General features: G+C 32.9%; 45 protein-coding genes. 35 read left to right on the plus strand and 10 right to left on the minus strand.

Features of this window, described 5'->3' with window-relative positions:
• A partial coding sequence (locus TD29_RS17830; RefSeq protein WP_152611477.1) for a choice-of-anchor L domain-containing protein occupies positions 1-2,948 on the plus strand: 2,948 nt, incomplete at its 5' end.
• 84 nt (positions 2,949-3,032) lie between these two features.
• On the opposite strand, the gene amaB is transcribed toward TD29_RS17830, so the two are convergent.
• Entirely contained in the window at positions 3,033-4,586 is a 1,554-nt protein-coding gene (gene amaB, locus TD29_RS06585; RefSeq protein WP_040279702.1) for an L-piperidine-6-carboxylate dehydrogenase, read from the minus strand.
• Between the two features lie 269 nt (positions 4,587-4,855).
• On the opposite strand from amaB, the gene TD29_RS06590 reads away from it, so the two are divergent.
• From TD29_RS06590 to TD29_RS06610, 5 genes are all read left to right on the plus strand, one after another.
• Positions 4,856-10,450, plus strand: coding sequence for an alpha-2-macroglobulin family protein (locus TD29_RS06590; RefSeq protein WP_040279703.1), 5,595 nt, complete (start codon positions 4,856-4,858; stop codon positions 10,448-10,450).
• Between the two features lie 217 nt (positions 10,451-10,667).
• On the plus strand, positions 10,668-11,027 hold the full coding sequence (locus tag TD29_RS06595; protein WP_040279704.1) for an endonuclease domain-containing protein: 360 nt from the start codon (positions 10,668-10,670) through the stop codon (positions 11,025-11,027).
• A gap of 120 nt (positions 11,028-11,147) precedes the next feature.
• Positions 11,148-11,483, plus strand: coding sequence for an antibiotic biosynthesis monooxygenase family protein (locus TD29_RS06600; RefSeq protein WP_040279705.1), 336 nt, complete (start codon positions 11,148-11,150; stop codon positions 11,481-11,483).
• 30 nt (positions 11,484-11,513) lie between these two features.
• Positions 11,514-13,862, plus strand: a complete 2,349-nt coding sequence (gene pbpC / locus TD29_RS06605) for a penicillin-binding protein 1C (RefSeq protein ID WP_040279742.1) — start codon at positions 11,514-11,516, stop codon at positions 13,860-13,862.
• Positions 13,863-13,916: 54 nt separating this feature from the next.
• Positions 13,917-14,351, plus strand: a complete 435-nt coding sequence (locus tag TD29_RS06610) for a hypothetical protein (protein ID WP_040279706.1) — start codon at positions 13,917-13,919, stop codon at positions 14,349-14,351.
• 69 nt (positions 14,352-14,420) lie between these two features.
• Here TD29_RS06610 and TD29_RS06615 read toward each other — a convergent pair whose 3' ends face one another.
• Positions 14,421-15,491, minus strand: coding sequence for an endonuclease/exonuclease/phosphatase family protein (locus tag TD29_RS06615; protein WP_040279707.1), 1,071 nt, complete (start codon positions 15,489-15,491; stop codon positions 14,421-14,423).
• A gap of 139 nt (positions 15,492-15,630) precedes the next feature.
• On the opposite strand from TD29_RS06615, the gene TD29_RS06620 reads away from it, so the two are divergent.
• The 5 genes from TD29_RS06620 (at position 15,631) to TD29_RS06640 (ending at position 23,185) form a co-directional block, all read left to right on the plus strand.
• A complete protein-coding gene (locus TD29_RS06620; protein ID WP_040279708.1) occupies positions 15,631-18,411 on the plus strand; it encodes a carboxypeptidase regulatory-like domain-containing protein in 2,781 nt (926 codons plus the stop codon).
• A 13-nt stretch (positions 18,412-18,424) separates the two neighbouring features.
• Positions 18,425-19,873: a DUF5689 domain-containing protein gene (locus TD29_RS06625; RefSeq protein WP_152611478.1), complete on the plus strand. Its 1,449-nt coding sequence runs from the start codon at positions 18,425-18,427 to the stop codon at positions 19,871-19,873.
• Positions 19,874-19,945: 72 nt separating this feature from the next.
• Positions 19,946-20,326, plus strand: a complete 381-nt coding sequence (locus tag TD29_RS06630; protein WP_040279709.1) for a hypothetical protein — start codon at positions 19,946-19,948, stop codon at positions 20,324-20,326.
• 298 nt (positions 20,327-20,624) lie between these two features.
• Positions 20,625-21,992, plus strand: coding sequence for a DUF1800 domain-containing protein (locus TD29_RS06635; protein ID WP_040279710.1), 1,368 nt, complete (start codon positions 20,625-20,627; stop codon positions 21,990-21,992).
• Positions 21,993-21,994: 2 nt separating this feature from the next.
• Positions 21,995-23,185, plus strand: coding sequence for a DUF1501 domain-containing protein (locus tag TD29_RS06640; protein ID WP_040279711.1), 1,191 nt, complete (start codon positions 21,995-21,997; stop codon positions 23,183-23,185).
• Between the two features lie 421 nt (positions 23,186-23,606).
• Here the strand turns inward: TD29_RS06640 and TD29_RS06645 are convergent, their stop codons facing one another.
• From TD29_RS06645 to TD29_RS06660, 4 genes are read right to left on the minus strand one after another with little or no spacing between them, the layout of a single operon-like run.
• A complete protein-coding gene (locus TD29_RS06645; RefSeq protein ID WP_040279712.1) occupies positions 23,607-24,740 on the minus strand; it encodes an ATP-binding protein in 1,134 nt (377 codons plus the stop codon).
• A gap of 59 nt (positions 24,741-24,799) precedes the next feature.
• Complete coding sequence (locus TD29_RS06650; RefSeq protein ID WP_084203408.1) at positions 24,800-25,549, minus strand: phosphodiester glycosidase family protein; 750 nt, start codon at positions 25,547-25,549, stop codon at positions 24,800-24,802.
• Positions 25,550-25,584: 35 nt separating this feature from the next.
• The gene (locus TD29_RS06655) at positions 25,585-26,337 is read right to left on the minus strand and encodes an SDR family NAD(P)-dependent oxidoreductase (RefSeq protein ID WP_040279713.1); all 753 of its coding nucleotides are present in this window, start codon (positions 26,335-26,337) and stop codon (positions 25,585-25,587) included.
• A 48-nt stretch (positions 26,338-26,385) separates the two neighbouring features.
• Positions 26,386-27,249 carry an aldo/keto reductase gene (locus TD29_RS06660; protein WP_040279714.1) on the minus strand — a complete coding sequence of 288 codons (864 nt, stop codon included), beginning with the start codon at positions 27,247-27,249 and terminating at the stop codon, positions 26,386-26,388.
• 104 nt (positions 27,250-27,353) lie between these two features.
• Here TD29_RS06660 and TD29_RS06665 point away from each other — a divergent pair, with 104 nt between their 5' ends.
• The 6 genes from TD29_RS06665 to TD29_RS06690 all read left to right on the plus strand — a co-directional run bounded on the left by TD29_RS06665 (position 27,354) and on the right by TD29_RS06690 (position 33,895).
• A complete protein-coding gene (locus TD29_RS06665) occupies positions 27,354-27,926 on the plus strand; it encodes a DUF4382 domain-containing protein (RefSeq protein ID WP_040279715.1) in 573 nt (190 codons plus the stop codon).
• 165 nt (positions 27,927-28,091) lie between these two features.
• The gene (locus TD29_RS06670; protein WP_040279716.1) at positions 28,092-29,093 is read left to right on the plus strand and encodes an AAA family ATPase; all 1,002 of its coding nucleotides are present in this window, start codon (positions 28,092-28,094) and stop codon (positions 29,091-29,093) included.
• Between the two features lie 117 nt (positions 29,094-29,210).
• Positions 29,211-30,077: a DUF58 domain-containing protein gene (locus TD29_RS06675; protein WP_040279717.1), complete on the plus strand. Its 867-nt coding sequence runs from the start codon at positions 29,211-29,213 to the stop codon at positions 30,075-30,077.
• Between the two features lie 137 nt (positions 30,078-30,214).
• Entirely contained in the window at positions 30,215-31,825 is a 1,611-nt protein-coding gene (locus tag TD29_RS06680; RefSeq protein WP_394331533.1) for a BatD family protein, read from the plus strand.
• Positions 31,825-32,829, plus strand: a complete 1,005-nt coding sequence (locus tag TD29_RS06685) for a vWA domain-containing protein (RefSeq protein ID WP_040279718.1) — start codon at positions 31,825-31,827, stop codon at positions 32,827-32,829. Before TD29_RS06680 ends, TD29_RS06685 begins: the two co-directional genes overlap by 1 nt.
• 22 nt (positions 32,830-32,851) lie before the next feature.
• The gene (locus TD29_RS06690) at positions 32,852-33,895 is read left to right on the plus strand and encodes a vWA domain-containing protein (RefSeq protein ID WP_040279719.1); all 1,044 of its coding nucleotides are present in this window, start codon (positions 32,852-32,854) and stop codon (positions 33,893-33,895) included.
• Between the two features lie 60 nt (positions 33,896-33,955).
• Here the strand turns inward: TD29_RS06690 and TD29_RS06695 are convergent, their stop codons facing one another.
• Entirely contained in the window at positions 33,956-34,420 is a 465-nt protein-coding gene (locus tag TD29_RS06695; RefSeq protein ID WP_040279720.1) for a hypothetical protein, read from the minus strand.
• A 115-nt stretch (positions 34,421-34,535) separates the two neighbouring features.
• Positions 34,536-35,321, minus strand: a complete 786-nt coding sequence (locus TD29_RS06700) for a hypothetical protein (RefSeq protein ID WP_040279721.1) — start codon at positions 35,319-35,321, stop codon at positions 34,536-34,538.
• Positions 35,322-35,668: 347 nt separating this feature from the next.
• On the opposite strand from TD29_RS06700, the gene TD29_RS06705 reads away from it, so the two are divergent.
• The 9 genes from TD29_RS06705 to TD29_RS06745 all read left to right on the plus strand — a co-directional run bounded on the left by TD29_RS06705 (position 35,669) and on the right by TD29_RS06745 (position 45,523).
• Positions 35,669-36,499 carry a tetratricopeptide repeat protein gene (locus tag TD29_RS06705; RefSeq protein ID WP_040279722.1) on the plus strand — a complete coding sequence of 277 codons (831 nt, stop codon included), beginning with the start codon at positions 35,669-35,671 and terminating at the stop codon, positions 36,497-36,499.
• Between the two features lie 54 nt (positions 36,500-36,553).
• Entirely contained in the window at positions 36,554-38,329 is a 1,776-nt protein-coding gene (locus TD29_RS06710) for a BatD family protein (RefSeq protein WP_040279723.1), read from the plus strand.
• 2 nt (positions 38,330-38,331) lie between these two features.
• Complete coding sequence (locus tag TD29_RS06715; RefSeq protein WP_040279724.1) at positions 38,332-39,090, plus strand: tetratricopeptide repeat protein; 759 nt, start codon at positions 38,332-38,334, stop codon at positions 39,088-39,090.
• Between the two features lie 59 nt (positions 39,091-39,149).
• Positions 39,150-39,431, plus strand: coding sequence for a hypothetical protein (locus TD29_RS06720; RefSeq protein ID WP_052467002.1), 282 nt, complete (start codon positions 39,150-39,152; stop codon positions 39,429-39,431).
• A gap of 90 nt (positions 39,432-39,521) precedes the next feature.
• Entirely contained in the window at positions 39,522-41,114 is a 1,593-nt protein-coding gene (locus TD29_RS06725) for a SulP family inorganic anion transporter (RefSeq protein WP_040279726.1), read from the plus strand.
• A 6-nt stretch (positions 41,115-41,120) separates the two neighbouring features.
• Entirely contained in the window at positions 41,121-41,924 is an 804-nt protein-coding gene (locus tag TD29_RS06730) for a universal stress protein (RefSeq protein WP_040279727.1), read from the plus strand.
• A gap of 31 nt (positions 41,925-41,955) precedes the next feature.
• On the plus strand, positions 41,956-42,582 hold the full coding sequence (locus TD29_RS06735) for a carbonic anhydrase family protein (protein WP_040279728.1): 627 nt from the start codon (positions 41,956-41,958) through the stop codon (positions 42,580-42,582).
• 441 nt (positions 42,583-43,023) lie between these two features.
• Positions 43,024-44,886, plus strand: coding sequence for a SulP family inorganic anion transporter (locus tag TD29_RS06740; protein WP_040279729.1), 1,863 nt, complete (start codon positions 43,024-43,026; stop codon positions 44,884-44,886).
• A gap of 10 nt (positions 44,887-44,896) precedes the next feature.
• The gene (locus TD29_RS06745; protein ID WP_040279730.1) at positions 44,897-45,523 is read left to right on the plus strand and encodes a carbonic anhydrase; all 627 of its coding nucleotides are present in this window, start codon (positions 44,897-44,899) and stop codon (positions 45,521-45,523) included.
• 25 nt (positions 45,524-45,548) lie between these two features.
• Here the strand turns inward: TD29_RS06745 and TD29_RS06750 are convergent, their stop codons facing one another.
• Positions 45,549-46,064, minus strand: a complete 516-nt coding sequence (locus TD29_RS06750; protein ID WP_040279731.1) for a CvpA family protein — start codon at positions 46,062-46,064, stop codon at positions 45,549-45,551.
• Between the two features lie 133 nt (positions 46,065-46,197).
• Here TD29_RS06750 and TD29_RS06755 point away from each other — a divergent pair, with 133 nt between their 5' ends.
• The 8 genes from TD29_RS06755 (at position 46,198) to TD29_RS06790 (ending at position 55,177) form a co-directional block, all read left to right on the plus strand.
• Positions 46,198-46,554 (plus strand): hypothetical protein, encoded by a 357-nt coding sequence (locus TD29_RS06755; RefSeq protein WP_040279732.1) that lies wholly within the window; start codon positions 46,198-46,200, stop codon positions 46,552-46,554.
• Between the two features lie 125 nt (positions 46,555-46,679).
• A complete protein-coding gene (gene pheS, locus TD29_RS06760) occupies positions 46,680-47,699 on the plus strand; it encodes a phenylalanine--tRNA ligase subunit alpha (RefSeq protein ID WP_040279733.1) in 1,020 nt (339 codons plus the stop codon).
• Positions 47,700-47,870: 171 nt separating this feature from the next.
• Positions 47,871-48,371, plus strand: coding sequence for a GbsR/MarR family transcriptional regulator (locus TD29_RS06765; protein WP_040279734.1), 501 nt, complete (start codon positions 47,871-47,873; stop codon positions 48,369-48,371).
• Between the two features lie 4 nt (positions 48,372-48,375).
• Positions 48,376-49,515, plus strand: a complete 1,140-nt coding sequence (locus TD29_RS06770) for an efflux RND transporter periplasmic adaptor subunit (RefSeq protein ID WP_040279735.1) — start codon at positions 48,376-48,378, stop codon at positions 49,513-49,515.
• A 22-nt stretch (positions 49,516-49,537) separates the two neighbouring features.
• Positions 49,538-52,675 (plus strand): efflux RND transporter permease subunit, encoded by a 3,138-nt coding sequence (locus TD29_RS06775; RefSeq protein WP_040279736.1) that lies wholly within the window; start codon positions 49,538-49,540, stop codon positions 52,673-52,675.
• Between the two features lie 4 nt (positions 52,676-52,679).
• The gene (locus tag TD29_RS06780) at positions 52,680-54,101 is read left to right on the plus strand and encodes an efflux transporter outer membrane subunit (RefSeq protein ID WP_040279746.1); all 1,422 of its coding nucleotides are present in this window, start codon (positions 52,680-52,682) and stop codon (positions 54,099-54,101) included.
• A 34-nt stretch (positions 54,102-54,135) separates the two neighbouring features.
• Complete coding sequence (locus TD29_RS06785; protein WP_052467003.1) at positions 54,136-54,696, plus strand: carboxymuconolactone decarboxylase family protein; 561 nt, start codon at positions 54,136-54,138, stop codon at positions 54,694-54,696.
• 85 nt (positions 54,697-54,781) lie between these two features.
• A complete protein-coding gene (locus tag TD29_RS06790) occupies positions 54,782-55,177 on the plus strand; it encodes a hypothetical protein (RefSeq protein WP_040279737.1) in 396 nt (131 codons plus the stop codon).
• Between the two features lie 35 nt (positions 55,178-55,212).
• On the opposite strand, the gene TD29_RS06795 is transcribed toward TD29_RS06790, so the two are convergent.
• The gene (locus tag TD29_RS06795) at positions 55,213-56,214 is read right to left on the minus strand and encodes an NAD(P)H-dependent glycerol-3-phosphate dehydrogenase (RefSeq protein WP_040279738.1); all 1,002 of its coding nucleotides are present in this window, start codon (positions 56,212-56,214) and stop codon (positions 55,213-55,215) included.
• 278 nt (positions 56,215-56,492) lie between these two features.
• Here TD29_RS06795 and TD29_RS06800 point away from each other — a divergent pair, with 278 nt between their 5' ends.
• Complete coding sequence (locus TD29_RS06800) at positions 56,493-57,443, plus strand: hypothetical protein (RefSeq protein ID WP_040279739.1); 951 nt, start codon at positions 56,493-56,495, stop codon at positions 57,441-57,443.
• Positions 57,444-57,671: the final 228 nt, after the last annotated feature.

Genomic DNA, 57,671 nt, shown 5'->3' on the forward strand with positions numbered 1-57,671 from the left:
ATACACCATCAGCAAGTATTACAGGTTTAGACTTTGAAACAGAATATGAAGTTTGGGTAAGAGCAGATTGTGGTAGTGGAATATTTAGTGTTTGGTCAGGACCTACGAATTTTACAACGACCATTCAAACTAATTTTGATATCGATTGTGCCGCAGGACCAATATCTGGGTTTTTGTGCTATGGAAATAATAACTCCGAAATATTTACTTATACAAGTTCAGATGGGACACCTCTTAACTTAACATTTAATACAGGAGAGGTTGAAGGAGCTCCGTTTGATTTCTTAGTTGTTTATGATACAGATGGGACAGAATTATACAATGATGAAGGAAATGATGGAGATATTTCAGGATTAACTTTTCAATCAACAGGAGACACAATTTCATTTCAAATTACATCAGATGGATCTGTTAGTTGCGAGTCAGGTACTTTTACTGATGGAATTAATTATACAGTATCATGTGCAACTTGTATAAATCCAGTAGCTTCATATCAAATTATTGATGACTGTGCTAATGGAAATCAGTTCCTAGTAGATGTGAATGTTACGAGTTTAGGAGATGCAACATCTTTAACAATATCAAATAATATTGATGGAAATACGGTATCCGTATCAGCAACAGGTGTGTATCAAGTTGGTGCATTCCCGTTTGCTACAGATGTAATCATTACTTTAAGCAATGATCAAGATGTCAACTGTATAATTAATAGTTCTGCCATTAGACTAGAAGCTTGCCCTCCAGATAATGATAACCCATGTAATGCCACAGTTGCAGGAGTTAATGCTGACGATAGTTGTACCATATTTACCTCAGGTACATTATTAGAAGCTACAGATTCTGGTTTACCTGTTGGATCTTGTGCTGGTGATCCAGATGACGATGTATGGTTTGAATTTACAGCGTTAAATGAATTTCAAATTATACAATTGACTAATATAGACAGTAGTGGCTTTTTCGAAAATCTTGACCACGCTGTTTATGAAGGTACTTGTGATGCTCCTGTAGAATTATATTGTTCTGATGCTGATGCTAGTTTGACTCCATCACTAACTGTAGGTAGTACTTACTATGTCAGAGTGTTTTCTGCTGATGATGAGCCTGTAGATTATACATTTGATTTATGTATTAGACCAGGATCAGGGAATGTATCTGTAGATCAAACAACATATACTATTGAAGAACTAGTTGTAGATATTTTAATTAATAGTCCTTGTGCTCAAATTACTAATATTACCTCTTCAACTGGAACAGATTTCGGTGATGTTAATGGTATTGGATATTTCAGTTCTGATGAAGGAAGTTTCCCATTTGAAGAAGGTATTTTATTAACTTCTGGTGATGCCTCTTTAGCTGGTGGTCCTAATTTTAATGCAATGAGTGATGGTGGTTTTGCTTGGGTTGGAGATGCTGAATTAGATGCTGAAGTTGGAATTAATTCAAATAATGCTTCTATAATAGAATTTGATTTTGTGCCATTATCTGATGAGATTAGTTTTGATTTCTTAATGGCTTCTGAAGAATATAACGGAGCAACAGGTGGTACTTTTGAATGTACTTATTCTGATGCCTTTGCGTTCTTATTAACCGATGAAAATAACATAACTACTAATTTAGCCGTGTTACCAGGAACTACTACACCAATATTGGTAACTAATATTCACCCAGAAAACCCTGGATGTCCTGCTATTAATGAAGAATACTTTGGCGGATATACACCTGATAATTTACCACCAATGTCATTTGATGGTAGAACTGAAGTATTTACAGCATTTTCGGCTGTTAATATTGGTGAAACGTATCATATTAAATTGGTGATTGCAGATGCCAATGATTCTGCTCTAGATTCTGGTGTATTCTTAAAAGCAGGAAGTTTTGATATTGGTGAAGTTGATCTAGGAGTAGATATTACTGTAGAAGCAGGAACAGCTGCTTGTATTGGAGAGCAAGTTATTCTTGAAACACAAGCACCTTCTGTAGCTCACGTATGGTTTAAAGATGGTTTCCAAATTGACGGAGAGACAACTAATATTTTAGAAGTGACTGAAGAAGGAACTTATACTGCTCAAATTATATTTTCACCTTCTTGTATAATTTCAGATGCAATTTTAGTTGAATTCTTACCATTACCAATAGCAAACACACCTCCAGATTTAGTTGGATGCTCTATAGGTAATGATACAGCAGTGTTTAATTTACCAGACAATGACGCTGCAATTCTAGGTGATACTCAAAGTGCAGTAGATTTTACGGTATCATATCACTTTTCTGAACAAGATGCTATTGATGGTGTTGATCCACTTATGAGTCCTTATACTAGTGAGTCAGACCCTCAAACGGTATATGCCTTAGTAACAAATAATGAGACTGGTTGTACAAATACAACAAGTTTTAATTTGGTATTAGGTACTGAACCAGAAACTACTTTTACTGAAGATTTTGATTATGAAGTTTGTCCTGACGCGGTTGTGCCTATTATAATAGAGGCTACTCCAGTTAATTATGATGCTTCTGAAGTATCATTTAGTTGGTATTATGCTTTTGATGCTAGTGCAACACCAGAATTAATCCCTGGAGAAAATGGTTTAACACTTCCTGTATTACTAGGAGGAATTTATACCATCGAAGTTACTTTTAATGACACAGGTTGTGTAGCTTCTCAATCGCAAGAAGTCATACAACTAGAAAGCTGCTTTATACCACAAGGTATCTCGCCAAATGGTGATGGTATGAATGATAGTTTTGATTTAAGTAACTTTAGAGTGACTAGATTGGAAATCTTTAATAGATATGGATCTTCAGTGTATCAAAAATCAAACTATGTTGATGAATGGGCTGGTCAATCAGACAATGGTGATGAGTTACCAGTTGGTACTTATTTCTACTCTGTAGAATTTGAAGATAGAGAAAGTGAAACAGGTTGGGTATATTTACAAAGAGAAAAATAATCAGTAATTATATTTATAAAAAAAGCCACATCGATTGATGTGGCTTTTTTTATTTTTAATAGTCGTGTCTAGCACGCTATGATTTTACAAGTCGAATTTAATCCCTTGTGCTAAAGGTAATTCATCAGAATAGTTTACTGTATTTGTTTGTCTTCTCATATAAACTTTCCAAGCATCAGATCCAGACTCACGTCCACCACCTGTTTCTTTTTCGCCTCCAAAAGCACCACCAATCTCAGCACCAGAAGTTCCTATGTTTACGTTTGCGATACCACAATCTGATCCTGCATAAGACAAGAATTTCTCAGCTTCTTTCATTTCGTTCGTCATTATTGCAGAAGATAATCCTTGAGCAACACCATTTTGCATAGCAATAGCATTTTCAACATCTCCAGAATATTTCATTAGGTATAAAATTGGAGCAAATGTTTCATGTTGTACAATTTCAAAATGATTTTCAGCCTCAATAATTGCTGGTTTTACGTAGCAACCACTTTCGTAACCTTTACCTTCTAAAACACCACCTTCAACTAATACGTTTCCGCCTTCAGATTTTGCTTTTTCAATAGCAGCTAAATACGTTTTAACAGAATCGTGATCAATTAATGGACCAATATGATTTTTTTCATCTAATGGATTTCCAATGGTTAACTGACCGTAAGCACCAACAATCGCATCACGTACTTTATCGTAAACCGATTCGTGAATTATTAAACGACGTGTTGATGTACAACGTTGCCCACAAGTTCCTACAGCTCCAAATACAGCACCTGGAACCACTACTTTTAAATCTGCAGTTGGAGTGATAATGATAGCATTATTACCTCCTAACTCTAATAAAGATTTTCCAAAACGCTCAGCTACTGTGGCACCAACAATTCTTCCCATTCTAGTAGAACCTGTTGCAGATACTAAAGGAATTCTATGGTCTGTAGTCATCATTTCACCTACTTTGTAATCGCCATTGATGATACAAGAAATGCCTTCTGGCAAGTTGTTTTCTTTTAAGATTTCAGCAATAATATTTTGACAAGCGATTGAGCATAAAGGTGCTTTTTCAGAACCTTTCCACACGCAAACATCACCACAAATCCAAGCTAAAGCCGTATTCCAAGCCCAAACAGCTACAGGAAAGTTAAATGCAGAGATGATCCCAACTACACCAATTGGATGCCATTGTTCTCTCATGACGTGTCCTGGACGTTCAGACGGAATTGTTTGTCCGTTTAATTGTCTAGATAAACCAACTGCAAAATCACAGATGTCAATCATTTCTTGAACTTCGCCGTAACCTTCTTGTAAAGATTTACCCATTTCATAAGATACTAATTTCCCTAAAGGCTCTTTTAAGTCTCTTAATTTATTACCAAATTGACGAACTATCTCACCACGTTGAGGAGCAGGCGCATCTCTCCAAGACAAAAATGCTTTTGTAGCTGCATCCATTACTTTATCGTAATCTTCTCGTGTTGTCGTTTTTACTTTTCCTATTAACTGTCCGTCAACTGGAGAATACGATTCAATAATCTCTCCATTAGAAAAATTGTTAGAACCAGTAGATGTTCCGTTATTGATATCACTTACACCTAATTGTTTTAAGGCGTCTTTTATTCCGAAATCGGTAGCAATTGCTTCCATATATGATTAAATTTTATGAATTATTAAATTATCACGCGAAGATACTAATAAATTATCATTTTCTACAGATGCCATATAACGATTGCATTAAGTTTAAAGCCTTAAAAAAGTTAAGATTATGAATTAATTAGTCACTTTGCATTACGAATTCTTTTAAAACCTATACACATTCTATTTTATGCCTAACGAATCGTTTTTTTACCTCGCATTTCAGCAATAAAATAGTAATTTTGAATAGTCGTCCTCATTGACATTTAAATTCTTTTGCCATGAAAATCAAACCACTTTACATTATTATTTTCTGTTTTACTGTACTTTTTTCTTGTAAAAAGCAAGCTACTATTACCGAGCAAACAGATAACCTTTTCAAATTTAGAGACTATATTAGTTATACCTCATCTGGATTACAATCCGTTACAACTCCAATTAGAATCAACTTAGCGTCACATGTTGAAACTTGGGTGCAAGGTCAAGAATTAGATGGAGATATTGTGCGTCTTTCTCCTCATACCGATGGGACATTAACAGTATTAAATACCCATACTTTAATCTTTACACCAGACGAACATCTAGAGCCTGCAACAGAGTATACAGTTAAAGTGAAATTGGATGAGATTTACAAAAACATGCCTAAAGATTATGAGGATTATGTGTTTCAATTTAAAACCATTACACCAAATTTTAGTATCAATACCCATGCTCTACAATCGTATAGTAAAAAATGGCAATACATTGAAGCTGTTATCAAATCTGCAGATGTAATTTCAATTGAAGATGCCAAACAACTTATTGAAGCTACTCAAAATGGAAAAACATTAAAACTAGAATTCAACGAACTTAACGAAGCCTCAAAGCAGTTTGATTTTAGAATTGATAGTATTAATCGTTTGGTTGAGGATTCTGAAATTGTCATCAAATGGAATGGTAAATCTATAAAATCGGATAATATTGGTGAGAACAAAATTCAAATTCCTGGTATTAATAATTTTAAAATCGTGAATGTTGAGCCTTATAAAACGCCAGAACAATTTTTATATATTAATTTTTCTGATCCCATAAAAAACAGTCAGAATTTTGATGGTTTAGTGACTATTCAAGGCGTTAAAAAACCAAAATTTGTGGTAGTTGGTAATGTATTAAAAGTGTATCCAGACACGAAGTTGGTTGGTAATATTCAGGTGGATGTTTTTCAAGGTATTAAAAATGAAGATGGTTATAAGTTAAAGCAGCCGTTTTCCGAAGCGATATCATTTCAAGAAATAAAACCTGCAGTTCGCTTAATTAGTAATGGGACGATTTTACCAAATTCTAATGATCTAAAATTCAATTTTGAAGCCGTAAACTTGAGTGCTGTTGATGTGAGAGTTATCAAAATTTTTGAAGATAATGTGTTACAATTTTTACAAGACAACCCTTTAAATAGCAATAATAAAAACGAAATTAAACGTGTTGGTCGTCGCATTGCAAAACAAACAATACAGTTGCAATCTCCTGCCGAAAACACAGGAAAATGGAAAGCCTACAGCATTGATTTATCTAAATTTTTTAAGGCAGATGCTGGCGCCATTTACCGTATAGAAATTGATTATAATAAAAATTATTCGTTGTATGACTGTCAAGCAAACCCAAGTGGGTCATTAAATGAAGATGACGAATATGATGATTATTACTACGAAGAAGATTACTATTATGAAGGTGATTATGCTGAAACCTCAACTGAAGACGACGATTTAAAAGAAGAAGAATATTGGGATAATCGCACCTACAGGTATAGAACTTACAGCTACAACTGGAGACAACGTGACAATCCTTGTGACGATGCTTACTATGATGACAACAAAATAATAGCTCAAAATTTACTCGCATCTAATTTGGGTGTTATTGCAAAGCAAGGCGCAGATAATACGTACTATTTTGCGGTAACTGATATTTTAAGTACAAATCCTGAGGCTAATGCTAATGTGAAATTGTTCAACTTCCAGCAACAAGAAATTGGATCTGTGTTTACTAACAGTGAAGGTTTAGCAACTTACGAAGCTAATAAATATGCATCTTTCGCCATTGTCACCAAAGGTAATAATACGAGCTACATGAGACTTACCGACGGAAATTCTCTTTCTCTAAGTAAGTTTGATGTTTCAGGAAACAGACTACAACGCGGACTAAAAGGCTACATCTACGGAGAACGTGGTGTTTGGCGTCCAGGAGATTCGTTGTTTTTAACATTTATACTAAATGATAAAGCTAATGAACTCCCAAAAGGTCATCCTGTAAAAATGGAAGTTACAGATCCCAACGGAAAACTAGTATACAAAAATGTAACGACAGATAATGTTAATAATTTTTACAAGTTTATAGTACCAACGTCTTCGGAAAGTAAAACCGGAAACTACAACGCTAAAGTATCTGTTGGAGGTGCTCAATTTTATAAAGCGCTCAAAATTGAAACTGTAAAACCTAACCGTTTAAAAATTAAAATTGATTTTGATGAAGAGATTTTGTCGAGTAAAGATCTATTAAATGGAACATTGGATGTAAAATGGTTACATGGAGCACCAGCCAAAAATATTAAAGCAGAAGTTAAAGCAAAGTTTAGTGCCTCCTATACCAATTTCAAAAATTTTAAAGGGTATGTGTTTAACGATCCAACACGACAATTTAATACCGAAGAACTTAATGTATTTGAAGGCAATCTTGATGACAATGGAACTGCAACCATCAATACAAGACTAGATATTGGTAAAAATGCTCCAGGAATGCTAAACGCACAATTTTTAGTGAGAGCTTTTGAAAATGGAGGTGATTTTTCACTAGATGCCTTTACAAAACAATATTCACCATATGACTCTTATGTTGGTCTAAAATCTCCAGAAGGTAATTATTATGGATCATATTTTACAGACACTAATCAAACGTTTGATTTAGCCGTTGTAGATAAAGATGGAAAACCTATTAAGCGTGATAACCTTGAAATAAAAGTCTATAAAGTAGAATGGCGTTGGTGGTGGAATTCCTCTTACGACAACTTATCAAACTACGTATCTAGCAGTTACCACAGGCCAGTTTTAGACCAAAAAGCATCTACAGGAGCAAATGGCAAAACAACATTTACTCTAAAGATCCCTGAAAATGATAGAGGTCGTTACCTCATTAGAATTTATGATCCTGTAAGTGGTCATGCTACAGGACGTACCGCCTATTTTTATAAAAATTGGTCTGGTATGTCAACAGGTAATGACAAAGAGGCTGCAAAAATGTTGGTATTTGCTAGCGATAAGGACAATTATAATGTTGGAGAAACTGCAACAATAAAATTCCCATCTGGAAGCGAAGGTCGTGCTTTGGTGAGTATAGAAAATGGATCTGATGTGATTGATTACAAGTGGGTAAAAACTGAAAAAGGAGAAACTACAGTAGACATCCCAATTACTTCAGAAATGGCACCAAACGTTTTTGTTAATATTTCATTATTACAACCTCATGCGATTACAAGTAATGATTTACCAATACGTTTATTTGGCGTCATTCCTATTATGGTTGAAGACCCAAAAACCATTCTTGAACCAGAATTACGTATGGCAAGCGTTTTGAGACCAGAACAAGAATTTGAGGTTTTTGTTTCAGAGAAAAACAATAAAGCCATGACTTATACCATTGCAATGGTTGAAGAAGGTTTGCTAGATTTAACCCGATTTAAAACACCTAATGCATGGTCTGAGTTCTACTCTCGCGAAGCGCTAGGCGTAAAAACTTGGGATATTTTTGATGATGTTATAGGAGCCTATTCAGGAAGTATAGATCAAGTATTCGCCATTGGTGGTGATGGTAGTGCTGCAAAAGGCAAGAATAAAAAAGCGAATCGTTTTAAGCCTGTTGTGACCTATTTAGGACCTTTTAAACTAGAATCAGGAAAAAATAATTCGCATAAAATCAAACTCCCAAATTATATAGGAGCGGTAAGAACCATGGTTATTGCAGGAAATAATGAGACTGAAGCTTATGGTAGCACAGACAAATCTGTAGAGGTTAAAAAACCATTAATGGTATTAGCAACCTTACCAAGAAAACTAAGTCCAGGAGAAAAAGTAACGCTTCCGGTCACTGTTTTTGCTATGGAATCTAAAGTGAAAAATGTAAACCTTAGCCTGAAGTTGAGTGATGGAATTTCGGTAGTTGGCAATGCCACACAAAAATTGACTTTCGCTAAACCTGATGAAAAAATGGCATTCTTTGAATTGGATGTTTCAAAAGCAAAAGGCATTAATACAGTAGAGGTTATCGCTACAGGAAATGGTGAAAAATCAACTTATAAAGTAGAATTGGATGTGACCAATCCAAACCCAATTACCTCAAAATATGAAAATGGTAAATTGGAGGCTAATGCTTCGGAAACATTAGAATTTTCAACCTTTGGCGTTCCAGGAACTAATAGTGCTACTGTAGAGTTTTCAACACTGCCACCAATGGACTTTTCTAAGCGATTACAGTATTTAATTCGCTATCCTCATGGTTGTGTTGAACAAACGACGTCTGGCGTATTTCCGCAGTTATACTTAAGCGACATCTTCGATTTAAAATATGAGAAGAAACAGGAAATCCAATCCAATATAGAAAACGGAATCAAACGTTTAGGCAATTTTCAAAGACCAAGTGGTGGCTTAAGCTATTGGATTGGAGAAAATACGGCCAATGATTGGGGAACAAGTTACGCAGGACATTTTATGATAGAAGCCGAAAAGAAAGGATTTGTATTACCACTAACCTTTAAAAGTAATTGGTTACGTTACCAAAAACAGGCAGCCAGAGATTGGCGACCTAGTTATAGAAATTACAATTCAGATTTAGCGCAAGCGTATAGATTATACACTTTAGCATTAGCTGGAAGTGCAGATTTAGCATCGATGAACAGGTTGCGTGAATTCAGTGAAATTTCTAACGAGGCAAAATGGCGATTGGCTGCTGCGTATGCATTAGCCGGACAAAAAGAAGCGAGTGACAAATTATCACAACGCGCAAATATAAGTTTCAAACCTCAAAAGTACAATTACTACACGTATGGATCGGTTGATAGAAATAGAGCCATGGCCTTAGAGACCATGATTATTACTAAAAACCCGAAAGCGCGTGAGCTTGCAGAACAAATTGCTAAAGATTTATCAAGTAACCAATGGATGAGCACGCAAACCACAGCCTACAGTTTATTGGCAATGGCAAAACTCGTTCAAGCTAATGGTGGTAAAGACATGAATCTCACTTATACTTTTAATGGTAAAACTGAAACGATAACAACCAAGAGCGCTATTGCACAAAGAGAATTGGTAGTTAAAGATGGCTCAAACACTTTAGAACTCAAAAATAGTATTGGTAATTTGGTTTATGTAAGAGTTTTAAATTCTGGTCAATTACCATTAGGTCAGGAGTTGGTTGAACAGCGTGGTTTAACAGTTTCTGTGATTTATCAAGATCTTAACGGAAATCGCCTAGATGTAAATAAGCTACAACAAGGTCAGGATATTGTAGCAAGAATTACAGTAAATAACACATCTGATAGTAGATTATATGACGTGGCTTTAACACAGATCTTTCCGTCAGGTTGGGAAATTGTCAATACACGTTTTACAGATTTTGGCGACACCACAACCAGTCAAGCACGCTATACAGATATTCGTGATGATCGTGTAAATTTCTATTTTGATATTGGCAGCAAAAATAGCAGAAATAACAGTGGAGAAAAAGTATTTACAGTTATGCTTAACGCTGCCTATTTAGGAACCTATTATTTACCTGGCACACAAGCAGAAGCCATGTATGATAATGATTTCTTTGTGAGAAATAAAGGGCGTTGGATTGAGGTTGTAAAGTGATAAAAAACCACCTCGTCTTTGGTTTCTTTACTAAAACCAAATCCACTCCTCCTTGAAAATAAGGAGGAGAATTAAATAGAACCTTTATAAAAAAACGGTTCTAACTTAAATCTATAGATCTAAATTAATTCCTTCCCTTTTTTTTAGGGAAGGTGGTTTCAAACTCATTAAAGCGTTTGGAGACGGAAGGGTTAAAATAACTCTAAGTACAAAACATATGTCAAACATACATAACAGAAAATATTTAGAACCATATAGAAAAGAACTCAGAAATAATGCAACCTCAGCAGAAGCAACATTATGGAATCACCTTCAGAGAAAACAACTAAATAATAGAAAATTTAGAAGGCAGCATAGTATTAAAAATTATATTGTTGACTTCTATTGTGCTTCGGAAAAATTAATTATTGAATTAGATGGAGCTGTTCATTTCGATTTTGCGACATCCAATCAAGATAATGAACGAACTCAAAATTTAGAAGCTCTAGGTTTTAAATTAATAAGATTTGAAAATAAAATGGTTTTTGAAGATATTGATTTTGTGTTAAAAGAAATTGAAAAACAGTTTAAGGATTAAAACCACCTCGTCTTTGGTTTCTTTACTAAAACCAAATCCACTCCTCCTTGAAAATAAGGAGGAGAATTAAATAGAGCCTTTATAAAAAAACGGTTCTAACTTAAAAAACAGTATCGTATTATGATTAAAAACAATAAGCCATATTACGCAGTAATTTTTACCTCAACACAAACCAAAAATATCAAGGGTTATGCTGAAATGTCTACCCAAATGGAAAACTTAGCCAAACAACAAGAAGGATTTTTGGGTATTGAAAGCGCAAGAAACAATAGTTCGACTGCGATTAACGAAACAATTGGGATTACAGTTAGTTATTGGGAAAATCTAGAGTCGATAAAAAAATGGAAACAACAAACCAATCATTTAATTGCGCAACAAAAAGGACGAGATCATTGGTATAATTGGTATAAGGTTAGAATTTGCAAAGTAGAACGTGAGTATAAATTTGAAAAATAATCAAGAAATCCCCAAATTGTGGGAAGTGCTATGAAACTAGTAAACTACATTAAAAAACACAAAAAGAAATCTATCGTTTTGGCGATACTCCTTCTTGTGTACACATTTTGCCTTCCACGTGATTTATTCAAAGACCCAACGGCAACTGTAATTACGAGTCAAACTAATGAATTATTAGGTGCACAAATCGCAGCTGATGGTCAATGGCGATTTCCGCATAATGATAGTATTCCAGAGAAATTTAAAATCTGTATTGTACAGTTTGAAGATGAGTATTTTTATGACCATCCTGGTTTTAATCCTATTTCAATTTTCAAAGCTCTAAGGGATAATATCAGTTCTGGAAAAGTAAAACGTGGTGGTAGCACATTAACACAACAAGTGATTAGATTATCTAGAAAAGGTCAATCAAGAACTTATCTAGAAAAACTAAAAGAAATTATTCTAGCCACACGTTTAGAACTAAGGGATTCTAAACAAGAAATTCTAGCTTATTACAGTAGCAACGCACCTTTTGGAGGTAATGTTGTTGGTTTAGATGCTGCATCTTGGCGTTATTTTAATAGAGGTGCACATCAATTATCTTGGGCAGAAAGTGCCACTTTAGCGGTTTTACCCAATGCACCAAGTCTTATTTATCCAGGAAAAAACCAAAAACGACTCTTAGAAAAGCGCGATAGATTGCTAGCTAAACTCGTAGAAAATGAAATTATAGACAGCTTAACGTATCAATTATCCATTTCCGAAGAACTACCTCAAAAACCCTACGCGTTACCGCAAATCGCACCTCATTTATTACAAAAAGTAGCGACAACTAATCGTGGAGAGCGCATGCAAACAACCATTGACGGTGATCTTCAAGAACGCATTAATTTTATTGTAAAAAACCAATACAATATTTTAAAACAGAATGAAATTCATAACGCTGCGGTTTTAGTTTTAGATGTGCATACGCGTAAAGTTTTGGCCTACGTTGGCAATACACCTACCGATAGAAAACATCAAAAAGATGTAGATATTATTGATAAGCCACGAAGTACTGGTAGTATTTTAAAACCTTTTTTATATACAGCCATGTTGGATGCTGGAGATTTATTACCCAATACTTTGGTGACAGATGTGCCAAGTCAGTTTGGGAGTTATAACCCAGAGAATTTTAACAAACAATATGATGGTGTTGTGCCTGCAAGTCGCGCTTTGTCTCGTTCACTAAATGTTCCTGCGGTACGAATGCTTCAAGATTTTGGATTGGATCGTTTTCATCAATACCTCAAACAATTACAACTCAAAGATTTAAAATATAATGCCAATCATTACGGATTATCACTCATACTTGGAGGCGCAGAAAGCAATCTTTGGGACTTATGCAAAAGTTACGCATCTATGTCGTCAACGCTTAATCACTTTTCTGAAACGTCGAGTGAATATTACACCAATGAGTTTGTAGAGCCTACGTTTTTTGCTTCGGAAATTGTAAACTTTGGAGATAGGTCTGCTGAAAAATCACTGTTTGATGCTGCATCCATATACCTTACTTATGAAAGTTTAAAGAAAGTAAACAGACCTCAAGGCGATGAAAGTTGGGAGTTTTTTGATGATTCTAAACAAATTGCTTGGAAAACAGGTACCAGCTTTGGGTTTCGCGATGCTTGGGCAATTGGCACAACAAAAGATTATGTGGTTGGCGTTTGGGTTGGTAACGCAGATGGTGAAGGTCGTCCAGGATTGGTAGGTGTACAAACTGCAGCTCCAATTTTATTTGATGTGTTTGATGTGTTGCCAAATAGTGACTGGTTTGCAAAGCCTTATGATGAAATGCAAGAGGTAACCATTTGCTCAAAAAGCGGACATCGAGCATCAACTAATTGCGATATAACAGAGCAAAACTTTATTCAAAATAGCGGATTGAAAACAGCTCCTTGTCCTTACCATATTTTAGCGCATGTTGATAAAAATGAGACCTACCAAGTGAATTCTTCATGTGAGAATTTGAGTGATATTGTTCATAAATCTTGGTTTGTATTATCGCCTTTAAAAGCGCATTATTATAAAAGTAAAAATCCGTTTTATAAGCCCTTACCTAAATTGCGTTTGGATTGTATGGGTGAACATCAAGCATCAATAGATTTTATTTACCCTAAGGAGAATAACTCTATATTCCTTCCGAAAGATTTCGATGGCGAAACCAATGAGCTCATATTAAAAATTGCGCACTCCAAACCAGCATCAAATGTGTATTGGTATCTTGATGAAACTTATGTTGGTACAACGCGAGATATTCATGAACTGGCAATTCTTCCGAAGAAAGGCAACCACACCATAACCGTTGTTGATGAATTTGGAAATGAGGTAAAACGTTTGATTTCTATTTCAGAATAAAAAACCTCATATAAATTATTACCTTTGCCTTTATAATTTTTAAAATCATAAACAATGTACGATGTAATTAAGATGATTCACTCTTATTGGGCTTACCTAGTAGTAATTATGCTAGTTGTAGCCACTTTTAATGCGCTAATTAAGTTTTTTGGTAACAAAGAATTTCACGCTGTAGATTTTAGAATTTCTTTATTTACCTTAATTGTAATGCACATTCAATTATTAATTGGTTTGATATTATACTTTACATCTCCTTTTGGGTTAAAAAATATAACTAATAATGGCATGGGTGGTTTAGATTCTTTTTCTAGACTTTTAGCTGTAGAGCATCCTTTTGTAGGTATACTTGCGGTTACGTTTATTACCATTGGTTATTCAAAACATAAAAAGAAACTGACATCTAAACCAAAATTTAAAATGTTAGCTATCTTTTATACGTTAGGGTTTCTTCTAGTATTATCTAGAATTCCTTGGTCAAATTGGTTTTAAGGTATTCTACAAAAATAAAAAATGCGCTATTAGTTAATAGCGCATTTTTTATATCATTAAGTGAGAGCTTTACTCTACCACCTCTTTTATTAAGTGAACATATACTGGAAAGTGATCACTAAACCCATCTGAAAAACCACCATCGGCAAAGCTTCTAAATGGATAACCTTTCCAGCGACCTCTTTTGTTAGTTAAGTATTGTTTATTGTGTATACCTGCTCTATAAAATCTAAACGAAGAATAGTCATCTTTTTTGATTAGTTCTTTAGTAAACATGATTTGATCAAATAAACTCCAAGCATCTCTATAGGCAGTAGTTCCTAAACCTTTTTTAGTAAACATGTTTTCATAAGGATTATAAATATCCTTTAGTTCAACATCTTCTTTATTATTTTTAGCGTTTAAAACACCTTTAACACTTTCATTTGTTGGATCATCATTTAAATCTCCCATAATAAAAATCTTAGCATAAGGATCTTTTACCATTAAAGAATCTTTAAGGTACTTGCTCACGCCAGCTGCAGCAACACGATTTGGTCTACTACGTGCTTCACCACCACTTCTTGATGGCCAGTGATTAACTATCACATGAATAAGATCACCATCTAACTCACCACTTACTAATAGTTGATCTCTAGTATGCTTACGTTTTCTCGTTTTATTATCGTAGATTTTAACCTCATATGAGCCATGACTAATTGGTTTAAACAGTGATTTTTGATATAATAATGCAACATCTATACCTCTAGCATCTGGAGATTCGTAATGAATAATACCGTAATCTTTAGCAAGGAGAAGCGGGTCATTAACAACATCAACTAATACTTGTCTGTTTTCAACTTCACAAACACCAATAACGGCTGGAGTATTACCTGTCACATCTGCACCAATATCTGCAATAACGCGTGCCATATTTTTTACTTTTTTGACATAAACCTCTTCTCTGTTAGCTTTCATTTCCATAATTGGACTAGCTTCATCAAACTTGGTTGTGTCATTAATAGTATCAAATAAATTCTCTAGGTTGTAAAAGGCAACTGTGTGAATTTTAAAGCGTTTCTCCTTTTTTTCCTCTTGGGAAAAACCACTAAACGTGATTAAAAAACAAAAAATTGCAAATGGAAAATGTATTAGTTTCATAGTATGTATATTATTTTAACATTATGATATTAGCAAATGTTGCGCCAAAAGTATGTATTTATTATAAATAATGTAAATTTGCAAGCTTTTAAATCTTAAAATTTAGTTAAGCAAGATCTATTAATCATTAAAATAAGGTATGAAGAAAAGTTTTTTTATTTTATTATTCGGAATTTTCACTGTGCTTACATCGTTTGGACAAGACACTATTGTAAAGGGTAGTGTACTAGATGGTGTTACTGGTGAACCTATTCCTGATGTAACTATTACAATTGAAGAAACCGGTCAAGTTGTAAAAACCGATGTTAAAGGTGAGTTTCAATATCCTGGCATTGTCCCATTGGGAGAACAAGTATTAAAAATTGAGAAAGACGGTTATGTAACTAAACGTTATCCAATTGTTGTCAACGAAGGTAAAACAGTTGATATAAGTGGAATGACATTGAGTATTGATGTGTCTGACTCTGTTGATTTATTTACAATTTCATTAACAGACGATGAATTAAATGATGATACTAGTGCTTCAGATAATATTTCTGGGTTACTGCAATCTTCACAAGATATTTTTCAACGTACTGCTGCGTTTGAATTTAGTTCTTCTTTCTTTAGAGTTAGAGGTTTAGATTCTGATAACGGTTCTGTTTTAATTAACGGAATTGAAATGAACAAAATCTATAATGGTAGACCTCAATGGAGTAATTGGGGAGGACTTAATGATGTCATGCGTAACCAAGAGTTGACTTCAGGGTTAACACCTTCAGCGTATAACTTTGGAGGTATTTTAGGAACCTCTAACATTAACACTAGAGCTACTGCTTATAGACAAGGAGGTCGAGTAACGTATTCGTCTTCAAATAGAAGTTATACTAATCGTGTCATGGCTAGTTATTCTTCAGGTTTAGTTGAGGGAGGTTGGGCTTATAGCTTTTCTTTAGGAAGACGTTGGGGAAATGAAGGTTTTCAAGATGCGTCTTTATATGATGCTAATTCATTTTTTGCTTCCGTAGAGAAAAAAATAAATGATAAGCATAGTATTAACTTTACTACAATTTATGCGCCAAATAGAAGAGGGAAATCTTCTCCTAATACTCAAGAAGTTTACGATTTAAAAGGTATTAAATACAACGAATATTGGGGTTATTTAGATGGTGAGAAACGAAATTCTCGTATTAAAGAAGTTGAAGAGCCAATTTTAATGTTAAACCATTATTGGGATATTAGCAGTAAAACTTCTTTAAATACAAATGTTGGTTATCAATTTGGTAAATTAGGAAATAGTCGAATAGATAATTCTGGTGGTGGAAACCCTAGTCCTGCGTATTACCAAGATTTACCTAGTTATTTTTTAGCCGATGATGATGGTCCTGATAATGCTGGAGCTTATATAGCCGAGCAGAACTTCATAAACGATGGTCAACTTGATTGGGAACGTATTTTAGATGCAAACCTTACAAATAATGACCCAACTAATGGTGGAGCAAGACCTGCTGCATATGTTTTATATGAAGACAGAAGTGATGATAAACAATTAACCATAAATTCAATTTTGAGCTCAGAGATTAATGAGAATATCTTATTAAATGCCTCTGTTAACTATAAACGATTAAAATCAGAAAATTTTGGTGAGATTATTGATTTACTAGGATCTAATGTTGGTGCATTAAATGTCGATGCTTTTGACGGTTTCCAATTTGACGCTCAAAATCCTGACCGTATCGTAGGTGAAGGTGATAAATTTAGATATAACTATAATTTATTTGCAAATGTAATTTCTGGTTATGCTCAAGGTCAATTTAAATATAATAAAGTAGATTTTTATGTATCTGCAAGTGTTACAAACACAACTTACCAAAGAGAAGGCTTATGGGAACACAGTAGATTTGCTGGTGATCAGTCTTTAGGTAAAGGAGATGAATTATCTTTTACAGGGATTGGAGCTAAAGGAGGATTTACTTATAAAATTACAGGTAAGCATTTATTAGATGTTAATGCTGGTTATATCACAAGAGCTCCTTCATTGCGAAACACCTATTCTAACTCAAGAGAGAATAGTAGCGTAGTAAGAGGTATTACTGAAGAAAAAGTGAGCTCTTTTGATGCAAGTTATATTTTTAGATCTCCAATTGTAAAAGCTAAACTTACAGGATACTATTCTAAAATTGCAGATGCTAATGAAGTAGGATTTTATTATGCAGATGGTTTAAGTGGTTTTGATATTGAAGACAATGACACTTCGGCATTTGTACAAGAAGTGTTACAAGGGATAGATAAAAAGCATATTGGAGTAGAATTTGGTATTGAAGCGCAAGTTACACCAACTATTAAATTAAAAGGAGCAGCTTCTTTAGGTCAATATACTTATGATAATAATCCTGATTTATACTTAACGTCTGCTAGTTTTACATCAGAAGATGGTGCAATTTCTTATGGAGAAGCTAACTTAAAAGATTATAAAATTGCAGGAGGTCCTCAACGTGCCGCTTCAATTGGTTTTGAGTATCGCGATCCTGACTACTGGTGGTTTGGAGCAACAGCAAACTTTTTCTCTAATGCTTACGTAGATATTAATCCACTAACGAGAACAGAGAACTTCTACTTAGATGCTGATGGATTACCATTTAATGATTATGATGAAAACATCGCTAATGAGTTATTAAAACAAGAAGAATTTGATGATTATATGGTTGTTAATCTTGTAGGTGGAAAATCTTGGAAAATAGGTGAATACTATGTTGGATTTTTTGCAAGTGTTGGAAACTTATTAGACAAACAATACAAAACTGGTGGTTTTGAGCAAGGTAGAAATGCCAATTACAGAGAATTAAGAGATGATAGTACCAATCCTAAACGTGTGTTTGGACCTAAATATTGGTATGGACGTGGTACAAATTACTTTGTAAATGTGTATTTTAGATTTTAAAAAAAAAATAATTATGAAAAAAATAATATTAACACTTATGAAAACGAATAAAATTTTTACACTGTTCACGATTATAGCAATGAGTTTTGCTGTGACATCGTGTGTACAAGATGATGATTATACAGTGCCTAGTAGTTTAGGAGATGAAGAAAATGCACTTTTAAACAATTTATTATCAGGAGACGCAATTGAGGTTACAATCGCTCAAGTAAAAGATATGTATTTAGTTGAATTTGATCCAGCTGATAATGCAGCAGTACTTATTGAAGAAGATATCTATGTAAAAGGATATGTATCGTCATCTGACCAAACTGGAAACTTCTTTAAAGAGTTTTATATTCAAGACAGTCCTTCTAATCCTACAGGTGCTATTAAAATAGCAATTGATCAAGTAGATACTTACAATCAATTTAACTTAGGTAGAGAGGTGTATGTCAACTTAAAAGGGCTTTATGTTGGTGAGCAAAGAATTGAAGATGGTGTGGTAACAATTGGTGGTGACTCTGAAACAGATTCATTTGGTACTACTGTTGTAAGACTAAATGAAATTCAAAAAGCAAGACAAGTGTTAAGATCTCCAAATACAGAAGTTATGGAGCCATTAGTAACTACTTTCTCTCAATTAAATGGAAATTCTGTTGGTTTATTAGTGAGCATCATGAATGCTGAATTTGCTGACGATTTAGCAGGAGAAGCTTATTTTGATCCTATTCAATCTTTTGATACTCAAAGAAGGCTTCAAACTTGTGAAGGGACATCATATACAACGTTTAACTTAGAGACTAGTAGTTTTGCAAACTTTAAAAATGATCCTTTGCCTTTGGGTAATGGAACAATTACAGCAGTTGTAAATAAAACTTTTGATGGATCTAGTTTAATCTTAGCATTAAATTCTCCTGATGATGTTAACTTTACTGAAGCTCGTTGTGAGTTGATAGATATTAGCGACTATGAAATTATCTTCGAAGAAGATTTTGATGGTGGATTGAATGGATGGAGTGTAATAAACACTGCTGGAACTAGAGAATGGTATGCAGCATCTTTTGGAGGAGTATCTTATATTAGAGGTTCGGCATATAATGGTTCGGCAGCAGAAGAAATGGTTAGTTGGTTAATTTCACCATCTTTTGATTTTGATGCTCAATCTGATCAACAATTAGTATTAGAAATTGCTGATGCCTTTAGTGATGCAGGAGAAGAGCCTTTAAAAGCTTACTACTCTAACGATTATGTAGCAGGAAGTGACCCTTCAACAGCAAACTGGACTGAAGTTGGTGCTGCCGAAATAGAAGCTTTGCCTATCAATAATGGTTTTTTTGATAACAATTACGATGCAACAAATTTTATTGATATTTCTGCAGCTACAGGTAATGGTGTAATTGCTTTAGTATACGATAGTGATAATGCTGCGATTTCTTCAACAAGAGATTTAGCTAATGTTAAAATATTTTCGCCTCAATAAAGAGGTTATCATACTCATACAAAAAACCTGCTAATTCACATTAGCAGGTTTTTTTTAAACCCTTCATATATAATGACAATTTTTGATACACTTTTTTTTAATGTTTTTGAGCATTATAAACCTTCAAAAAAGAAAAAAGCAAATACTATAGCTCTATATTACATTACTACATTACAATGTGGTTTACTATTGTTATCAGGTATTTTTGTTACGGCTTTTTTGAATGAAATGAACTCTATTAGTTTTTCTTCGGAAAGTGCTTGGGTGCTATTTGTTCTATTATGCATTGTAATTATGTTTAGAAATTGGATGCAATATAGTGGGAAGAAACGTACAGTATTAAAAGCTAAACTTAACAGTAAAAAAACAAAAGAGCATTACAACATTAATTTATTATGGTTTTTACTAATTGTTAGTGTCGTTTTACCTCTCATAATGCTCAGCGTAATTTAGTACATCTTTTAAGTTTAAGAGTAACGATATGTTTATAGTGCTTAAATTATGAGCAAACTTTATAGTTTTACAGTATGTAAATGGAATTAACGTAAGCACTAGTATTTCCATTTTCCGAAGTAAAAACCATGCGATCAAGGTTATGTGAAACGTTTAATATTGAAATAAAAAAAAGCCTCAAGTCACACGATTTGAGGCTTTTTAAATATATATAGCACATTTTATAAATAATATTGCTTTTTAACGTTATATCTATAGATAGTTTAAACTTTTGTCTAATTGTATAGTCTAATGTAGTATGAATACAACGCATTTTCTTCATTTATATGCTAGAGTTGGTTTTGGAGCAAAGCAAGATCAAATTTTAAATGCTGCTAATTTAAGTAGGACTCAAGTTGTTGATTATCTGTTTGATGAATCAAAATCAATAAAACCCTTAAAAGTTGATGTTTCCGAATTTAAAAACATAAAGCTTAAAGATTTAGATAGAAAAACGGCTCAAAAACTACGGGAAAAAAGTAGGCAAAAAATAAAAACATATAATAGTAAATGGTTTGAGCGTTTAACATCGCCTCAAGAGTTGCTTCGTGAGAAAATGACCTTGTTTTGGGCTAACCATTTTGTGTGTAGAGATGATAATATTTTATTTGTTCAGCAGTATAATAATACTTTAAGAGCAAATGCTTTGGGCAACTTTGGAGCGTTTGTTAAAGCAGTTTCTAAAGAAGCAGCCATGATAAAGTATCTCAATAATAAGCAAAATAGAAAATTGCGACCCAATGAGAATTTTGCACGCGAGCTCATGGAATTATTTATGTTAGGCGTTGGTAATTATACCGAAACCGATATCAAAGAAAGTGCACGTGCTTTTACCGGTTACAACAATGATTTCAACGGAAATTTTAAACTACGAAAATTTCAACATGATGAAGGTACTAAGACTTTTTTAGGGCAAACAGGTAACTTTAATGGTGATGATATTATAAATATTTTACTCAAGCAAAAACAATGTGCTCGCTTTATTTGTACAAAAATTTATAAGTATTTTGTTAATGATACTGTAAATAATGAACGTATTGAAGATTTGACAAAGCGTTTTTATAAAGACTACGATATAGAACGGTTGATGAGATATATTTTTAAGTCAAATTGGTTTTATTTTGATGAAAACATAGGTGCAAAAATAAAATCTCCAATAGAATTACTCGTCGGGATTCACCATATAGTACCAATGACTTTTAAAAAGCAGCAAGATCTTTTTACGTTGCAATTATTACTTGGGCAAACGTTATTGAATCCTCCAAATGTTGCAGGTTGGAAAGGTGGTAAAAACTGGATTGATAGTAACACGATTATGTTACGGTTAAAATTACCATCTATAATATTAGGCAATGCTCAAATTTCGGTTAAACCAAAAGGCGAATTTGAAGATACCTACGAAGAGTTTTATGCTAAAGGCAACCGAAAAAAATTAATTGATGTATCGGCCAATTGGGAGGCTTTTGAAAAACAATTTAAAAACGCAACAATTAAAGATTTAGAAACGCAACTAATTATCACACAATTAAGTGATGGCACACAAACCTATTTAGAAACACTCAGTCAATCATCAAAACGAGAGTATTGCATCCAGTTGATGTCTTTACCAGAATATCAAATGTGTTAATTATGAACAGAAGACACTTTTTAAAGCAATCTACACTAGCTAGCAGTTTGGTTTTTGTGCCTAGTTTTGTGAAGGCATTTGAGAATATCTCACCTGTAAACTTGGGTTATAAGCGGTTAGTAATGATCCAGCTTTCGGGAGGAAATGATGGGTTAAATACGATCATTCCATTTAATAATGATGCCTATTATAATAGTCGACCTAACATCGCAATTTCTAAAAACGATGTACTTAAAGCAACACATGATTTAGGATTTCATGCTAATTTACTGCCGCTTAAAAAACTCTATGACGATGGTCAACTAACGGTTATCAATAATGTTGGGTACCCAAATCCAAACCGTTCGCATTTTAGAGCTACAGATATTTGGCAAACTGCCAGTGACTCCAATCAATATTTACAAGAAGGTTGGATTGGACGTTTTTTAGATCTCTACGGAAATGAGCCTTACAACGCTATTGAAACAGATGATAGCCTATCTTTAGCTTTAAAAGGAAAGCGCATTAACGGTATTGCAACAAAAAATCCTGAAATTTTATTTAGAACCTCTCAAGATCCTTACTTCAAAAATGTACTTAAACATTATCAGGACGAGCATTTAAGTGAGCATAATTTAGGCTATTTGTATAAAACCATGATTGCTGCAGAGTCATCTGCTAAGCATATTTTTGAAAAACATAACACAGTAAATAGTAATCAAGAATATCCTAGTAATGAGTTTTCTAATCAATTAAAAACAACCGCTAAATTGATAAATTCGGGTTTAGAGACTAGAGTGTTTTATTCATCACTTGGCGGTTTTGATACACATGCAGGACAACTAAATAGGCAAGGTCGCTTACTTAAAATATATGCCGAAGGTGTAAGCGCTTTTGTAAATGATTTAAAATCGCAAGGCACTTTTAATGATACCCTAATCGTGACATTCTCTGAGTTTGGTAGGCGAGTAAAACAAAATGCAGCTAATGGTACAGACCATGGCTCTGCCAGTAATGTATTTATAATTGGTAATCAATTAAAAAAACAAGGATTTTATAATGATTTAGCAAGTTTGTCAGATTTAGACGATAATGGAGATTTAAAATATACGGTAGACTTTAGATCAATATATGCTACTATTTTATCTCAATGGTTAGCTGTTGATGATGAGCAAATACTAAACAAATCGTTTACTAAATTGAACTTTATTTAAATGATATTCAAAAAAAAACCTTACTTCATACACAACGTGGTGATAGAAATAAGGTAATTTGTAATTGATTAATAGCGAGACGAATTTCGTAAAAATATCCTCTACTTTTTAAAAAAAACTATAAGTGGTAAAAAAAACTGTATGAATGGTAGATTTAACTCTGAAACTGAGTTGTTTAAGCCTAAAACTATAAAAATTGTTTGCTATAACTAATTTTAAAAAGTGCTGATTTGACGCTGCTTATCGTGGCTTTAAAAAAACAAAAACCTTATTTCGTTATCGATAAATCGATGTAGAAATAAGGTTGTATGTAATTGATTAATAGCAAGACGAATGTCGTAAAAATTACAATAGTCATCGCATAATTACTACAAATAGCATAAAAAAAGGTATGAACGGTAATTATTGTAAATTCTTTCGCTTAACTGTACTTTATTTTTCTTAAAATTCGAGATGCTTCTTGGTATGATTTGTAAATCTGATTGTTATGAGATTTTAAATAAGGCTTGGCTTCATTTAATTTATCTATGGCATCATGAAATAAATTGAGATAGCATATTAAATATGTAGCAGGTAAATTTTTCAAATCTATAATTTCATTGTTGTTAAGAGTTAACCCTTTTTTTAGTTTTTCTAGTATCGCATTGTTTGTATTGTAAATATGATGTAAAATCTTTTTATCAAATTGAGGTGGTATAAATAATAATTTGGTTTCAATATTATAATGTGCATTATCTTCAAAATGAATAATCGTTTCTTCTAATTGGTAATACTTATTTTGGTTTTGAAGTCCTAGATTAACATATTCTATAATTTTAAAAGTATCCTCATTATACGATATAGAAACTTCATCAAATGTAGAGAAGAATAAGCGTACCTGCTCATTCACTAATTCGATATCTACTCTAGAAAAATAGACTTCGTTTTTTACAGTTTTCTTTTGTCCAGACCAGCATAATACAAAATACTCTTTAAACACTTTATATTGCGGATTGTAATCTTTTCGCATATTCATAAAGTCAAAGACACCATCAAGCGTGTGTTCTATGTTGTTTTGTGAATGAGATTCTATAGCCTCAACAATTTTAGAATTGACATCAGTAATTGTAATATCAAAAACCTTGGGCATACTTATACTTCCATCTCTTAAAAAAACAGAGCCTCCATAATATTTCCAGATATTTTTTCTTAAAGAAGTTAACTTATTAATAGGTCTAATGGTTACTAGACCTACCACTTTATCATCTGGTAAATGCGGAAAAGGAATATTCTCATACTGTACAATTGGAGGATTGTTTAAATAGGCATTGATGAGGTTTTGAATTTTACTATCATCAAAAAAGTTAACTCCAATGATTGTATTGTCTTTATCTTCAACTCCTATAACAATATAAGAGTTGTTTTTAGGGTTGCTGTTAGACAGCGCACACACATGTTTTAAAAACTTTGCTTTTCCTTCTTTATGAGAAATATCGACCTTTCGTTTTTTATCATAAAAACTATTCTCATCATTATGAGCTAGTAGGTTTTTGATAAGTAATCGTTTATTAATCATGTGTATGTTTCGTGAAAACGGGAATCTCATGTTCCATTCTCGCGAAAGCGAAAATTTATTTAATTTAACCGTTTAGTTTCTCCTATAATAACTCCAAAATTTCCATCTAATTGCTCCCAATTTTTCTTCGGAAGGTAAGTTCTAGAAACATATCCATCTAAATATAAGGCATTTTGGCAACCTTGACTTTTAAAAAACTCTGCAAAATCATAAAGTGTGATGATATCTTTTGACATTGCAAATAGTAATGTGCCATTTGGTAAAATGCCTACACCGTTTCTTATATGTACATTTTTAGAGCCTTTTACAAAAACCGGATGAATTTCACCATCAATTACAAGCATTGGTCCAGATTGCGTTGCATAAGTGATATTTGAATTAGGCTTATAATCTGTGGTTTTGCAAACCATCCCATAATTATCGTTAGTTATATAAAATATACCGTTGGGTTGTAAATAAAAGTTGCCATACGCTTCTATTGTGGTGTCAATTTCTTTTTTTGTAATTCCATTTTCAATAAATAGGCCTTGAGGAGAACCGTCTTTAAGATACATGCCGCCATTCATGGCAAATACAAGTTCTTGATCTTTGTCTAAAAGTTGATGTCTTAGTGTTTTAAAATTTCCGTAGGTATTACCATCCTTATCTTGATGATAAAACTTTAATTGTTGGGTTTTTAAATTTACAGTATGAAGCACAAAACGTTCATCTTCAATTTTTTGAGCAGATGAGGTGCAAGACATCATCAATAGGTAAAGATAAAACGCATAAGCATAGCATCGTTTTATATTATAAAGTGTTGATTTCATTTTGAATATTTTGACGAGCCTGAGATTCAAATTTATCATGATTCTTTATTTACAATTGTAGAGCTGGCTTGTGCAGTACAAAACATCAGTACATCTGCAATATTCACATGAGCAGGTCTCGAAATGGCAAACTGAATCATTTCGGCAATATCCTCTGGCTGTAAGGCTTTGTAGCCTTTATAAACATTGTTGGCAATTGCATCACCTTTGAATCTTACTTGTGAAAATTCGGTTTCTACAAGACCAGGATTGATTGCAGTTACTTTTATTCCGAAGGGATTTAAATCAATTCTCATACCTTCTGTAATGGCAACTACGGCATGTTTGCTTCCGCAGTACACGTTTCCTTTTGGGTAAACTTCTTTTCCTGCAGAAGAACCAATATTAATAATATGACCACTTTTTCTTGCTGTCATTTGTGGGATAATGGCTTTACTCACATATAGTAATCCCTTTACATTGATATCCATCATGGCATCCCAATCGTCTAAATTACCAGTTTGAATAGGATCTAATCCATGTGCATTTCCAGCGTTATTAATTAAAATATCAATATTTTGGTACTTTTCAGGAAGGTATTTTATGGCTTCAAAGGTTGCTTTTCTATCTCTAACATCAAAATTGAGCGTGTGTACATTGGTTTGTTTGCTCAATGCATTTTTAATTGTGTCTAATCGTTCTTGACGTCTTCCACAAAGAATTAAATTAATGCCATGTTTTGCAAATTCGTGAGCTGTTGCTCTACCAATTCCACTTGTTGCTCCTGTTATTAACGCTGTTTTTTTCATAGTTATTTTATGTCTTCGGAAATTGGAAATGTTTAGTTCTTTATTAATTTAAGCCACCTCGTAGCCTTGATTAGCTTCTAGTATTTTAAACCAATCTTGTAATTCTAGATTTATGTCAACTGCTTTTGCAGCATCAGCAATGCGTTGTTTTGTTGTGGTGCCAATCACTGGATGAATTTGTGAGGGATGTTTTAAAATCCAAGCTAAAAGTAATTGGTCTTTGGTAGCATTATATTTATCTAGTAAATCACCCAATTGGTTATGAACACGTCTTGTTTGCTCAGTATCTTCTCTAAATATATTGCCTAAGGGAGACCAAGCCATTGGTGTAATGTTATGAGTCATCATATAATCTAAAGCGCCATTATGCATTGCTGTTTGTTGTGATAGAGACAACTCAATTTGATTGACTGTCACAGGAACAGACGATGCTATCAAATCTACCTGAGACGATGAAAAGTTAGACACACCAAAATGTCGTATTAGTCCTCTTTTTTTTAAGTTTGAAATAGCCTCTGCAATCTCGTCTGGCTGCATTAACGGACTAGGTCTATGCAGTAAAAATAAATCTAAATAATCAGTTTTTAAGTGTTTTAGGGAGTCTTCAGCAGATTTAATAATATAGTTGGTATCATAATTATAATGTTTTACAGTAGTATTTCTGTCTTCATTTATCAATTGAATACCACATTTACTAATGAGTTGTATGGTATTTCTTGAAATGCCACTTTGTGCTAAAGCGTTTCCAAAATTAGCTTCGGTACTATAATTACCATAAATATCGGCATGGTCAAATGAGGTTACTTGTTGTTCTATGCAATGCTGCATTAGGGTTATAATTTGGTTGGTATTGAGGTTTTTACCCCAAATTCCCCAAGTCATCGTACCTGCAATTAATCGAGAATATCTCACTTTTTTTTCAGTTTATAATGGTTTTTTTGCAATTCATGTATAAAAATAGTCAAATCTAGAAGAATTGAATATCATTGATGCATATTAATTAATTGACCCATATCATGAATATCAAACGTACTTTTAAAATCCTCGTAATTGGCTTATTAACTTTGTTTTTAATAACGAGTTGTTCTAACGAATTAGAAACAGAAACGTTTGAAAATAGTAGTTTAATCACTGTAAAATTACAAGGAACTCCAAGTGTTTATAGCAAAGCAAATTTAGAAGTCTTAGATGTACAACTTCGTGTGTTAGAAGATGAGTCAGACCCAAATGCTTGGGTAAGTTTAAATACAGTAAATACAGGAATTCATGATTTAACAAAAATCACAGATAATACTGTGGTTACTTTAGTTGATTTTGAAGAAATACCAACAGAATTTATTTATAACATCAAATTAGTTTTTGGAGACCGTAATTCTGTGGTAGGTAATGGTCAAGAATATGTTTTAGATATAGCTCCAGAGTATGACAACGCATCAGTAAACATTGTTGGAAAACAATTAATATCTAATAAGGTCTATGATTTTGTATTAGTATTTGATACTGATAATTCTATTGAGATGTCTTCTGGGAGTAATGCTAATTTAAATCCAAAAATGTCTACAGAAATGAGACTATTTAATCTATATTAGACTTAGATTTTTTATAGTAATGATCTCAAAATAAAAGTTAAAGGCAACACATATCGTGTTGCCTTTAACTTTTAACCAAATGTTAACAGCAACTCATCAAAAATTTTAACAATTTGCACTACTAATTAGAAACGATTTAATCTGAGCGTTAAAAACATATAGATAATGGAAGAAACAGGTACAATTGACATTAAAAGCATTAATGAGAAAATAGAAAAAGAAAGTGCTTTTGTTGATTTATTAATGATGGAAATGAACAAAGTCATCGTTGGTCAAAAGCACATGGTAGAACGATTGCTTATTGGTCTTCTTGGTCGAGGACATATTTTATTAGAAGGTGTTCCTGGGTTAGCAAAAACCTTAGCTATTAATACATTATCTCAGGCTGTAGATGGAAGTTTTAGTAGAATTCAGTTTACTCCAGATTTATTACCTGCCGATGTTGTTGGTACCTTAATCTATAATATGAAGATTAATGATTTCTCTATTAAAAAAGGACCAATCTTCGCAAACTTTGTATTGGCTGATGAGATTAACAGAGCTCCAGCTAAAGTGCAGTCGGCTTTATTAGAAGCCATGCAAGAAAAACAGGTTACTATTGGTGATGAAACCTACACTTTAGATAAGCCATTTTTAGTAATGGCAACTCAAAACCCAGTAGAACAAGAAGGAACTTATCCTTTACCAGAAGCACAGATTGACCGTTTTATGTTAAAAACGGTTATTGATTATCCAAAACAAGCTGAAGAGCAACTTATTATGAGAGCAAATCTCAAAGGGTCTTGGGAGAAAGTAAGTCCTGTAGTATCTGTAGCTCAAATATTAAGAGCACAAGAGGTTGTGAGAGAGGTGTATATGGATGAGAAAATTGAAAAATATATTCTTGATATTATTTTTGCAACACGTTATCCAGACCAATATAGGTTAGCAGATTTAAAACCATTAATCTCTTTTGGAGCATCACCTCGTGGAAGTATCAACTTAGCAACAGCTGCTAAATGTTACGCCTTTATTAAGCGTCGTGGTTATGTGATTCCTGAGGATGTTCGTGCCGTAGTTCATGATGTGTTACGTCATAGAATTGGAATTACTTACGAAGCTGAAGCTGAGAATGTAACCTCTGAAGATATTATTAATAAGATTGTAAACGAAATCGAAGTACCATAAATGAGTAGGCGATGTTTAGTGGTTAGTATGTAGTGTTTACCCAAATGTGAAACTAATTACTATTACTAAATAGAATCTATAAACTGCTTACCCAAGAATGCAAACTGCACATTACAAATGGATACTAAAGAGCTCTTAAAAAAAGTACGAAAAATTGAGATTAAGACACGACGGTTGTCTGATCATATATTTGGAGGCGAATATCATTCGACGTTCAAAGGTCGTGGTATGACTTTTTCTGAAGTAAGACAGTACCAGTTTGGTGATGATGTTCGTAACATAGATTGGAATGTTACTGCACGTTACAACGAACCTTACATTAAAGTTTTTGAAGAGGAGCGCGAGTTAACAATGATGCTCATGGTTGATATTTCGGGATCTGAGCTGTTTGGTACAGATGAACAGTTTAAAAATGAAATTGTAACCGAAATTGCTGCAACATTAGCATTTTCGGCAACGCAAAACAATGATAAAATTGGGTTGATTCTATTTTCAGATGCTATAGAATTATATATTCCGCCAAAAAAAGGAAGATCTCATGTACTTCGTATTATTAGAGAACTTATTGAATTTAAGCCAAAAAGTAAACTCACAGACATTTCCGAAGCATTAAAATTTTTATCCAATGTGATGAAAAAGAAAGCCATTGTTTTTATGCTAAGTGATTTTATAACAGATGATGATTATAAACAGAATTTGAAAATTGCAGCTGGTCGTCATGATATTACAGGAATTCGTGTGTACGATAAAGGTGAAGAAGAAATTCCAAATCTAGGGATGGTTCAAATGCAAGATGAAGAGTCTGGTGAATTGGTACTAGTGAATACAGCATCTAAACAGGTGAGAACAAATTATAGTAAATATTACACCGAAAAAGTTGGATTTTTTAAAGAGACCTTTACAAAATCAGGTTCTGGTACTATTGATTGCCGCGTTGATGAGAGTTATGTAAAAAAGCTGCTAGGTTATTTTAAAAGACGATGATTTTAGTGTGGAGTTTAGTAAAAAGTAAAATGTTGGAAGTGCAACTAAAATTAAATATGAAGGTTAAAACAAATGTAGTGTATCTTAAAAGTGGTGGTATTGGAAGCTTTGGTTTTCGGTTTTCAGTGCTTTTGCCTATGTTATTTTGCCTGTGTTCACTATTTTCTTATAGTCAAGTGACGTCATCAATAGATACCACAAAAATTAGAATTGGCGAGCAAATTACTTTTAAAGTAAATGTTGAGGCAGATACTACCGATTTAGTGATGTTTCCAGAGGGTCAAACGTTTGCACCTTTAGAGATGATTGAGTCGTACAAGGTTGATACGACTAAAACTAGCAGCAAATTTCAGTTTATAAAAAAATATGCACTTACACAGTTTGATTCTGGTTCGTATACAATACCGAAGCAAAAAATAATTATAGGTGATCAAACCTTTTTTACAGATTCATTGCGAGTTGAGGTGCAAACGATTCCTGTAGATACCACAAAACAGAAACTTTTTGATATCAAACCCATGATTCAGGTTGATAAAGCTACGAGTAAATGGTGGTTGTATACTTTGATTGGATTTTTGGCTTTAGCAGTAATTGGATTTGTATTGTATTGGTTGATTTGGCGTAAAAAGCCACTTTCCGAAGAAGAAAAAATAGCACAATTGCCGCCTTATGATAGAGCTAAATTAGCTTTAAAAAAATTAGATGAGAGTGATTACCTTCAGAAATCCGAATTAAAAGATTATTACTCTGAGTTGACGTTCATTATTAGAAAATACCTTGATGAAAAAGTCTATGATCGTGCATTAGAAAGTACAACCGATGAATTGGTAGATCGTCTCAACATACTTAAAGACGGCAACCAAATTGAGTTGAGTAATGATGATATTAAAAATATTGAAACAATACTGAAACGTGCCGATTTGGTGAAATTCGCAAAATCAGCACCAAACATCGAGCTGGCTAAACTAGACAGAAACACGATTGATGTAGAAATTGATCAAGTTAAAGAGGCATTACCAGAACCAACCGAAGAAGAGAAACTCCTTAACGAGCAATATAGAGATGAGCTAGAACGAAAACAAAAACGTCGTAAAATTTGGCTTACCGTTGCTGCAAGTCTATTAATTGTGATTGCAACATTTGTAGGCTTTGGCGTAAAATACGGTTTTAAATATGTAGTTGACACTATTATAGGTGAAGAAAATAAAGAATTATTAGAAGGTAAATGGGTACGTAGTGATTATGGTGTGCCACCAATTATGATCTCTACACCTGTAGTATTAGAGCGTGTTACCATGAAAGAAGTTGATAGTGCGCAACAAGTTAAAATGACCATGTTTTCTTATGGAGATTTAGATTCAGATATGAATATTCTGGTAAGTACTTCCAAATATAATAACCTTGGTACTAATGCAGAAGGTGAGCCTAATACCATTGATTTAAACCTTGCTATAGAAGGTAATCTAAAGGTTTATGAAAACAATGGTGCAAAAAATCTCATTGTAAAACGAGAGCAGTTTATCACACCAAACGCTGCAGAAGGTTTAAAAGCATTTGGAACAGCACAATTTCCAACAGGTGAAGAAGGAGAGTATAGAGAAGGTGAATACGCGATTCTTGCTTTTACTTCGGAAAACGTCTTGCAACAAATTGTTTTAGTTTGGAACAACCAAAATGATTACACAAACCAAACTATTGATCGAATTATAGATTCTGTAGAACTTAAAAAATTAGAAGAGGAAGAATAATGTTTGAAGGGATAGAATTTTTAAATAAAGAGTTTTTCTGGTTGTTTTTATTACTGCCATTAGCAGTTGTATGGTATTTTTTTAAACGACAACAACAAACGGCAGAGCTCAAAATGTCAAGTATAAAAGGCTTTAAAGTTGGGAATTCTTGGTTGCCAAAATTACGACCATTATTGTTTGTATTACGATTACTAGCCTTGTCATTTTTGATCGTTGCATTAGCACGACCACGAACGTCAGACGAGACTACAAAAACAAAAACTACCAAAGGTATTGATATCGTCATGGCTATAGATGTATCTGCAAGTATGTTGGCAAAAGATCTCTTGCCAAATCGTTTAGAGTCCTTAAAAAACGTAGCTGGAGAATTCATAAAAGGTAGGCCAAATGATCGCATTGGCTTGGTAGAATATGCAGGAGAAAGCTATACCAAAACACCAATTACGAGTGATAAAAGCATTGTATTGCGTTCGCTTAGAGATATAAAATACAATACAGTTATAGAAGGTGGTACTGCTATTGGGATGGGTTTAGCAACGTCTGTCAATCGTTTAAAAGATAGTAAAGCTATTAGTAAAATTATTATTTTGTTGACTGATGGTGTAAACAATTCTGGGTTTATAGATCCTAAAATTGCAAGTGAACTCGCTGTAGAGTACGGTATCAAAGTATATACGATTGGTCTAGGAACAAACGGGATGGCATTATCACCTTATTCTATTTTACCTAACGGAAGTTTTCAATACCGAAGAGTGAAAGTAGAGATTGATGAAGAGCTCCTTAAAGAAATAGCAGATGTTACAGGCGGTACTTATTTTAGAGCAACCGATAACAAGAAATTAAAAGAAATTTATGACGAAATAAATAAACTCGAAAAAACCGAAATTGAAGAAATTAAATACACAACGTATGATGAAAAATATCGTCCGTTAATTTTAATTGCTTTAGGCTTTCTGTTGTTAGAAGTATTGCTGAGGTTTACCGTGTTTAGAAGTTTTGTGTAATTGTAATTTAGATTAGAAAAAAATGTTTGATTTTCAATTAGAAGAAAAAGTTTGGTTTTGGATATTACTGGCAATTCCAGTAGTTGTCCTGCTATTTGCTATACTTCAATTTTGGAAACATAGAACGCAAAAACGTTTTGCCAACGCTAAATTATTAAAACGATTGAGTCCTAACCAGTCGTTGTTTAAATCTATTTTAAAAATTGTTGTCTTGTGTTTAGCTGTTGCCTGTTTTGCAATTGCATTAGTCAACCCAAAAATTGGAACAAAGCTAGAAACTGTAAAACGTCAAGGTGTTGATATTGTATTTGCAGTTGATGTCTCTAAAAGTATGTTGGCCGAAGACATCGCGCCAAATAGATTAGAAAAGTCTAAGCAATTAGTAACACAAATCATCAATAATTTAGCTAGTGATCGTGTTGGGATTATTGCTTATGCAGGCAAGGCATTTCCGCAATTACCAATTACTACAGACTATGCATCTGCAAAAATGTTTCTCAATAACATGAATACTGATATGCTCTCCTCTCAAGGGACTGCCATTAGTGAAGCCATTGAATTAGCAAAAACGTATTTTGATGATGAGGAGCAAACCAATCGTGTGTTGATTATCATTTCAGATGGTGAAGATCATACAGAAGTAGCAAGCAATATTGCAGAAGAAGCTAGTGACGAAGGGATTAGAATTTTTACCATTGGTGTTGGCGATGTAAAAGGTGGTCGAATCCCAATTAAGCGAAATGGTATTTTACTCAACTACAAAAAAGACAATCAAGGCGAAACCGTTATCACAAAACTCAACGAGGAAACGTTAAAAGATATCGCAGATGAAGCCAATGGTGCATACATCAATGGAAACAACACTGCAGACGTTATTAAAGAGATAAAAGACATCCTCAATAAGATGGATAAAACCGAATTTGAAGCCAAAGAATTTGCAGATTATAAAGACCAGTTTCAATGGTTTTTAGGCTTTGGTATCTTCTTTTTATTCTTAGATATTTTCTTCTTAGAACGAAAAACAGGTTGGTTGAAAAGATTGAATTTGTTTAATGAGAATTTTTAGGGTTGCTTCGGAAATTTTATAAACACAAAACCTCTTTCCAAACTAGAAAAGAGGTTTTTTTTAATGATTAGACTCTGTATATATCACTTTCCATCCTTCATCTTTTTTTCTTAAAAAATAAATCTTTTTATCCAAAGAATTATTAGAATTGATTGTTCTAAAGATAATTGCTTTATTTTTGTCGAGATTATAAACAGGCTTTGAAATTGTAATTTGATTTTCCATCCTTTTAGTAGATAATCTAAACTTACTCATGTCAATTTTCCAAAATATTGAATCAAGTTTATAGTTAAAACTATCTTTTAAAAACCTTTCAACTTTTAAATCAATTCCTTTGCCTCTTATTAAATAATTATTGTTTTTAACTTGTCTAGGCGATTTAATTATAGTGTCAAATTTGTAAAATAAACTATCATCAATCTTTAGTTTAGAGCCATCTTTATTAGCATGTTTAAATGTTCGCTCTTTAGTATTTCGATTCTTAAAAAAACTAATAGCATCTTTATTGTTAGATTGATTACTCATAGTAATTAAGTCGTTAGTATCATAATCACTTAATATTAATTCCGCTAAATGTATGTCGTCATTCTTAATTTCATTACATGAAGAAAAACAAAAAATAATTAATATCAGCAATAGTTTAGCAATCGTCTCCTTTAGCATCTGTTGTATTATCTTGTTCGTTAATAAATTTATCTCTTAATTGTTCAGGTGTACTTTCACCAGTATTAATTAGTTGCATAGCAGAAGGAGTTTCATAAAAAGAGCCTTTTGTTATTTCCTTACAATATTGTTCAGTAACGTTATCCATTCCTTTATGCTTTGCATATTTATAAAGAGAATACGACATTGTTCCAATTAAAATTACCATTGATTCATGCATTGATTTTTCTAATACTAATGCATTAGCTTCTGTTCTATCAGCAAGGAAAGTGGTAAACTTATTATTTAAGTCAGTGAAACTCGGGTATTCTGTTAATAATGTCCCATTGAGATGCGCATACATCAATTTTGCATGTACCATTTCATGAATCGCTGTTAAGGCAATAGATAATTTAGTAGGATTATTATTTAAGTAAGAATCATTGAATGATACTATTATGCTGTAAATGCCAGAATTAATATTTGTATTAGTATCAAAATCAGTAGATGCACTTGCGCCTACAGGAAGATTACTAGTATTTCTAAATGCTAAAGTAACATTATCATCTGAGTTAAATGTATTTCGAATAATATTTATAAGACTAGCATTTACAGGATCACCAGTTCCAATTATATCATCTCTTACTAAAAGTTTGGTACACTCATGAGTTAAAAGATCTACACTAAAATTATCGACATCAGCTTCATTGTATGTTTCGAGATCTTCAAGTACATTTTCCTTAGCCTCATCACTACAAGCATTATTATTCAAATAATTTCTCATAAGAGTTATAAATAGTTTAAGTTAATATTTGATGATTTGCTATTAATCAAAATCAACTTTCAAGCGAGGGAGAATTATTTCTAAATATAGAATATATACTACAAATATGTATTAAAGCGTTTGTTAAAATTTGGCTTAAAAACGGTTTTGAGTTACGGTTTTTACGTAGTCTGCAACTATAACAAGGGTTGAACAAGCCAAATTATTTTGTAAATTAACCATATTTTTGCCAACACCAACCCATATAATATTTTATAAATTCTTTAACTATATCAATTCCACTAGTTTTATATCTTGCTAAGCGTTTTACTCATGTTTAATTGACAGTATAGTAAACTATAAAGCTTATGAAAATTTATATAACTTACATATGTATTCTAATCTCTAGCTTATCTTTTGCACAAGATAAAGACAAAGAAAAGGAGAGGCAATTAGCTTTAGAAACTGCTAAAAACTATGTCTATGAAGGCAATGAGCTCATTGATGCAGATAATTATATCAATGCAGAGATGGAGTATAGAAAAGCGATTTCTCAAGCGCCATCTGTAGTTGCAGGATCCTACAACTTAGGAAACACCTATTACGACAAAGGCAATTATGAAGAAGCCTTATATCGTCATACTGAAGCAGCCAAAAACGCCACCTCCAAAATAGAAAAGCACAAAGCCTATCACAATATTGGTAATGTATTAATGAAAGAAGAGTTATGCCAAGAAGCAGTAGAAGCTTACAAAAGTGCCTTGCGTAACGATCCAACCGATGATGAAACCCGTTACAATCTTGCTATAGCACAAGAATGTGCGGCACAACAAAAGCAAGATCAAGATAAAGAGGAAGAGAAAAACGACGAGGATAAAGAAAACGAAGACAAGAACGAAGACAAAAAGGAAGACGAGAAAAAGGATGATCCTAAAGATGAAGGCGACCAAGATAAAAAAGACGGTGAAGATCAAAAGGATGAAGACGGGAAGCCTAAAGATGAAAAAGATGATGGTAAAGGTGATAAGCAAGAGGATAAAAAAGAAGAAGGCAAGCCTAAGCCACAACCAGGACAATTATCGCCTCAGCAAATTAAAAACTTGTTAGAAGCTATGAATAATCAAGAACAAAAAGTACAGGAGAAAATGAATGCTGAGAAACAAAAAGGTGCTAAGGTTAAAACCGAGAAGGATTGGTAGTCTTTAGAAGAAAGATTAAAGTAAAATCATAACATTTCCGAAGAAAAAATTGAGATGAAACTCATAAAACACATATCAATAATATTAATCATGCTCACAGCGAGTATGACCTTTGCGCAAATTAAATTTGAAGCTAAAGTAAGTAAAACTAAATTAGGTCAAAACGAACGTCTCCGTGTTGATTTTACCATGAACAAGGATGGTGATAATTTTGAAGCTCCAAACTTTAAAAATTTTCAAGTTATTGGAGGGCCAAATACATCGGTTAGTAATTCATGGCTTAATGGTGCGCATTCTTACGCAAAAACCTATAGTTATTTTTTAGCTCCACAAAAGCAAGGACGATTTAAAATTAATAGTGCGAGCATTGAAATTGAAGGAAAAACCTACAAAACAGATGCTGTTACAGTACAAGTAACAAAAGCTGTAAAACGACCTAACGATCCTTATAATGTTGATGGTGTTGCGTCTGAGAATATTCATTTAGTTGCTGAGGTTTCTAATGAGAATCCTTATCTAAATGAAGCTATTACTGTGGTTTATAAGCTTTATGTTTCGCAAAATACAGGTGTGAGTAATTGGAGAGAGGTCGAAAACCCAAGATATAATGATTTTTGGAGTCAGAAGATTGATACCAAAGGGTTGAGAATTCAAAATGGAACCTATAAAGGTGAAGATTATCGTTATGTTGTGCTGAGAAAAACAGTGTTGTATCCGCAAAAATCGGGTAAATTAGAAATAGAACCTTTAAAACTAGATGTTACTGTAGAGGTGCCAACTAATCGTAGAGATATTTTTGGTGGTATGCATATGGCTCAAACCAACCGAACAGTATCTGCAGGAAGTAGAACTATTAATGTAAAGGCATTACCAGAAGAAGGAAAACCAGATGATTTTACAGGCGCAGTTGGCGATTTTAAGTTTAATGTGTTGACATCAAAATCTGAACTTAATGCTTCGGAAAGTTTACGAGCTACAGTACAAGTAACTGGTAAAGGAAACTTAAAGCTCTTTCAATTACCTAAATTAACTTTGCCAAGTTCTCTAGAGGTTTATGAGCCTGAGCATAATGAAGCCGTTAAAACGTATTTAGGTGGTATGCAAGGATCAATTTCAGATAGCTATACTATCGTACCACAATATAAAGGTAAATATCCTATTTCAAGTGTTTCATTCTCTTATTTTGATCTAAAAACCGAAACGTATAAGCGTGTGACTTCTGGTGAGATTATTATTGATGTGATTGAAGGTCCTATAAACACATCGGCAGGTGATGATCATTTAGCAACTTCCAATGGTGATACTACAAGCAAAACATTAACGAGTGACCAATTTGCATTTGTAAAAACAAAGGCGAATTTAAAACCAATTGCTTCAAACGATTTCTTTAAATCTACTGGGTTTTGGACTTCGTTGTTGTCGCCATTATTGTTAATTCCGTTAGCTATTGTTTTTCGTAGAGAAAAAGAAAAACGTAATGCAGATGTCTTCGGAAATAAAATCAGAAAAGCAGATAAGCTAGCGAGAAAATATTTAAGTGAAGCCAAAAAAGCTTTAGGTAATAAAGAAGCATTTTACATTGCACTTGAAAGAGCATTACATAATTATCTGAAAGCGAAATTACAGATTGAAACGAGTGATTTCAGTAAAGATAAAATTGAAAATATTTTAATTGAGAGACAGGTTAATGAGGTCACAGTAAAAGAATTTATTAGCATTTTAGAGCATTGTGAATTGGCACGATATACACCAATTACTACTGTAGAAATGCAACAAGATTACGATAAAGCTGCGTCGACAATTTCAATAATAGATAAAGAGATACAATAGAGATGAAACCTATATTTTACATATTTATATTTCTATTTGGTACAGGATCCTTTGCTCAAAATAACACAGCCTTTGAGCAAGCCAATACCTTGTATAATGAAGGAAACTACACCGAAGCTTTACGTAAATACACAACTATTTTAGATCAAGGCCAACATTCTGCCGAGTTGTATTATAATATAGCAAATGCACATTATAAATTAAACCATGTAGCTCCTAGCATCTATTATTATGAAAAGGCGTTATTGTTGAAACCTAATGATAAGGATATTTTAAATAATATAGCTTATGCTAAAAATATGACCATTGATGCTATTGAAACAGTGCCAGAGGTAGGATTTTCTAGATTGATTAAAAATGCCACTTCTACACTGGTTTTTGATGATTGGGCAAAATTATCTATTGCATTGGTTGTGCTTTTTGTTGTATTATTTTTAATGTATTATTTTTCTCAAAGCACATCAAAAAAACGAATAGCATTCATTACTAGTGTTACCTCGTTAATAGCTGCATGTATCGTGTTAGGATTTGCATTTAATAGTTATGATATACATCAAAAAAATCAAATAGCTATTGTGTTTGCTCAAGAGAGTCAAATAAAGAACGAACCTAATTTGCGTAGTGCTGAAGCCTTCAAACTTCATGAAGGTACCAAGGTTCAAGTCATTGATACTGTTACCAATTGGAAAAAAATTAAGCTTTCAAATGGTAAAACAGGATGGATTATTACAGATGACATAAAAATAGTAACAGATTTTTAAAAATTCTTTAACACTTCTAAAGCCTCGTTGTGTTATATTTGCATTTCAAATTTATTTTAATGCGTAGAAAAGCTATTGCAATTTTATTTTCTTGTTTATTTGTGGCCTTGATTACAGCGCCAGCAATAATCATTGCAGTAGATGATTCTATTGATATTTCAATCTTTTATAGTATTACTGAAGAGGAAGAAAAAGAAACTCTAAAAGTAATGCCTTTAAATGAGCTTAATGAGGAAGACTATGCGGTCACCTCTAATGTTAATGATAACTTGGGTTATTTCTTTAAGAAGTACCTAAAACCGCACTTAAACATTATTTCTCCACCACCCGATTTTATTTAATATTGTATTCGTTCGACATGTATTGTCCCCAAAATTAATATTAAAATAACTATTGGATATCGTACCAATAGTATAAAATCATTATATAAAATGTTTAAAACATTAAAAAACGACTTGCCTGCAAGTGTCGTAGTATTTTTTGTGGCTTTACCTCTATGTTTAGGTATTGCTTTAGCCAGTGGAGCACCTCTTTTTGCTGGATTAATTGCTGGAATTATTGGAGGAATTGTAGTAGGATCTTTAAGTGGATCTAAAATAGGAGTTAGTGGACCTGCCGCAGGTTTAGCAGCAATTGTATTAACAGCAATTGGGACTTTAGGAGGTTATGAAAACTTTTTAGTAGCTGTTGTTTTAGGTGGTGTTATTCAATTAATATTCGGTTTTTTAAAAGCTGGAATTATTGGGTATTATTTTCCGTCATCAGTAATTAAAGGAATGCTAACAGGTATTGGTATTATCATTATTTTAAAACAAATACCTCACTTTTTTGGATATGATGCAGAGCCAGAAGGAGCAGACAGTTTTCTAGAATCTTCTGGAGAAAATACATTTTCTGCTATATGGCATATTTTTGATAACCTTATTATAGGTTCTATGGTTGTTGGGTTTATTGCTCTAGGAATATTGTTACTATGGAGTAATGTATTAGTTAAAAAAGGTAAGTTTTTTGAAATTATACAAGGTCCTTTGGTTGCTGTTGTAGTAGGAATCATTTTTTATGTTGTTACACAGGGTAATGAGACACTTACTATTGCTAATACACATTTAGTTAGTGTTCCTGTTCCAGATAGTTTAGATTCATTTATTGGTCAATTTAGTTTTCCTAATTTTGGTGCTATAACTAATCCAGAGGTTTGGGTTGTTGCTTTTACCATTGCATTAGTGGCAAGTTTAGAAACGTTATTATGTGTTGAAGCTACTGATAAGTTAGATCCAGATAAAAACGTAACTCCTACAAATAGAGAGTTATTAGCTCAAGGTACAGGTAATATCTTATCAGGATTAGTTGGTGGTCTTCCAATTACACAGGTGATTGTAAGAAGTTCGGCTAATATTCAATCTGGGGGAAAAAGTAAATTATCAGCAATTATACATGGATTCTTATTGTTAATTTCTGTAATCTTAATCCCTGCATTACTAAATAAAATACCGTTATCAGTATTAGCCGCAATTTTATTAATCGTAGGTTATAAACTAGCAAAACCAGCTTTATTTTTGAAAATGTATAAACTTGGTTGGAAACAATCTGTTCCATTTTTTGTAACGGTATTTGGAATCGTTTTTACAGATTTACTAGTAGGTATAGGTTTAGGGTTAGCTGTTGGTATCGTGGTAATATTATTAAAGAGTTACCAAAACTCTCACTTTCTTCATATTGAAGATAATAGTAACGGAAAACACAAAATTAAAATGGAACTTGCAGAAGAGGTGACGTTCTTCAATAAAGGTGCTATTTTAAAGGAATTAGACAGTTTGCCAAGAGATACTTATTTAGAATTTGATGTAAGAAAAACAAGATATCTAGATTATGATATTATTGAAATTCTTGAAGATTTTGCTTTTAAAGCTAATGAAAGGAATATTGATATTAAATTAATTTCAAAACGAGGTGTTGTTGAAAATCCTCCAAGTTTTATCGAGTTTTTTCAACTAAGGCCTAAATCTAACATTAGTTTGAGTTAGCATCATATGAACAATAATAAATATAAAGTATTAGTTCTTTCAGATTTTAAGAAAACGACCTATTCAACTTTAAAGAGTGGTGTGAGTTTAGCTAAAATGATAGATGCAGAAATTGAATTATTTCATGTTAAAAAACACATTGATATTGTAGAAAGCGACAATCAATTATCTGCATTGAGAGTCTTAAATGAAGAACATAACAATACTGAAAAGAAAATTAAAACTCTAATAAATTCTGTTTCTAAAGAGTATAATATAACTATTAAAGGTAATTATTCTTTTGGAAACGTTAAAGAAGAGATACGAGATTATCTTAAGGAAAATACTCCAGATATAATTGTTATAGGACAACGTGAGTCTAGCCCTATTCAGCTTATAGGTGATGGTATTACAAGGTTTGTCTTAAAAGAATTTAAAGGAATCATAATGATTTCTGCGAATGAGAATGCGTTAGAGCCAAATAAAAAAATGACGTTAGGTGTTTTAAATGATTCTAATAATATTTATAACAACAAATTATCTAAAGATTTATTAGCATATGCTAATGCTCCTTTGAGATCTTTCAAAGTTATTGATGACCAAAATGAATCCACTCAAATACCTAATGCAGATGAAAAGAAAACAATCGAATATGTCTTTGAACAAACTGCTGATGTCATGACAACAATTTCTTCATATCTTTTAAAACATAATATTAACTTATTATACATAGATAGAGTTGAAAATAATAAGAAAGGCACGAATGACACATCGTTAAAAGAAGTCATAAATAAATTGAATGTTTCACTATTACTTTCCGAAGCATCATAAATAAAATTTTTAATTTAATAAATCAAAGTACATGAAAGCACATACAAAAGACACACAAGCAACAATGACACCTGAAAAGTCATTACAGTTTTTAAAAGAAGGAAATAAAAGATTTCAAGATAACTTAAAAGCTAACCGAAATCTTTTAGAACAAGTAAATGATACGAGTGAAGGACAATTTCCATTTGCAACGATTTTGAGTTGTATCGATTCAAGAGTGTCTGCAGAGTTAGTATTTGATCAAGGATTAGGCGATGTTTTTAGTGTGAGAATAGCTGGTAATTTTGTAAATGAAGACATACTAGGAAGTATGGAATTCGCATGTAAATTGGCAGGAACAAAATTAATTGTCGTTCTAGGTCATACTAGTTGTGGAGCGGTTAAAGGAGCCTGTGATCATGCAGAAATGGGTAATCTTACTAAATTAATTGAAAAAATAAATCCAGCTGTAAATGCCGTAGTTGAACCAAAAGATGAAAGCTTAAGAACGTCTAAAAATTTAGAATTTGTTGATAACGTTTCAAAGAAGAATGTAGAGTTAACTATAGATAGAATTCATGCTGAAAGTCCAATATTAACAGAGATGGAGAAAAATGGTGAGATAAAAATTGTAGGAGCTATGTATGATATCAATACTGGTGCTGTTGAGTTTTATTAATAAAACACACTAAATTGATAAGGACAGGTCAACTTAGTTACAATTAAAAGCATAAGGCAGCACTATTATTTATAGTGTTGCCAATGTTTACTATAAATCAATCTTAACATTCTAAAAATCGTTTGCAGGAAATACAGCAGTATTGAGTTGCGGTTATTTCCTAATAATGCTTATCTAAATTGCCTACAAAGATTGATGTATAAATCACTTTACATCATAATTAGGCTCTTCAAATTACATTATTTATCCTGTTGGTATCACTAAAAGTGTTTCGGGCTTGTAGTGGTGTTTTTTTTGTAACTTCTAGATTCTTATAGGGTTAAAGTTGTCACATATTTTAAAACCTATTATGAGTTTAAAATAATATAATTCCATTTGTAGTTATTTAAAAAATGTAAGTATCTTAGAACAAATACTAAAACAATAATACCAAACTAAGCTATGAAGAACTTATTTTCTAATATTAAAGGAGATGCCTTTGGAGGCATTACCGCTGGGATTGTAGCTTTGCCTCTAGCATTAGCCTTTGGTGTGTCTTCTGGTTTAGGCCCTGAGGCAGGTTTGTATGGCGCTATATTCATTAGTTTTTTTGCAGCATTATTTGGTGGAACAGCTACGCAAATTTCAGGTCCTACAGCACCAATGACGGCTGTGAGTATGGTAATTATTGCAGGTATTGTAGCTGCAAATGACGGTAGTGTTGAAAAAGCGTTACCAGCTATTCTTACTGTGTTTTTATTAGCTGGACTTATGCAAATTGCGCTTGGTTTTTTAGGCTTAGGAAAATATATTAGATATATTCCTTATCCGGTCGTATCAGGTTTTATGACAGCTATTGGAGTTATCATTCTTTTAACACAAATTTTACCATCAATAGGCTATTATCCAAAAGAAGATGAGGCTTTTGTCGAGAAATTTAAACCTCTAGCAGAAGAAGTTATCCTTGAAAATATACTAAAGGAAGAAGCTGGAGAAGGTATTTTAGTGCTTGAGAACTTTAAAGAAACTATAGATCGTGCAAATCTAATTACACCAGATCAAATCTTAAATGAATCTCAAACTTTAGCGGCTAAAGAGGCTTCTGGTACAGTTGGAGCTATAAAAGTACTGCCAAGAGCTCTAAAAAATATTAATTGGTTAGAACTTATATTAGCCTTGGGAACTATCTTCATTATTTATGGGTTTAAACGAATTACAACAGCGGTACCAAGTACATTAGTTGCTTTAATAGTTATGTCTGGCATTGCTTATGGCTTCAATTTAGGGTATAGACCAATTTCACAAATACCAGGTGGCATTCCAATTCCAAGATTAGAAATGTTTACTAGTTTTAGTTTAGGAAGTGTCACACCTTATGTTTTTACAGCGTTGACCTTAGCGCTCTTAGGAGCTATCGATTCGTTATTAACTAGTGTGGTTGCAGACAATATGACTAAAACTAAACATAAGCCTAATCGAGAATTAATAGGTCAAGGTATTGGTAATAGTATCGCATCAATTTTTGGAGGAATTCCAGGTGCAGGTGCAACAATTAGAACAGTTGTGAATATTAATGCAGGAGGAAAAACAAAGTTATCTGGAATGATTGCTGGTATTATGTTATTATTAATAATGCTTGCTTTAAGCGATGTCGCTTCAAAGATTCCGGCTGCAGTTTTAGCAGGAATTTTGATAACCGTAGGAATTGGTGTTATGGATTATAAAGGACTAAAAGCTATTCCTAGTCTTCCTAAAGACATCAAAATTGGACCATTAAAGTTAAGTTCTGAAGTGCTAATAATGCTTGTAGTGTTATTACTATCAACATTTTGGGATTTAATTTATGCAGTAGGAATAGGTTTGGTTATTGCGTCGTTAATGTTTATGAAAAAAATTGGAGATTTAACAGCCGAACGCTCTGATGTAAAATCTTTAAAAGAAGAGGCATGGGCAGATGAAGGAGGCTTTCCTGAAAATTTAAAAGAGGAAGTATTTATAAAGCATGTGAAAGGACCATTATTTTTTGGTTCAACTAGTGATTTTCAAGCCTTAACAGAACAAATCCCTAATACAGCAAAAACAGTGATTCTGAGATTAGGTCGTATGCAATATATGGATCAATCGGGTCTTTATGCGATGGAAGATATGCTTCAAGAGCTTAAAAAAAATAATGTAGAGGTTTTATTCGTAGGGCTTTTAAAACAACCAAGGTATATGATGGAGCGTATTGATATCATCCCAGATTTTATACCAAATAAACATATTTTTAAAGATTTTAAATCTTGTATCAAATGGGTTAAGAATAACGTTAACGATACCATATAAATCCAATAAAATGAATTTAAAAAGCGTATTCGAAAACAATAAAAAATGGATTAAGGATAGGCTATCTTCAGATTCAAATTATTTTGAAAACTTAGGAAAAGGTCAAACACCAGAATTATTGTACATTGGATGCTCTGATAGTAGAGTTGCTGCCGAAGATTTAATGGGACTTGGTCCAGGTGATGTTTTTGTACACAGAAACATAGCTAATATGGTAATAGGTACAGATTTAAATGCAATGTCTGTTATAGAATATGCTGTAACACATTTGAAAGTTAATCACGTAGTAGTGTGTGGGCACTATGCTTGTGGAGGCGTTAAAGCAGCAATGCAATCAGCAGATTTAGGTGTGCTTAATGGTTGGTTACGAAATATCAGAGATGTATATAGACTTCATCGCGATGAGCTTAATAACATAGAAGATGATAATAAAAAATACGATCGCTTAGTAGAACTCAACGTAAAAGAACAATGTGTTAATTTAATTAAAACTGCCGCAGTACAAAAAGCATACCGAGACCGAGGCTTAAAAGTGCATGGTTGGGTGTTTGATGTGCATTCAGGGCAATTAATCGACTTAAACATAGATTTTGAAAAGTATCTCAAAGATATCATGGAAATCTACCATCTAGATTAAAATCTAATCTATCAAAAACAACTAGTTATGCTTCAGTGTTAGTCTCAGGATCCTCCTTGCCTTTATTTAAAATGCTAGGAAAAATCATAGGCGCTAAGCCCTTAACAGGTTTATAAAGTATAGAATCTTCCAAATCTTCCTCATCAGCAAAAGGTATCGTATTATTCATAGTATCAAAAACAATAAGAAGTATACTTAATATCAATCCTATTTTAAGTGCTCCAAAAACACCACCTAATAATTTATTTAAAATTCCAAGAGCAGCAAAATCGGCAAGTTTAGTCAAAGCTTTTCCGGCTAGAGCAATAATTAAAACAATAACCACAAAGGTTACCGCAAAGGCAACAATATTAATGTATTTCTCATCCCAATCAAGTTTGTTGTCTAAAAATTCAGCCGCATAATTACTAAAGTGAATTGCTCCATAAATACCAGCAACAAGCGCTACTAACGAGGCAACTTCAACAAATAAACCTTTCATCACACCTCTTATAAGGCCAAAAAGCAAAAGCGCACCCAAAATAATATCAATAATTGCCATAGAGGAAGTTAGTTTTAACAAACGTACATAATTTTTCTCATTTTAAAATAATAACGCAACGCAAGACCTTATAGTTTATTAACTTTGCCGATTAACTAATGGAAGAGATTTTTTTAACTTCGGAAATGTAACTATGGCAAGAGATGAACAATTAAAACAACGTTGGGATTTAGTAGTAGAAAAGTTATCTGCAACATTTTCAGATGGAGATCCTTTAGACTTAGATGCAATCATTTACCTAATTGGTGTGCAAGAATTAGGACAGTTAGATCGCAAATTTAAAAAGGATCACAAGCTCGATTTAATGCACATTGCTATTTGTAAATTATTAGCACCTTATGGATATTACGAATTTGATTATGCAGATGACGATGGTTGGCCTCATTATAAAGTAAAAGAAGAATTGCCACCTCTTAAAGCAGGAGAACAAAGTGTTTTAATGAAAGATGCTATTGTTAATTATTTTTTAGATTCAGAATTTATTAAATAACGTAAGTCTACCCTGTATTACTAACATTCAAAGAAGTTTATATTTCAAATTAAATTATATACCTTCATTAGAGAAGGTGTAATTAATACATAAAATTGTTAAATTTGCCATTCATTTAAGGAGACATGATAGACAAGATTAAAGAACTCATCGCAGAAGCCGAAGCATTTACAGCCCAATCAAAAGAAGAAGTTGAAACTTTTCGTATAAAATATTTAGGTAAAAAAGGATTACTTAATGATTATTTTGCTGAGTTTAAAAATGTAGCAAACGAGCAGAAAAAAGAATTTGGTCAAACAATAAACAAACTCAAAAATACTGCCGAAGAAAAAGTAAATGCCTTAAAGGAAGAACTAGAAAGTAAAGAGGAAGTAAAAGGCGTTTATGGAGATTTGTCTCGTCCAGGAGAACCTATCGAGATTGGCGCACGTCATCCTATATCCATTGTCAAAAATCAAATTATAGATATCTTTTCTCGTATTGGTTTTAATGTTAGTGAAGGCCCAGAAATTGAAGATGATTGGCATAACTTTACAGCATTAAACTTGCCAGAGTATCATCCTGCTAGAGATATGCAAGATACCTTCTTCATTCAAACAGATCCAGATATTTTATTGCGTACACACACCAGTTCGGTGCAAGTGCGTTACATGGAAAATAATAAACCACCAATTCGTACAATTTCACCAGGTAGAGTATTTAGAAACGAAGCAATTTCTGCACGTTCACACTGCTTTTTTCATCAAGTAGAAGGCCTATACATAGATAAAGATGTAAGCTTTGCAGATTTAAAGCAAACGTTACAATATTTTACTACAGAAATGTTCGGGAAAAGTAAAATTCGTCTACGTCCATCATACTTTCCGTTTACAGAACCTAGTGCTGAGATTGATGTGTTTTGGGGATTAGAAACAGAAACCGATTATAAAATAACCAAAGGTACAGGTTGGTTAGAAATAGGTGGCTGTGGTATGGTAGATCCTAACGTATTAGAAAATTGCAAAATTGATCCTACTGAGTATTCAGGATTTGCATTTGGTGTTGGTATCGATAGGATAGCAATGCTGTTACATCAAATTGGTGATATACGATTGTTGAGTGAAAACGATGTACGATTCTTAGAACAATTTAAATCTGCTCTTTAGCATACATAATTAAATACATACATTTTTAAGCCAACTGTTAATAGTTGGCTTTTTTATTTAACAACACTTTAACTTCGATTGGTTCGGTTTGTTCCGAACTAAGCTTTAAATTTGCAGTAGATTTAGGTTTTAAAAACCTAGCTCCTAAAATAGAATTAAAATTATTTAATAATGAAAGAAGAAATCTGCAAACAGAAAATGAGTTTGGTTGAAAAACTAGGTGTTCATTTAGAAAAGAGAGAGCAATTAGCTCCAGTTGCTGCACGTATTTTGGCTTATATCATTTTAACAGGTAAAAAAGGAACCACATTTGAAGAAATGGTAACAGTATTATGCGCGAGTAAAAGTACAATATCAACACATCTTAATCATTTACAAGATTTAAACAAGATTCAATACTTCACAAAAACAGGAGATCGTAAAAAATATTTTGTCATTAATAAAGATTCTGTTTTACATCATATTAATGAAATGATTAAAGAATGGGAAGAAGTTGCTAATCTTCACAAAGAAATGAAGGCGTATAAAGAAACTATAAACGAGCATATTATAGATGAAGATGAAAAGTTCGATTTAACCTTTCATAATGACTACCTAAAATTTGTAAAAGATGCTTCAGTATCAATCGAAACTTTAAAAGAAAACTTAATAAAAAATAAATTCAACCTTTAAAATAATGAAAACAAAAAAAATTATATCAATATTAACCATAGCTACTGTCTTTCTAGCCTTAGCCAGCTGTAACGATAATGAAAATGCGCAAGCAGTTACAGCAAATCAGCAACAAGCTTTACCTTTTCCTGTTGCACAATTGCAAACAAAAACGGTTACTGGTTATACTGAATATCCTACAACTATTGAGGGTAAAGTTAATAGTGATGTAAGAGCAAAAACCTCAGGTTATATAGAAAAAGTTTACGTTGATGAAGGTCAAAAAGTCCGTAAAGGACAGGTGTTATTTAAATTAGAAACTCAATCGTTAAGTCAGGATGCTGGAGCAGCCAAAGCTCAAGTAAATGTTGCACAAGTAGAGGTAGATAAATTAATTCCGCTAGTAGAAAAAAACATAATTAGTCCAGTACAATTAGAAACGGCTAAAGCAAATTTGGCACAAGCCAAAGCTAACTATAGTGGTGTTTCTGCTAATATTGGATATGCAACAATTAAAAGCCCTATAGATGGTTATGTTGGCTCAATTAATTTTAGAGAAGGTGCTTTAATTAGCCCAAGTGATGCAACAGCTCTAACTACTGTAAGTGAAATAGATCAAGTGTATGCGTTTTTTAGCTTTAATGAAGCACAATATATAGATCATTTACAACGCTCAGAGGGTAAAACAAAAGCAGAACGTATTAAAAACTCGCCAGACTTAACTTTAGTTCTAGCAAATGGAAAAGAATATTCAGAAAAAGGACGTATTCAAACCAGTACTGGACAAATTAATCAAAGCACAGGTACAATTCAAATTAGAGCCGCTTTTGATAATCCAAATGAAATTTTAACCAACGGTAACAGTGGGAAAATAAAATTCCCAATAGAGTATAAAGATGCCATCGTTGTGCCACAAACTGCAACTTTCGAGCAGCAAGGTAATGTTATGATTTACAAATTAGGAGAAAATAATAAAGTTGAAACTTCAATTTTAAAAATTAAAGGTACAGTAGATAATTTATATGTTGTAGATTCTGGTTTAAACACGAGCGACAAGATTGTAATTTCTGGTATCGGTAAATTAAAAAGCGGAATGGCAATTGCGCCTCAAGACACTTCTTTTGAGGAAGCTATTAAACCAGTTCCAACATTATTTAGAAATTAAATAACCACCAAACATATTTATCATGTTAAAAACATTTATTGAAAGACCAGTGCTTTCAACAGTAATCTCTATTATCATAGTTATGCTAGGTGTAATTAGTATAACTACCTTACCAATAGAAGAATATCCCGATATTGCACCACCAACAATTAAAGTAACAGCAAGTTATACAGGTGCCAATGCAGAAACCGTTTTAGAGAGTGTAATTGTACCAATTGAGGAGCAAATTAATGGTGTAGAAGGTATGACTTACATTACATCTACAGCATCAAACAATGGGACAGCCGAAATTACAGTTTATTTTGATCAAGAAACAGATGCAGATATTGCAGCTGTAAACGTTCAAAATCGTGTTGCTAGAGCTACACCATTATTACCTTCAGAGGTAACCCAGACAGGAGTTGTAACGCAAAAGCAAGAAACAAGTGCATTAATGTTTATTTCAATGTATTCTGAAAGCGAAAATTACGACGCAACATTCATCCAGAATTACTTAAAAATTAACGTTATACCAGCAATGCAACGTATTAGTGGTGTTGGTGACGTTAGTGTATTTTCACAACAAGATTACGCGATGCGTATTTGGTTAAATCCCGAAAAATTAGCGTCTTATAATTTAATCCCTTCAGATATTTCTGCAGCTTTAGCTGAACAAAACTTAGAAGCAGCAGCAGGATCTTTAGGTGAAAATAATGGTGAATCATTTTCATACACTTTAACGTATAGTGGTCGTTTTAAAGACGAAGCACAATACAGTGATATTGTTATTAAAGCTTTAGGGAATGGAGAGTTCTTACGTTTAAAAGATGTGGCAACTATTGAGTTAGATGCACAATCTTACGCATCGAACGCCATGAGTAAAGGTAATCCAGCGGTATTTATGGGAATTTTTCAAACTAAAGGATCTAACGCACAAGAAATTATTGAAAACATTAAGTCTACTTTAGACGATGTAAAATCAGATCTCCCTGAAGGTTTAGATCTTTTTATACCGTATGACACTAGTTTATTCTTAAATGCTTCAATTGATAAAGTAATTACGACTTTATTAGAAGCCTTTTTACTCGTATTCTTAGTAGTATTTATCTTCTTACAAGATTTTCGTTCTACTTTAATTCCTGCAATTGCAGTGCCAGTATCTATTATTGGTACCTTCTTTTTCTTGAATGTTTTTGGGTATTCTATTAACTTATTGACGCTATTTGCTTTAGTTCTAGCCATTGGTATTGTAGTAGATGATGCCATAGTTGTTGTGGAGGCAGTCCATGCTAAAATGGATGAAGGTGAACACAACCCGAAAAAGGCTACCATTACTGCTATGAACGAGATTTCTGGTGCTATTATTTCTATTACATTAGTTATGGCAGCAGTATTTATTCCCGTAACATTTGTAACTGGTCCAACAGGAGTATTCTATGAGCAATTTGGTGTCACTTTAATTATAGCCATTTTAATTTCGGCTGTAAATGCCTTAACCTTAAGTCCAGCATTATGTGCTTTATTATTAAAAGAACATAAAAATGATGAAGAATTAAAAGGAAAAGGACCATTAAAACGTTTTTATACATTATTCAACCGTGGATTTAATGCGACTATTGAAAAGTATGGGAAATCGCTTCAGTTTTTATACAAAAGAAAATTTGTTTCAGTATTACTATTAATCATAGCGGTAGTTGGAATTTACTGGGCTTCAACTACAACTCCTACAGGTTTTGTGCCAAATGAAGATAGAGGAATTGTGTTTGCTAATATTGAATTACCGCCTGGAGCTTCATTAGATAGAACAGATGCTGTAGCAAGAAAATTATATGCTCAAATTGAAAACATCGAAGGTATTGAAGCTGTAAACTTTATTAAAGGTAGGAGTTTAATAAGTGGTGCAGGTAGTAACTTTGGTTTCGGTATTATAAAACTTAAAAATTGGGATGAGCGTGAAGATGCTTCACTTTCCGCAGAAGCGATAACAGGAAAATTATTTGGTGTAGCAGCAGGAATACCTGATGCTAACATTATATTCTTTTCACCTCCAAGTATACGTGGTTTTGGTAACTCAGCAGGTTTTGAAATTAATTTGTTAGACAAATTTGGTGGCGAGTTTACAGATTTAGATCAAGCTAATAAAGATTTCTCTATGGCTTTAATGAGTCATCCAGAAATTAAATACGCGACATCATCTTTTAGTACTAGCTATCCACAGTATGAAATGGAGGTTAACGTGCCATTAGCTAAAGAAAAAGGTGTGTCTGTAAGTAGTATATTTTCAACCTTACAAGGTTATATTGGTGGAATTTATGCTTCGGATTTTTCTAGATTTGGAAAACAATTTAGAGTATACATTCAAGCGTTGCCAGAAGATAGAGCAGATAAAGATGCTTTAAATAGTATGTATGTACGTACAGATTCTGGTGAGATGACACCAATTACACAGTTTGTGACCTTAGAGCGTGTGTATGGACCACAATCGGTAACGCGTTTTAACTTATTTAATTCTACAATGATTTCTGGTGCTACAAACGAAGGTTTTAGTACAGGTGATGCCATTAGAGTTATTGAGGAAGAAGTCGCTAAGCTACCAAGTAATTATACGGTTGCATATTCAGGTTTAACACGAGAAGAGGTTAATGCAGGCAATCAAACGACGTTTATATTTATACTTAGTATTCTGTTTGTATACTTTTTATTAAGTGCACAATACGAAAGTTACTTATTACCATTTGCTGTAATATTCTCATTACCATTTGGTGTCTTTGGAGCTTATATATCGACTAAATTTTTAGGCTTAGAAAACAATATATACTTTCAAATTGCCTTAATCATGCTTATAGGTCTGTTGGCTAAAAATGCCATACTTATTGTCGAATTTGCTTTGGCCAGACGCCAAAATGGTGAAAGTATTGTAGATGCAGCAATAGATGGCGCTAAATCACGCTTGCGTCCAATTTTAATGACCTCGTTCGCTTTTATTTTAGGATTAATGCCTCTAGCGTTAGCTTCAGGTGTTGGTTCAGAAGGAAACAACTCAATTGGTTCTGGAGCAGTAGGAGGAATGTTAATTGGTACTATTCTAGGAGTATTTGTAATTCCTATCTTATTTATATTATTCCAATGGTTACAAGAAAAAGTTTCGGGTAAACCAGCAGTACAAACTATTGAAGATTAAAACAATGAAATCAATAATAAAACATAGAAACTTTAGTAAAGGCGCATTAATACTAGTTGTTGCATTAACACTACAAAGTTGTTTCGTAGCGCAAGATTATGCAAGACCAGATTTTGATGCTGAAACACAAGCACTTTATAGAACCGATAATTTACCTACAGACAGTGTATCTATTGCAGATGTGTCCTGGAAAAATTTATTTAAAGACCAATATCTTCAACAATATATAGAAGAAGGTCTTCAAAATAATATGGATGTACGTATTGCTATACAACAAATGGTAGCAGCAGAAGCTTATGCAAAACAAGGTAAAGCAGGTTATTTACCGTCAGTTGATCTTGGTGCAGGTGTCACTCACCAAGAACTATCTAAAAACACACAATTTGGTGCTTTTTTAACCGATAGATCTACAGATCAATTTGATTTAACTGCAAATTTATCATGGGAAGCAGATATTTGGGGTAAAATAAGAAGTAATAAACGTGCAACACAAGCTGCTTATTTGCAAAGTGTAGCAGGTCATCAAGCTGTAAAAACACAGTTAATTTCTAGTATTGCAAATACCTATTACAATTTATTAGCCTTAGATGCTCAATTAGAAGTGACTAAGCAAACTATTGTGACTAGAAAAAGTAGTGTAGAGACCATAACATCGTTAAAAGATGCAGGTCAAGTGACTCAAGTTGCAGTAGATCAAAATATAGCTCAATACAATAACGCAAAAGCTTTGCAAGTTGACATTGAAACTGCAATTTTTAAAACTGAAAATACACTAAGTATTTTATTAGGAAAGTCACCTCAACAGTTTGAAAGAAGCAGTCTAGATACTCAAAATATTACACAAGATATTACAATTGGTGTGCCAGCAAAATTATTAAGTAATAGACCAGATGTTATGGCGGCCGAGTATAATTTAATCCAATCTTTTGAATTAACTAATGTGGCTAAAAGCAACTTATATCCTTCATTAACATTAACAGCCTCTGGTGGTCTTCAAAGTTTAGAACTCGATAATCTATTTAATGCCAACTCTTTGTTCGCAAATATTATTGGTGGTATTACACAGCCCCTTTTTAATCAGAGAAAACTAAAAACACAAAGAGAAGTTACAATAGCTCAACAGGAACAATCTTTACTAGAGTTTAAAAAAACCATGTTAGTAGCAGGTAGTGAGGTGTCAAATGCTATGTTTTCTTATGAATCTGAAACTAAAAAATTTGAATTCAGAAAGAATGAAGTTGAAGCTTTACGTCAAGCTGAAAGTAACTCTGAAGTCTTGCTAAAAAACGGGTACGCAAATTATTTAGACTTATTAACGGCTAGAGAAAGCGCATTAAACGCAGAGCTTAATGTAATTGATAGTAAACTTCAACAATTAGTAACTATTGTAGATTTGTACGAAGCGCTTGGTGGAGGCTGGAGATAATTTACTATTCTAATAATTTATTTTAAAAAAAAATATGAAACAATTTGTAAAACATACTATAGAAAGTGCTCCAGAGGAAGCCAAAACAAACTTAGAATACGGACAAAAAAAATATGGCATGTTGCCAAACCTTTTTAGATATATGTCTGGAGCTCCTGCAGCACTAGATGCCTATATTAACTTATCTAAAATATTTGGAGACACAAGTTTCACTGTGGGTGAACAGCACTTAATAATGTTAGCAGTAAGTGTAGTAAATAATTGCGATTATTGTACAGCAGCACATACACGAGCGTCTAAAGCAAATGGTATGTCATCTACTATTTTAAATGCAGTTAGAAAAGGTAAAACAGTACCAGACGCACGATTAAATGCTTTAGTAGAGATAACTCAAAAAATTACTGTAACTCGTGGTAATATTGAGGCTATTGATTTAGTTTCATTTTATGATCAAGGGTTTTCTCCGGAAAATGTAATGGAACTTATTGTAGGCATTTCAATAAAGACAATTAGTAATTACATAAATCATATAACAGAGAATATCATTAATGATGAGTTGCAACCTTTTGCAGTTGGAAAAGACATTGAAGATTAAATATTGAGTAATAGCAATAACCAAAAAGCAGATTTTAGTGATAGAATCTGCTTTTCTACTTTAAATAGATTTGTATTTTTGAAACATGAAAAAAGACATCAACATTCCCAAGGTAGAAGACGTATTCGTCGCAGTGGTTCAAGAACAGCATCCAGAATACAAAACCAATGATTGGAATGCATACATCATCAACAATAAAGATGTAGACCTAGATACAGTACTAATTGTATCGCAAGGCTATTCCGAAGAAAAAATGACGCCTCCAATGCGTCATACAATATCAAAATTACCAGCACGCAGTTATGCTAAAATTGAATATATGCAAGAGCCTGTATTAGAACTTAATAATGCGTTTAAAGTTACTTTTTTTGAAGGGACTCAAATGTGTGATAAAACCTATCTATTTAGAAAAAATACAATTAATATCAAGGCTTTACAAACAATTCCTTTGATGCAATTAAAAGGGGTTTTAGTTAAGTAGTTGCGAGTAAATGGAAAACGACTAAACACCAAGGTCTAGTCAAGCTTATCGGTTAGTTTCTTAAATACTTTCTTAGCATCTTTTCCTTCATATAAAATATCATAAACGGCATCTATAATAGGTAATCGCGTTTTTTTCTTGTTTTTGAAATTGAGTTCATGTGCGCTTTTAGTCGCATAATAACCTTCAGCAACCATGTTCATTTCCATTTGTGCACTTTTTACAGTATAACCCTTACCTATCATGTTTCCAAACATTCTGTTTCGAGAAAATGTTGAATAACCAGTCACTAGTAAATCTCCTAAATAAGCCGAGTTGTTAATGTTACGTTTCATCTTGTGCATTTTTTTAATAAAACGCTTCATTTCACGAATGGCATTACTCATCAAAACACTTTGAAAGTTATCACCATAACCTAAACCATGGGCAATACCTGCAGCAATAGCATAAATGTTTTTTAGCATTACAGCATATTCAGTCCCAATGACATCATCACTAATTTTCGTTTTAATGTAGTCACTAGATAAAGCATCTGCAATGTTTTGAGCTTTTGTAGCATCATCACAAGAAATGGTTAAATATGATAATCGCTCAAGAGCCACCTCCTCGGCATGACAAGGTCCTGCTATCACTGCAATATTTTCAAAAGGAATATTATATACATCATGAAATTGCTCTCCTACAAGTTTTCCTGTTTCTGGCATAATCCCTTTAACTGCAGATACAATTGTTTTGTTAGAAATATCTACAGTGAGTTTTTCTAACTCAGCATGAATAAAGGCAGAAGGGATTACAAAAATTAAAACATCTGCCCATATTGCAAGTTCATTAATGTCATTACTCAATTTGAGTTGCTCAGTATGAAATTCAACAGAGCTCAAATAACTTGGGTTATGTTGTTCTTTAAGTAAATGTTCCTTAGTGTAAACACTGCGCATATACCAGCCTATTTCATCTAAGTTTTCGCTCAGCATTTTTACAATTGCTGTGGCCCAACTTCCTGCTCCAAATACGGCATATTTTAATGGTTGATTCATTTAAATTTTTCTTTAAATTTACGCACTTCGACTTGCTCAATACAAGTAAAAGCGGAAACTTTGTTATACATCCAAAAGTAAGCATTTTACTATTGTTTTCCGAAGAGAAAATATAGAGAATTTAATTTTTGGCACGCGTTTTGAATATTATAATACATAAATCAAAAAACACAACTTTATGAAATAAACGCAAAATTTAGAAATCTCACTATTGAAAGCTAGATTTTTAAAACTTGTGTGAATTCCATTTGACAATTAGTTTTTAAAAAAACGAACAAATGAAAACAATCAAACTACTTTTAGGCTTTGCTTTAACAGCAACATTATTTACCTCGTGTTATACAGATGAAGTAATCGTAAATGATTACAATAACAATCAAGGTATTTCTTTAAATCAGTTATTAGGCTCTTACGAGTTGTGGTATGTTGATCTCAATCAAACATTAGGAAACGGAGAAACACCTTTCTTAAATATCGCATTTACACTATCATTTAGAAACGGAGTTGTGTATGCAAATAATAATTTAGTTGGCTTTGGTAATCAAGGCAATGGCTTTGGTATTGACGTTGGAGTTTATGATACTTATGATATGATTTTAGATATTAATCATGATATTGATGGGTACGAAAGTTTTGATGTATACCAAATTGATAATAACACCATAGAATTATATAATCCATTTAACGACACCTCGTATTTTTTACATGGATATCAGAGAAACACGTTTGATTATGACTATGTGTTTTATGATAACATTCATTATTTCTTACAAGAATATGAAGCATGGGAAAAAACATATACAAGTCAATTTGGAGCAATAAATGAATTTGATAACGAAAACTATTTGCAGTTTTTAGCTGGTGGAAACGACTCAGAGTTTAGATCTTCTCAAGATTCAAATATTGGCAATCCAAATAATATTTATTGGGATTACACAGGAATTTATGGAGTTGGTGATGTAAGTGGTAATATGTACTTAAAAACATTAACACTAGATTATGATTTCTTCAACAATGAATACTTCGAATTGAGCGTTATTAATGATCAAAGGATAGAATTATTTCATCCTTCATCTCAAACCGTATATGAATTTACAGGACGAGGATATATTCAATTTTTAAGAGAAACAGATACGTCAGGCAAACGAATAGATGGTAGTAAACAGTTAAAAAAACGTAAGCAGAAAACTGCTAAAAAAGATAACCCAAGAGAAAACACTAGGAGCTAAATTTTGGTTGGTTATTTAGTTTCTAGAATCGTCCAACTCATTTAATTGAGTTGGACGTTTTCTTTTAATATCATTTATGTCTTCGGAAATGTGACTTTTTTAAATTATATGAGTCACAATATTAAGGGAAAGTGATAGTCTTAATAATCATATTAATTGTATTTATAAAAGATTTTCGCCAACTTTATAACTATAACATTAACGTGAGCTCTTGAGAATTTTCTTCGG

The organism is Psychroserpens damuponensis, assembly GCF_000826655.1.
GTDB lineage: Bacteria > Bacteroidota > Bacteroidia > Flavobacteriales > Flavobacteriaceae > Psychroserpens > Psychroserpens damuponensis.

Coding starts and splice junctions, on each gene's coding strand:
- TD29_RS06765 (WP_040279734.1), top strand. CDS start 47,871: ATGAAAGAAGAAATCTGCAAACAGAAAATGAGTTTGGTTGAAAAACTA.
- TD29_RS06780 (WP_040279746.1), top strand. CDS start 52,680: ATGAAATCAATAATAAAACATAGAAACTTTAGTAAAGGCGCATTAATA.
- TD29_RS06690 (WP_040279719.1), top strand. CDS start 32,852: ATGTTTGATTTTCAATTAGAAGAAAAAGTTTGGTTTTGGATATTACTG.
- TD29_RS06630 (WP_040279709.1), top strand. CDS start 19,946: ATGACAATTTTTGATACACTTTTTTTTAATGTTTTTGAGCATTATAAA.
- TD29_RS06740 (WP_040279729.1), top strand. CDS start 43,024: ATGAAGAACTTATTTTCTAATATTAAAGGAGATGCCTTTGGAGGCATT.
- TD29_RS06795 (WP_040279738.1), bottom strand. CDS start 56,214: ATGAATCAACCATTAAAATATGCCGTATTTGGAGCAGGAAGTTGGGCC.
- TD29_RS06800 (WP_040279739.1), top strand. CDS start 56,493: ATGAAAACAATCAAACTACTTTTAGGCTTTGCTTTAACAGCAACATTA.
- TD29_RS06715 (WP_040279724.1), top strand. CDS start 38,332: ATGAAACCTATATTTTACATATTTATATTTCTATTTGGTACAGGATCC.
- TD29_RS06610 (WP_040279706.1), top strand. CDS start 13,917: ATGTACGATGTAATTAAGATGATTCACTCTTATTGGGCTTACCTAGTA.
- TD29_RS06645 (WP_040279712.1), bottom strand. CDS start 24,740: ATGATTAATAAACGATTACTTATCAAAAACCTACTAGCTCATAATGAT.
- TD29_RS06770 (WP_040279735.1), top strand. CDS start 48,376: ATGAAAACAAAAAAAATTATATCAATATTAACCATAGCTACTGTCTTT.
- TD29_RS06775 (WP_040279736.1), top strand. CDS start 49,538: ATGTTAAAAACATTTATTGAAAGACCAGTGCTTTCAACAGTAATCTCT.
- TD29_RS06730 (WP_040279727.1), top strand. CDS start 41,121: ATGAACAATAATAAATATAAAGTATTAGTTCTTTCAGATTTTAAGAAA.
- TD29_RS06590 (WP_040279703.1), top strand. CDS start 4,856: ATGAAAATCAAACCACTTTACATTATTATTTTCTGTTTTACTGTACTT.
- TD29_RS06755 (WP_040279732.1), top strand. CDS start 46,198: ATGGCAAGAGATGAACAATTAAAACAACGTTGGGATTTAGTAGTAGAA.
- TD29_RS06750 (WP_040279731.1), bottom strand. CDS start 46,064: ATGGCAATTATTGATATTATTTTGGGTGCGCTTTTGCTTTTTGGCCTT.
- amaB (WP_040279702.1), bottom strand. CDS start 4,586: ATGGAAGCAATTGCTACCGATTTCGGAATAAAAGACGCCTTAAAACAA.
- TD29_RS06720 (WP_052467002.1), top strand. CDS start 39,150: ATGCGTAGAAAAGCTATTGCAATTTTATTTTCTTGTTTATTTGTGGCC.
- TD29_RS06705 (WP_040279722.1), top strand. CDS start 35,669: ATGAAAATTTATATAACTTACATATGTATTCTAATCTCTAGCTTATCT.
- TD29_RS06680 (WP_394331533.1), top strand. CDS start 30,215: ATGTTATTTTGCCTGTGTTCACTATTTTCTTATAGTCAAGTGACGTCA.
- TD29_RS06675 (WP_040279717.1), top strand. CDS start 29,211: ATGGATACTAAAGAGCTCTTAAAAAAAGTACGAAAAATTGAGATTAAG.
- TD29_RS06655 (WP_040279713.1), bottom strand. CDS start 26,337: ATGAAAAAAACAGCGTTAATAACAGGAGCAACAAGTGGAATTGGTAGA.
- TD29_RS06725 (WP_040279726.1), top strand. CDS start 39,522: ATGTTTAAAACATTAAAAAACGACTTGCCTGCAAGTGTCGTAGTATTT.
- TD29_RS06685 (WP_040279718.1), top strand. CDS start 31,825: ATGTTTGAAGGGATAGAATTTTTAAATAAAGAGTTTTTCTGGTTGTTT.
- pheS (WP_040279733.1), top strand. CDS start 46,680: ATGATAGACAAGATTAAAGAACTCATCGCAGAAGCCGAAGCATTTACA.
- TD29_RS06640 (WP_040279711.1), top strand. CDS start 21,995: ATGAACAGAAGACACTTTTTAAAGCAATCTACACTAGCTAGCAGTTTG.
- TD29_RS06615 (WP_040279707.1), bottom strand. CDS start 15,491: ATGAAACTAATACATTTTCCATTTGCAATTTTTTGTTTTTTAATCACG.
- TD29_RS06665 (WP_040279715.1), top strand. CDS start 27,354: ATGAATATCAAACGTACTTTTAAAATCCTCGTAATTGGCTTATTAACT.
- TD29_RS06650 (WP_084203408.1), bottom strand. CDS start 25,549: ATGAAATCAACACTTTATAATATAAAACGATGCTATGCTTATGCGTTT.
- TD29_RS06785 (WP_052467003.1), top strand. CDS start 54,136: ATGAAACAATTTGTAAAACATACTATAGAAAGTGCTCCAGAGGAAGCC.
- TD29_RS06735 (WP_040279728.1), top strand. CDS start 41,956: ATGAAAGCACATACAAAAGACACACAAGCAACAATGACACCTGAAAAG.
- TD29_RS06695 (WP_040279720.1), bottom strand. CDS start 34,420: ATGAGTAATCAATCTAACAATAAAGATGCTATTAGTTTTTTTAAGAAT.
- TD29_RS06790 (WP_040279737.1), top strand. CDS start 54,782: ATGAAAAAAGACATCAACATTCCCAAGGTAGAAGACGTATTCGTCGCA.
- TD29_RS06595 (WP_040279704.1), top strand. CDS start 10,668: ATGTCAAACATACATAACAGAAAATATTTAGAACCATATAGAAAAGAA.
- pbpC (WP_040279742.1), top strand. CDS start 11,514: ATGAAACTAGTAAACTACATTAAAAAACACAAAAAGAAATCTATCGTT.
- TD29_RS06625 (WP_152611478.1), top strand. CDS start 18,425: ATGAAAAAAATAATATTAACACTTATGAAAACGAATAAAATTTTTACA.
- TD29_RS06710 (WP_040279723.1), top strand. CDS start 36,554: ATGAAACTCATAAAACACATATCAATAATATTAATCATGCTCACAGCG.
- TD29_RS06670 (WP_040279716.1), top strand. CDS start 28,092: ATGGAAGAAACAGGTACAATTGACATTAAAAGCATTAATGAGAAAATA.
- TD29_RS06700 (WP_040279721.1), bottom strand. CDS start 35,321: ATGAGAAATTATTTGAATAATAATGCTTGTAGTGATGAGGCTAAGGAA.
- TD29_RS06620 (WP_040279708.1), top strand. CDS start 15,631: ATGAAGAAAAGTTTTTTTATTTTATTATTCGGAATTTTCACTGTGCTT.
- TD29_RS06600 (WP_040279705.1), top strand. CDS start 11,148: ATGATTAAAAACAATAAGCCATATTACGCAGTAATTTTTACCTCAACA.
- TD29_RS06635 (WP_040279710.1), top strand. CDS start 20,625: ATGAATACAACGCATTTTCTTCATTTATATGCTAGAGTTGGTTTTGGA.
- TD29_RS06745 (WP_040279730.1), top strand. CDS start 44,897: ATGAATTTAAAAAGCGTATTCGAAAACAATAAAAAATGGATTAAGGAT.